This is a genomic window from Fibrobacter sp. UBA3718, assembly GCF_002371935.1.
Lineage (GTDB): Bacteria > Fibrobacterota > Fibrobacteria > Fibrobacterales > Fibrobacteraceae > Fibrobacter.
In genome coordinates this window covers 1-57,671 of the sequence record NZ_DFHR01000005.1, presented here as the reverse complement: position 1 = coordinate 57,671, position 57,671 = coordinate 1, and the positions used below count along the sequence as shown (strand labels likewise).

Genomic DNA, 57,671 nt, shown 5'->3' with positions numbered 1-57,671 from the left:
GAAATCCTGATGGTATACCACCAGACGTTCGTGGATGCCGTGCGCGCAACGGGCGGCAACAACGCGAGCCGTACTCTTGTAATCCAGGGACCTTCCACGAGTATCGACCGCACGACCGAGGTGATGCCGGTTTCCAAGCTCCCGAAGGACGTGATTGAAAACCGCCTGATGGTCGAGGTGCATTTTTACGACCCGTACACCTACACGCTCATGAACGACATTGCCGACTGGGGCGCGCAAGTTTATCCGCAATACTACTGGGGCGATGACCTTGCGACCGGTGCAGACATCGTGCACAACTGCGGTTACAACGCCTGGGCGGGCGCGATGGGCGACAAGTGCACCAGCGCGCAGATTCAGGAACAGTTCGGCAAGATGAAGACGAACTTTGTGGACAAGGGCGTGCCCGTGATTATCGGCGAGTTCGGTGCGAACGACCGTGTGGGCGTGCTGACGGGCGACAACTACGCGAAGCACCGCAAGGGCCGCCTTGCCTATTACGACGCCGTGATGAAACTCGCGAAACAGAACAAGGTTGTGCCCATCGCCTGGGATACCGGTCACGAGGGCGAAAACAACATGACCATTATCCGCAGGCAGTCCGCGCCGGACGGCTCCGTGTTCGACATGGACGTGCTGAAGATTATGCGCAGTGCCTACGGGCTCGGCGACTATGTGAACAATGGCATCACGCACGTGGAAAATTTCAAGGCCGGCGGCGAAACGACGGGCATCGTGAACGGCGCGCAGTTGGGTGAGGGCTTGGCGCGCGTGACCTCCGGGATTGTCCGCGTGGGCAATCGCCTGGAATCTGCGGGCGAAATCAGGCTGTTCAACCTGAACGGAACGCTTGTCCGCACCGCGATAAACGGCATGTCGCTCGAAAACATTCCGCACGGCATCTATATTGCCAAGGGCGCTGGCGCCTTGGTGAGGGTCGATATCCGGTAATTTTTCTATCTTTGCCCGCATGAATTTGAAGATGATGGAAGACGGCTTCCGGATGATTCTCACCGGCATGGGCGAGAATCCGAACCGCGAAGGATTGCTCGATACGCCGAAGCGTGTCGCGAAGATGTATGCCGAGCTCATGACCGGCCTTTCGGGTGAAATGCGTGCCGAAGACATTCTCAAGACCCGTTTCCACGAGAAGTACGACGAGATGATTATCGTGCCGGACATCGAGTTCGCGAGCATGTGCGAACATCATTTTCTGCCGTTTACGGGCAAGGCGCACGTGGCCTACATTCCGGGCGACTGCGTGGTGGGCCTTTCCAAGATCCCGCGCGTCGTTGAATTCTATGCGCGTTTTCCGCAAATCCAGGAACGCATGACCCGCCAGATTGCAGAACTTATCCAGAAGGAACTGAACCCGAAGGGAGTCGCGGTGGTGCTCGAGGCATCCCACATGTGCATGACCATGCGCGGGGTAAAGAAGCCCGGTGCCACGATGGTCACGACGCAGCTCTTGGGCCGTTTCAAGACCGACGAGAAGACCCGCGCCGAGTTCATGTCGCGCATCTACGCGCCCCGTTAAATTGCCGCTTTTGGATTTATTGTCCATGGAAACTCGCGTAAGCCGCGAGTTTTTCTTTTTTTTGCGAGGTATCTTTATATGCGGTTACGGAGCAAAACAAGGAGTAAAACAATGAAATCTCGATTCTTCAGGAATCTAGCGAAGGGCCTCGTGGTTGTAAGTGCCGCCCTTGCCGTTGTCAACTGCGACGATTCCGCGGTGACCAATGCCCCGCAATACGACCCGAACGATCCGCTTGCTGCGCTTAGTTCTTCGGGCATGGCCGATCCCTCCCAAATGGGGGACGGGACGGTGACTCCGGGTGGCGACGATGCCTGCTTGGCCTCTAGCCTGCCCGATGCTTGCGGCCCTGGGACAAATCCGGTCGTAAATCCGACGAGTAGCGCCGATGTGAATCCTGCTTCCAGTGCGGATGTCAATCCGGCAAGCAGTGCCGAGGTCGCGCCCGCTTCCAGCGAATCGGTTTCGGCTGAATCTTCTTCTAGCGAGGCGGCTCCGGTCGTTTCTTCTTCCAGCGAAGAAGTGAAGCCCGCCGTTCCGAAAATTTTCCTCGCGAACGACAAGGAAGAAGAAAAGAACTATATGGAAGTCGAGTACAAGACGAATACCGGCTGGGATGGGGAAGGGATTCTCGCATACCCCAAGCGCTTGACCGACAATCCGGACCAGAAGCATGCCGTTGTGGTATGGGGCCCCGGTGGTGGTACAAAACCGAGTGCTTACGAAGGCATGATTCGCCGTCTTGCATCTCACGGTTTCGTGGTGGTTGCTCTCAAGGAATCTCCGGGCAACGCGACCCAGGCCATCAAGGCTCTCGACTGGCTGGATGGGCTGAACAAGGATTCGAACAGCCCGCTGTTTGGCAAGCTCGACATGAATACGGTCGGTTGCTCGGGCCACTCCATGGGTGGTCTCGAATCCGAACAGGCCCTCATCAAGGACAGGCGCGTGCTTACCGCGTTCCTCAACAACAGCGGTGACTGGGGCGGAGCCGGTGCCATGAAGGTGGCGACCGATCGGACTATCGCTATCCTCTACGGTGAAGGCGGCATGGAACGCGGCAACGCCGAGAACGATTACAACAACGCAAATGTCAAGGCGCCCGCATGCCTTATCCAGATGACGGGTGGCAAGGGTACTGAATGCTATGAAGTCTCTCCCGGCCGCAGGGAATGCGGTTACGGTCACGGTTCCGGCTCGTGGGACGGCATGGCCGCGACGGTTGCCTGGATGCGCTGGCATCTCGGTGGCGAAGAATGGCGTAAGGCAGACTTCGTAGGCACCAGCGGCAAGTACATCGATGGAAACATCGCCGGCCACGATGGCAAGTGGAAAGGCCAGTGCAAGAACTTCTAAGGATCTCCACACTCACTCCAAAAAAGTGCCTCGCCATACCGGCGGGGCACTTTTGTTATAGAGGCTTGTCTTGGGGGTGGTGGCTAGTTGCCCCAGACCCTGAATTCGGATGCGCTTACGGACGCGGCTTCGCCTTCGTGAACTTCCTCGATGCGGCAGAAAAGCTTGCCGGCGCCTCTCAGGAGCTTGTCGAAGGGGAAGTATTGGATTTCCTTCTGCTTGTTGATTTCGAAGGTGCCGACCTTGTTCGCTTCGGTGACGGCGTCATGGTAGATGGAAATTTTCTTGATGGCGCCGTGCTTTTCAAAATCCTCGTCGGTTTTCTGGTAGCCGTTCGCGATGCTGAATCCTGCGATGACCTTGGCCTTCACCTTGATGGCGATGGTCAGGTTCTTCTGGCCTTCCCATTTGGCGGCCCAGGCGGTCGCGGTATTGTCGTCGCGCAGCCTGCTGTTGGGGTCGTGGCCTCCGGCGAGAACATTCGATGCGGCGGCGTAGAGCATCACGTCGTTCCACTTGACCGGGCATCCGTCCAGCTTGCAGGCCTCGAAGAACTTGTCGGGATCGTTCTTCAGGAGGTTCTCGTAGTATTCCTTGGCGCACTGAGCTTCGTCTTCCGGGGCGGCATTGCCCCACCCGTTGACCGGATCACCGCTGGTGCAGTTCGGTTCTGCATGGAGGGCCGTGACGCACGAGGCGAAGAACAGGCTTGTCAGTAATTTCTTGTACATTCGCGTTATCCCGTTTTTACCTGAAAAATAGATATTTTGAAAAAAGATGTAATTTAATAATAGGCTCTTTTTCTATGATATAATTACTATTTTAATGAAGTCTAGGAACGTCAAACCGGAGTTTAATCGCATGAACGCAGCAATTCTGACCAATGAGTTCCCGCCGGAGATTTACGGTGGTGCAGGTATCCATGTCAAGTTCCTCACGCAGGAACTCGCAAAGCTTTGCCACATCGAGGCGCGCTGCTTCGGAGACCAGGATGTCGACGAGGACAATATCCGTGCATTGGGCTTTTCGCGCAAGATCGGGCTGAATCCGGAAGATGACCGTTTCCAGAAAATTTTCAAGCCGCTCGATATCAACCTGCAGTGGGCCGCTACCCTCAAGGACATTGACGTAATCCATTGTCACACCTGGTACAGCCATTTCGGCGGCGTGCTTGCGAGCCGCCTTCTGCAGTGCCCGCTAATCCTCACTACGCATTCGCTTGAACCGCACCGCCCGTGGAAGGCGGAACAGCTCGGTGACGGCGGTTATGCCATGAGCTGCTGGATCGAACGCACGGCCTACGAGGCTGCCGACGGCGTGATTGCGGTGAGCGAGGGCATGAAGCGCGACGTGATGAAACTCTATGGTGTGCCCGAGGACCGCGTAAAGGTTATCTACAACGGCATCGACCCGGAATTCTACGCGCCGACATTCAATGCGGGCATCCTCGAGAAGTGGGGCGTGGACCCGAACCGCCCCTACGTGCTGTTCGTGGGCCGCATTACGCGCCAGAAGGGCATTAGCCAGCTTATCCAGGCCATTCCGCAAATCGACAAGAGCGCACAGGTGGTGCTCTGCGCGGGTGCTCCCGACACGGTGGAACTCGCCGAGGAATGCAAGTCGCTTATCGAAAAGGTCCAGGCCACCCGCGACGGCGTGGTGTGGATTCAGGAAGCCGTCCCGCACGAGGAACTCCGCGTGCTCTACAGCCATGCGACCGTGTTTGCCACGCCCTCGCTCTACGAGCCGTTCGGGATAATCAACCTCGAGGCGATGAGCTGCGGGACCCCGGTGGTGGGTTCTGCGGTGGGCGGGATTCCCGAGATTATCGTGGACGGCGAAACCGGATTCCTGGTGCCGCTCAAGCACGTGTCCGAGACGGATTTCGAGCCTGCCGACCCGAAGGCCTTCCAGACCGACTTTGCGAACAAGCTAAACAAGGTTCTCGCAGACCCGGAACTCGCGAAGAAAATGGGCGAGGTAAGCCGCAAGCGTGCCGTAGATGTGTTCAGCTGGAAGTCTATCGCCAAGCAGACGTACGACTTTTACCAGGAATGCATCGAGCGCTACAAGAAAAGTAAGTAATGCCCTTCGAGATTGTACGCAATGACATTACCAAGGTCAAGGCTGATGCCATCGTAAATTCCGCGAATAGGCACCCTATTTGCGGGGGCGGTACCGAATACCAGATTTACGAGGCCGCAGGCCGCGAAGATCTGCTGAAGGCCCGCGAGCAGGTTGGCCCGCTGGATGTTGCCGAGGTGGCGGTGACGCCCGCGTTCGCGCTAGACGCGAAGTATATCATCCATACCGTGGGGCCAAAGTGGAATGACGGCAAGTCCGGCGAAATTGCCGCACTCGCAAATTGCTACCGTAATGCCCTCGAGAAGGCAAAGGAACTGGGCTGCCAGTCCATCGCCTTCCCGCTTATTTCCAGCGGGGTGTTCCGGTTTCCGAAGGATTACGCCGTAAGGATTGCAACGCAAACTATCGGCGAGTTCTTGCAGATAAACGAAATGCTGGTGACGCTCGTGGTTTTTGACCGCAAGGCGTTCGAAGTTTCCGAGGATTTGTATAGCGACATCCAGGCGTTTATCGACGACAATTACGTACAAGATAAATACGAGGGTGTGCGCAGGTATACAAGCCGGCGCCGGCAAGGTCGCAACGTTCCCGACGAGGAATGCGAAGACATGGCCCTGCAATCGCCGCAGATTCCTGCCGAGGATCCTCTCTATTGCGCGATGAAACTGGCGGAAAAGAGCTCGGCAAGCCTCGACGACATTCTCGCGAAACCCGGCGAAACTTTCTGCGACAAGCTGTTCAATCTCATTCACGAAAAGAACCTGGACGACGTGGAAGTCTACAAGAAGGCAAATCTCGACCGCAAGCATTTTTCCAAGATACGCAGCAACGTGAAGTACAAGCCCACCAAGAAGACGGCCCTCGCGCTTGCCATCGCGCTCCACCTGAACATGGACGAGACAAAGGACTTGCTCGCCCGCGCGGAACTCGCGCTTTCGCCCTCCAACAGGGGCGACCTGGTCGTTTCGTACTTTATCGAGCGCGGAATGTACGATATCTGGGAAATCAATAACATGCTTTTCAAGTTCGGGCTGCCAACTCTAGGCGCTTAAAATGTCGCCTGCCAGGCGACCAAAACGCCTCACCTAGCATCTATTATTGCCATCGTTAACCGGTCGCAAACGTGAAGGTGCGAACGCACCAAGCCAGCGACCACTACCTAAGCCGCATTCATAGCGGCACGGAGGCAATCATGAAACAGGGACTCACCGAAATCGTATTTATCTTGGACCGCAGTGGTTCCATGAGCGGGCTCGAAAAGGATACTATCGGGGGCTTTAACAGCACCATCGACAAGCAAAAACAGGAGACGGGCGAGGCGTATGTCTCTACCGTGCTCTTCGACACCGAAATGGAAGTGCTTCACGACCGCACCCCGCTTGCAAACATTGCTCCGCTCACCGAAAAGGAATACTACGCCCGTGGTTGCACCGCGCTCCTCGACGCCATCGGCGGGGCAATTCACCACATCGGCAACGTGCACAAGTACGCCCGCGACGAAGACCGCCCCGAAAAGACCATCTTCGTCATCACTACCGACGGCTACGAGAATTCGAGCCGCAAGTACACCGCCGAACGCGTGAAGCAGATGATTGAACGCCAGAAGCAGAAGTATGGCTGGGAATTCATCTTCCTCGGCGCAAACATCGACGCCATCGAAACCGCAAGGAACTTCGGCATCGACGAGGATCGCGCCGCAAACTTCGTGAACGATGAACCCGGAATCGGCGTCATGTACGAGGCGCAATGCTGCCTGATGAGCGACATCCGTAACAACCGCAAGAACACCCGCCAGTGGAAGGCAAACGTCGACGCCGACTACGCAAAGCGCGGCGGCCATGTGAAATAGTCATGTGTGGCGGCTGCCTCAGCTTTGTATTTCTCTCGTTCCTATTTATCTACTCAATATTTTTTAGGTAGGCAGGAACGAAAGAAAATTATTTAATGTCATTTTATGACGAAAATATAATGTATATTTATGGTTGAACCACAATGCGGTGAGGGAATATGGCTCTAGGAAATTACATAGGTCAGGTCTTCATGGAAAAAGTCGAAATTTATGAAGGTGAATCAACTTTTGAAAACTGCGTCTTTGAAAAAGGCGTGCTGGTTAAAGGAAATTCTAAGAGTAATTTTTTATCGGGTGAATTTCCATCGGCCTCTTTTAAGGCCTGTTCATTCTATGGAGAAAATGAACCGAGCGTGTCGCTGTGGCATTTCGCGCAGTGCTCGTTTGTCGATTGCCAGATGTTTTCCGAAAAGTGCGTTGCGCTACGTATAGATGCTGGGGCGCATGGGACGTTCAATAACTGCAAGATAGATTACACAAAGTGTGCCGCAGCTATTATGATAGAAGCTTCGGGGGACTTTGAAAATTGTTCCTTCCGTTGTTCGGGTGACGTTGTGGGGGAATTGTCTGCGCTTCCGGTATACTTCGATGCAAATAACAAGGAAAGGACGCGCTTTGTCAATAACACGCTGAATGGGGAACGCCTGTAATTTTCATATATTTTATCCGGCTAAAAAAGGAGTTTCGCAATGCCGGAACAAGTCTTGACGCGTGAATCGCTGGTGCAGTTTTTCGGGGAAGAAGAATTCAAGAAGTTGTGCAATCACGAGGCGGGCCACGCGCTCGTCGCGTTCCTGTTCAAGCGTCCGCTGGATTACGTGAAGATGAACAATTCCAGGGAGCAGCCGGGCACCACGCACATCGCGGGATCGGAACTCGAGGGCGATGCCCATATCGCGATGGCGGGCCATATCGCGGAATTCCTGATGCGCAAGGATTTCAAGTGCGACCTTGATACCGTCATGAAGGAACTGCCCATGGAACTCTACAAGAACGATCCGGACTACCAGAAGTTCCAGGCGGCGTGCTACTATTTTCAGCTGGCCGAGACGAACGTGGTCGAGCAGGATTACAACATCCTGATGGCCTGCCAGACGCAGCTCTGCAAGATTGCGCAGGCCCTGAACGAGCGCACCTACCTGAGCCGCGCCGATATCGAGGCGCTCGCGAAGTAGGCTGTCGTTATTCCTGCGTTATCGGGAAGTTTGTCCACATGCTGAAGTCGCTCAGGCTTGTGCGACGTGCGCAGAAGAATACGTCAATCGGGTATTTCTCGCCCTCTTTCATGAACGAACTGTAGGTCTTGTTCAGCGCTTTCATCTGGACAAATCCCGGAGCGTTCACGTGCGTGCCGCCGTTATCCACCGCGAGTTTTTTCCCGATAAAGACCCACTGGTCGCCCGAGGCGGAGAAGCCTGCTTCCAGCGTGTCGGAATAGGTGAACGTCCCGTGGATTTCCATGCAGAAGTGATGGTTGCGGGGGGCTTCCCAATGTCCTTGAGGGTATATGCTCCAGTCCCAAAATTCTTGAACGTAGTTTAACGCGTCAAATCCGCCGTTGCAATCCGTTCCGCTTGTCCAACCGAAAGTGTTGCAATAGTGGTAAAAATCAACGGAATCCTTGAGGGGATAATTCCCTTCGCTATCCCTCTTTGTCCTGGCATCTGCCAACGGTCCCATCTTCTTGCCTCCGACAGTCAAGATGTCGTCGTCCGTTGTGTTTTCGATGGGGAAGAACCCTCCGATTTTGGTTCCGTCAATGGTGGAGTCCGAATTGAACATCCATATCCCGTTGTCATTCTTTGGGAATGGCATTTCCCAGGCGACCGCTTCGTTGACTCCTTCTGTATAGTTGAACAACTGGTTGAAGAACTTGTCTTCAATAAAGCACTTTTCGCCAGCTTCGGTGAGTACGGGCTTCTTGTCGGAACCAAGAGTCGTTTCGACTATTCCTTGAATTATGCCGGAACAGTCAGTAGCGGCTTTTATGGCAATCTTGGAATCTGTTCCTTGGGCGCCAGTTTGGCAACCTTCGCTGGCTGCTGCTCCAGGATTCGATTGATAACACGAGAAAGCAGGGTGCAACGTTGCGTCGGTATCGTAGATTGTCGCTGTCAGCGAATTCTTTGCGGACGTTCCTTTCGAGGAACTGCTGGATTTCGCTTCTTTATCAGAAGAAGAGCTCTTCGCTTCGGCGGAACTGGAGGATTCGTCCTTTGCCGAAGAAACCTTCTCGCTTCCGGAGCTGTTCTTTTCGCCGGACGAACTGGACTTGTCTGTCTTTTTGGAAGAGCTGGATTTTGCTTCGGATGATTCCGGTTCCTTTGAATCGGATTTCCAGCGGCCATCGGTGCATGTCAGGAACCCGTGCTCGTCGAGAACGTAGGCAGAGACGCCTTTGCGCTTGTCGGAGCAGTTGGGTAGGTCTTCCCGTGTCGCGGCGACGCTTTCGGCCTCTTCCCATTTTTCGTCGAGGCAGATGCGGATAGAGGAATCGTCTTCGATGAATGCGACTGACTCCTGGCGCTTCTCGGTGCAGCTCGGCAGGTCATCGTCTGTCGCGACCGAATCCATGGGAACGGCGTTTTCGGGTTCTTCCGCATGGTTGCCTGTCGAGGAATCGTCGCCGCAGGCGCTCAGTGTGGCGAGTGCCGCTGCAACTGACAGGGTCAGAATGTAGACATGCTGTTTCATATCCATCTCCTTGATGTAAGAGATGGCCATATTCGGTGTAAAGACGAAAAAAGTGTGGAATCGCCTTTGCACTTACCGAATCTGCGGTTCTGGTAAACCTTACTCGTGGAAAAGTACAAACACGTCCCACACCCATGGGGTGCGAGTGCTTGTCCTATTCTCTCGAGTTGTAGAAATTTACCAGATTTCAGATTCGAGAATAAGAGCAATCTCTTAAAGTATGTATCTAACCATAATATACATAAAAATTTACAGGAGGGGGGCACTCTTTTTTCATGCGGTTGGAATTGCCCCAAAAACGCCTTGATATAGCCTTGCGCCTGTCTTGCGGAGAGCGGGTTGGCGCCGCTTTCGAATGTTGCAACGGGGGCTTGTCGAGAATGTTAGTTTGTATAAAATTTTATAAAAATGTGCCTATAAGTGGGCTGTTTTTGGGTGTTTATAGGTGCAAAACTCCCTTTGTGGCCCTCTCGGGCTTCATTTTCATTCGGTGTGGCGCCGAATTCAAAACCACTTTTTTATCTTTAAAGCGAAAAAGGGCGCAGGGAAATCCCCCGCGTTGCAATTTCGCGTTTTAAACAAGCAATCGACCCGCGGGCTGCCCGCCAAGGCTTTGCTCCGGGTCACAAAAACGAAGGATATATGGCAAATCGTGTTGTAATCGGCTCCCAGTGGGGCGATGAAGGTAAGGCGAAGGTTGTTGATTTCTTGACGCTCGATGCGGATATCATCGTGCGCTTCCAGGGTGGCGCGAATGCGGGCCACACCGTCGAGGTGGGCGACCAGAAGTTCGTGTTCCACCTGATCCCCTCGGGCATCATGCACCAGGACAAGATTTGCGTCATCGGTAACGGTGTCGTGCTCGACCCCATCCAGACGCTCGCCGAGATTGCCGACCTCCACACGAAGGGAATCAACCCGGAAGGCCGCCTCTTTATTGCGAATAACGCCCACGTGGTGCTCCCGTACCACTCCACGCTCGACAAGGCGAAGGAGAAGAAGGCGGGCAAGGCTGCCATCGGCACGACGGGCCGCGGTATCGGCCCCTGCTACAGCGACAAGGTGAACCGTATCGGCGTCCGCGTGGGTGACCTCATGGACGAGCGCGAACTGCGCCCCCGCGTCGAGGCGATGGCGAAGGTCCACAACGAAGAATTTACCGTGATGTACGACGTCCCGGCGATTGACCCCGAAGTGGTCATCAAGGACTACCTCGAACTCGGCCAGAAGATCAAGCCGTTCGTGACCGACGTGAGCGAGATGCTCTACAAGGCCGTGAAGGCCGGCAAGCGCCTTGTGTTCGAAGGTGCCCAGGGCACCATCCTCGACGTGGACCAGGGTACCTACCCGTTCGTGACCTCCAGCAATACGGTCGCGGGTTACGCGAGCTGCGGCGCGGGCGTCGGACCTACGGCCCTGGACGAAGTCTGGGGCGTGGTGAAGGCGTACACGACCCGCGTGGGTAACGGCCCCTTCCCGACGGAACTTCTGGACGAGACGGGCGACACGCTCCGCAAGATCGGTAACGAATATGGCGCCACCACGGGCCGCAACCGCCGTTGCGGCTGGTTCGACGCCCCGGTCGTCCGCAAGGCGGCTGTGGTGAACGGCCTCACGCACCTCGCCATCACCAAGCTCGACGTGCTCGACACCTTCGACACGGTCAAGATCTGCACCCACTACGAATGCGACGGCGAAAAGCTCGACTTTATCCCGAACCAGCTCTCGAAGGTGGGCCGCTGCACTCCGGTGTACGAGGAAATGCCCGGCTGGAAGTGCGACACGACCAAGTGCCGCAGTTACGACGAGCTCCCGGAAAACGCAAAGAAATATTTGCAGAAAATGGCAGAACTTGTTGACGTGAAAATTGGTATGATTTCTATTGGCGCCAAGCGCGACCAGAGTATTGTTATCGATGCCGGCCTTGCCAAGGGGTTGGGACTTTAACGGGACTTTAAACTTAAGACAGGAGAATTAAGATGGTGGATGCTACTATTCTCGGATTGCTGAAGGGCGTTGAACTCTTCTCGGAGTTGAGCGAAGAACAGATCGGGATGCTTGCCAATCTGGTGGTGTCTCAGAAGTTCAATCGCGACGAGACGGTGGTGCTCGAAGGCGACGACTCGGTGCAGGCCTTGTACCTCATCGCGTCGGGCTCGGTGCAGGTCTACATGACCGGCGTCGATGGGCGTGAGACGATCCTCAGCTTCTTGGAACGCGGTGATTTCTTCGGCGAAATGTCGCTCATCGACGGCGAACCGAGGTCTGCCTCGGTGCGCACCGTGACCGACGCGCAGCTGCTCATCATCCACCGTGAATCCTTCCTACAGCTCATCCGCCAGTCCCCCGAGATTGCGATGGGCCTCCTGAGCGAACTCAGCAAGCGCCTCCGCAAGGCGAACCGCCAGATCGGGTCGCTCTCCACGATGTCCGTGAGCGGGCGCGTGGCCGGCACCCTCCTGAACCTCATGGAAGAACGCGGCGTTCGCATCCACACCGACAACGGCAACATGGTGACGGTCATCCACAACCGCCCGACCCAGCAGCAGTTGGCCGACATGTCGGGTACGACCCGCGAAACCGTGAGCCGCATCTGCTCGCTTTTGGTGAAGACGAACGCGATTGCCATGACCGGCAAGGACATCGTCATTTTCGACGAGAGCGCTTTGCAAGAGAAGGCGACCAAAGGGTAATGCTTAGTTGCTAGTGCCATTCCGGCGGCCGAGGGGAGGCCTGTCTGGCGTGGCGTTCCAGTTCTATTATGAGCAAACTAAAATCGATTTTGAATAAGCTAGTTTCCTGGATCAAGAAGTCTTCTATCGTGAAGGCGTTCTTGTTCTGGATTGTCTTGATTGTTGTTCTCGCTTTCTCGGTAGATAAGATTGTGTTGCCCGTATTTTCCGGACACTTCGCGAGTACCGGTGTGGTTCCCAATCTCGAAGGGCTCGATTCTGCCGCCGTTGAGAAGGCGCTCGATTCCGCCGGTTTCAAGTGCGAATGGCTGGAAGAGGGCCGCTATAGCGCCCAGGTGCCTGCGGGCATGGTGCTCGTGCAACTGCCGGCCGCCGGTCGGACTGCAAAACTCGGACGCACGGTGAAGCTCACGAAGAGTCTCGGTGTCCGCGAAGTGGAAATTCCCGACCTGCGAGGCAAGAGCCAGAAGCAGGCCGAAATCTCGCTTACCCGTGCCGGCCTCGTGCAGGGCGAAATCGTAAAGGGCGCGCATGCGAGCATTCCCCGCGGAGTTGTCATCCGTACCGAGCCCATGGCGGGCAACAAGGTCCGTATGGGTGACACCATCAAGGTGGTCATTTCGGCGGGGGCCACCACGGGGAAGGTCATGCTTCCTTCGTTCGAGGGCGAAATCATGGACGATGTCTATCCGAAACTTGAAAAACTCGGTTTCCAGGTCGGCAGGATTAAGCGCGTGAAGGGCGAAAACGGAGAGCGTCCGGGAACGGTCCTTGAAACGGCCCCGAAGGAAGGGGATTACCTGAAACCCGATTCGAAGATTGACTTTGTCATCGTTGATTAGCGCCTATGAAGTCCGTCGCCAAATTCCTTGTTGCAGTAATGTGCGCCGCCCTGGCAGCGTGCAGTTCTGCTCCTGCGAAGAAGGCTGAGGCTCTCCCGGCATCGCCGGCTCCGGCTGGAGAATCTTCCGTGGCCGCGGATTCCATGACCCAGAAACAGGACCTGGATCTGGCACATTTTGCCTTTATCAATGCATTGGATATGGACCGTCGCGGTTTGCGTGCCGAAGCGGATTCCTTGTGGTATGTGGCATCCCAGGCGGATCCGAAAAGCCGGTTCCTGGCCTTTGCCGTCGCCCAGCGTTTTTTCGATGCCGGAATGGATTCCGCCGCGGTTGCGATGGCGCAGCGTGCGAACCAGCTCCCCGGAAAGCACCTTGCGAGCCAGTACGAGTTCATGGCTAAAGTCTACGTGCGCGAAGGCATTGCCGATTCGGCGCGCAAATACTTTGTCCTCGCTTTGGATTCTTCGAAGAGCCAGGACATGACGCTCCTGTATGACTATAGCCTGTTCCTGGAAGCGGTGCAGGACAAGGAAGAACTGGTCCGCGTGTATGAAATTCTCTTGCCGCAGACCAACTACATAAAGTCGCTTTTGAATCGGCAAATGGGCCTTCTTGTGGAAACGGGGAAGGATTCCTTGGTGGTGGACCTCTTCTACAAGGCGTACGAGGCCACGGGCGAACGGGAATACCTGGCGAAGAGCATGCATGCCCTGGTGTTGCAGAAACGGTATGTGGAGGCGCGTGCAATTGCCGATACCATTACGGGTTCGACAGAGCATGATGCGATGATGATCGAACTTGCCCTCCTTACGTTTGTCAACGGCCCGCGCGAACCAGTGCTCGAGTTCCTCAAGAAGAAGTATTACAACGATGGCGTGCGCGTGCCGGAGCTGGTGTATCACCTCGGGCTCAACGAGTATATGCTGCACGAGATTGACAGCGCGAAGGTGCACCTCGAGAGCGCACACCTGAAGCTCGTGAATGACAAGGAGGCGGGTGCGCAGGCGAGCAGGACCCTTTCGGCAATCGCTTTTGGCCGCGGGCAGAACAAGGAAGGTGTGCGTTATGCGGAGCAGGCGGATTCCCTGCTGCAGGGCGAAGGGAAGGTGTTCCTTGCGCTTGCGCTCGGTACGGCGAAGGAATTCAACAAGGCGTATGCACTGCTAGATTCGATGCTCGGCGTGTGGAGCAACTGGCGTCCGATGGAAGCGGTCATGGATTCCGCGCAACTGAACAAGCTGATGGCTGCCGCGAAGGCGAAACACCGCAGGTTCCAGCGTGCCTATGCCGACGTGCTCATGATTCAGGCCCGCGACCTCGAAGGCAAGACCGTGTTTACGGATTTCTTCAAAGATCTCACTGCGGGCAAGCCTAAGGAATCCTTGAAGGATTCCCTGAACCGAGCTGCTGCACGCGAGGCGCGCACGAAGGCGGAACTTTTCTGGGAAAGTATTCTGGCCGAGGAACCCGACAATGTCGAGCTCCGCTTTACGATGGCTCGGAACCTCGAACGTCTTGGCCGCATAGACGAGATGCTTGCAATGTTCGAGGCTATCCTCAAGTCGCCGCAGCTGCAAAAGCTCGACTACCCCGAGGTGGCAAACTACTACGGCTATACGCTCATTAACCTGAACCGCAACAAGGCCGAAGTGGAATACGGCTATTCGCTCGTACTCAAGGCGCTCGACGCGATAAAGGGCGACAAGCCCGATGCGATTATAGATTCCAAGGCCTGGGGGCTCTACCGCTTGGGCCGCTTCCAGGAAGCGCTCGAAGTGATAATGCAGGTCAATCCCGAAAAGTTCAAGGACGATGAAGAGTACCTGGAACACCTGGGCGCGATACAGGCGGCCGCCGGCAAGAAGACCGAGGCGGCTGAAACCTACCGCAAGCTCCTGAAACTCAAGCCCAAGAACCCGGCTGCGCTTGAATTCTTGAAGGGCAAGAAGTAGTATTCATGCGTTTGTTTGTCTTAAATCGCACTGCTTTCGTGAATCGCATTGCGCTCGCTGTGCTTTGTGCCGTGACTGTGTGGCTTGCGGGGTGTGCGTCGTCGAAACCCGCAGTGGAACCGTCTGCGGCGAAATGCGTGGCCGGTGCAACAGATGCCGACGCGGCAAATGCTGGTGCGGCGAGTGCGGCGTGCGCACCCGAAGCGCCGAAACTTGATAGCCTTCGCGCGAAGATGGCGATAACCCTCGTGGACCAGAACGGCAAGGAACAGAACCTGGACGCGGTACTGTTCTCGGTACCCGGTAAGCGCTACCGCATGGAACTCACGGGCGCGATGGGGATTGGCGTTGCCTCGCTCCTGTGGCAGGAAGAAGGCTGGACGATGACCTTCCCGACGGAGAAACTCTACATGAAGGGCGCGGGCTACATGGTGGGGCTTTTCGGTGACCCCTCTATCCCGACGGTGAACATTCACCAGATTGCCGGTTTCTTTGACGGGCAATATGTACCCGCGGGTGCGAAACTGGTGTCGGAGCGGGATTCCGCGGGCCTGAAACTTGTAGAGGCGGATGACGCCATGGGAATTCGCCTGACGTATGCGGTGCGTGACGGGCAGGTGGAATGGATCTCGAAGAAGGGGAGTGGCGGCAAGCCCGAGGTGCTGAAATTCCTGGACTATAGGCCCTTCGAAGGCCGTACGCTGGCCGAAAGAATCGTGTTCGAGCGCGACGGTGCTAAATATCTTGAAATACGCCTGAAGAAGGTTACCCACGGGAAGGCCTTCAGCCTCGGAACCTGGCGGTTGAATGTCCCTAGAAGCTACAAGGCCGTCGGGGAATAATCCGTCGGGGACTATTTTTGTAAATTGTAATCATGAAGTTTAATGCGACCCTACTTGCATTGTTTTTGGGTGTATTCGGTCTTGTTCCGAAGTCTTTTGCTGTAGATACGCTTGAAGTATTTGCGCTGCGCATCCAGTTCCAGAAGGAAAACCCGGATAACTCGCTCACTACGGGCGACGGCACTTTCGATTCCGACAAGAAGAACAAGGATGCCTATAGTCTGGATCCTCCCGAAAACCGCGGCACGCCCTTGTATTGGCTCAAGCATTTTGAATTCGCCAACAATTATTTCAATGCGGTGAGCGGCGGGAACCTGGTCGTGAAGGCGCGCGTGTTCCCGGACCCATCCACGGGTTCTTCCGTCTATACGCTGGCCAAGCCGATTATCGACTACAACCGCACGAGCAAGAAGAAGGGCGAAAAGACGGCCGAATATGACGAGGCCCGCAGTCGCGACTACCTCACGTTCATTTACGACGCCATTGCCGCTGCCGCCGCAGATTCCTCGGAGGCGGGGCCGTTCCGCATTCCGGTTTCGAAGAATCCGAACGTGAAGCGCGCGTACATGATTATACACGCGGGCGCAAGCCGCCTTGTGGATGGCGGAAGCATGGGCACGAAGGGTGCGGACACTCCGGGCGACTTCATGGACATCTACATTGCCGGTGACGACTGGCAATACCTGCAGGCAGATTCCGCGAGGAGCAAGGCCGCAAAACCGGTAATCGGGCTTACGAGCGTCGGCGATACCGCGACGACGGGAATCCGCATTCCGGGCGGTGCTGTCGATACGCTCCGTTCGGTAATGGTGGTGAGCGAGACTGCCTCGCAGGATGGCCTCAACTGGGGCGTAAACGGAATCATCGTGAACCAGATTGCGCGCGAAATCGGGCTCCCGAACACCTACGACGTGGTGAAGGGAATCAGCCGCCTCGGTTATTACGACGTGATGGATTTTGCGGGCTACAATGCCGGCAACGGGTTCCTGCCTTCGCTGCCTGCCGCGTGGGAACGTGCCTACATGGGCTGGTCGCAGGTGAAGGAAGTGCGCCCGGTGGCAGGGAAACCCGTGACGGTGGATATCGCAGCCGCGGGTACGGGCAAGGGAACCGAGATTGTAAAGGTGCCGCTCAGCGCGAGCGAATACCTGCTGATTGAAAACCGCCAGCGCAGCTGGAACAAGGAAGGAACGGTCGACGTGGCAGTGGACAGGCTGACTCCGAATGCGGAGTCGAGCGTTCGTACGGTTCCCGTGGATAGCCTGAATCTCGTGTTCGAGGACAGCGTTTGCGTGAAGGGCAAGTGCAACGAGAACAAGAAGAAGGCGAAGGGCCTGATTGTCGGGCTCGATTCCTACGATGCGGGGCTGCCGGCGAGCGGTATCGTGGTGTGGCGCGTGAACGACTGGTACCTGCGCGAGACGTTGCCGTACGGCATTGCGAACTTCTGGGGCGGCGATACCCTGCGCGACCACCAGTTCGGGGTTGCGATGGTGGAGGCCGACGGCATGCTTTCCATCGGCAAGACGTTCAAGAACGCGCTCGGCGAGGACATGTACGATTACGGAAGCGGTACGGATTTGTTGCCGCACCTGCGCTATTCCGAAAAGAAGAAGTACGATACTGTCAAGAGCATCGGGCCCTCGGGCTACGCGAACACGATGACCTCCATGGGCGGCTATACCGGCGTGAAGATTACGGTGAACGTGCCGAAGGATGCGCGCGAGGAAAAGACTGCGAACGCATTCATGGGCGACAGCGTAGTGAACTATGCGGCATTGAGCCTTCGCGTGACAATAAGTATTGACGACGGGAGTATCGAGGGCGGCAAGTTCCCGCGTGAGATTGGCCTGAATTCGGCGGTGCGCGGCGCGGTGTTCGTGGACGACCCCGAAAACGAAGGGCAAAAGATTATCGTGGTGGGTGCCGAGGACGGAACGCTGCAGGCCTTTAATGCTTTGGGCGATACGCTGTTCGTTGCCGATACCGCGATTGTGCAGAAGTCGCTGAGCCGCGACGGAGCGGAGCGCGAAGTGCCGCTGTACCGCGTGGGCGCAAGCTACGGCCCGCTGGTGGGCATGGCGAGCGACGGCAAGGATGTTTACAGCCTGCATACCAAGAAACTCGTGAAGACGAGTTTTGCGGGCGGATTCCCGGTGCAGCAGGAAATTGACATCGATTCCGCGACGGCGGGGCCTCTGGTTTATGATGGAAAAATTATGGTTGCAGATAAAACGGAAGGAAGGAGCTTTGTGTGGACCTTTAGCGGGGCGTCGTTTGACGGGAAGTCCGCTCCTATACGTGAAATTCCTGCGCCCGTTGTCGATATGGCAAAGTGCTCAAGAACAGATGGTGCTTTCGCCTTTGCTTTTGTAACAGCCGGCAATTTTGTTTATGCGAAAGGACATGGAAAAAATCTGGGTGGCGCATCCGGTGAAAAGTGGAAAATTGCATGCACCGATTTGGACCGTGACGGGACAGACGATGTGATTGTGGTCGGTAGTCGCGGTACGGTGACTGCATACGGGCAGGGTAAAAATGAATTGAGAGCCCTCTGGACCAAGAGCTACAAGCGTGGCGCCAGCGGTACGAGCGGCCTCAAGGACGAGACTTCCGGCATTGCCATCGGCGACATAAACGGCGACGGTTATCCTGAAGTCATATTCCTGGGCGATAACCTCGTGTATGCGCTCGACCGTTCGGGCCTCCCGATTGCGGACTTCCCGGTGAAGATTTCCCGCGGCACCCCGGTTACGGGATTCATGAGCGACCCGCTCCTTGTGGATGTGACGGGCGACGACATTCCAGAGATTCTTGTTCCGAGCAGTGACGGCCTCGTGTACGCCTATACAGGCAAGGGCACGGAAGTGAAGGACCAGTTCCCGCTTGCGGCCGGCAGCTTTGAATACCAGGATACGCTAGGGACAATCTACCCGATGAGCATATTCGTAGCGGACGCTGTTCCGGGCAAGAAGTCTGCGGGTCCCGAACTTTACGCATTGCACCGCAACGGCCTCTCCGCTTTCCGCCTGCGCAAGGCGAACGGGTCGGCTGCGGAATCGCCTACGGCATGGACGCTCCCCGCGGGTGGCAACGAGCGCACGGGTTACTTTGATGCAAGCAAACTTGGCGACGTGGAGAAGGCGGAAGAGAAGGACGAGATAAGCGAGTTCTTCGTATTCCCGAATCCGGTCCGCGGCGGCAATGCGAAGGCGCGTTTTGAAATCGGTGCGGCCGCAAAGAATGCAACCCTTGAACTTTACGACATCACGGGCCTTTGCGTGTTCAAGCAGAAGATGGAAGAACCTGCGCAGGGCCGTAACCAGTTCGAGAATCTCGACCTGAAGCAACTCGGTTCCGATGTCTATACGGCGCGGCTCAAGGTAAAATTCAAGAGCGGCAAGACGAAACAGAAGCTTTACCGCGTGGGCGTGATTAAGTAGTCTTTGGAGGCGGAAAACAATGAAGGTTGTGTATAAACTAGCACTCGCGGGTTTGTTTGCCGCTTTCCTTTCCGCCTGTACTGCCGGCGGCGATCCCGTCGATGTCAAGCCCATCGAGCATGACTCCGACTGGTATTCTTCTGTAAAACAGCCTTCTTCCAGCGATGGAAAATCATCTGCCGGGGATCCTTCCAGTAGTGAATCCGGGAATGGCGGGGAACGCGATTCTTCTATCTACAATCTTCTGCGTTGGGTTGAATTCCAGGGCGGGAAGGCGAAGGTCAATTCTGTCGAGTTCTCTTTCAGTGCGTATTCCGTTTCGGCGACGGAAGTGACGCAGGCGGCATATGCGGAGGCGATGGGCGGCATGCCTGACCAGCCAAAGGATGCCCCCGAGAACCCCGTAGTGAATGTTTCCTGGTTCGATGCGGTACTCTTTTGCAATGAACTTTCCAAGAGCATGGGGCTCGATACGGCCTACGTCTATTCTTCCGTGGGCGCTGAGAACTACCTGCAGGATCTCGAAATCAATTACGGGGTGGAATCGTTCCGTCTTGCCACAGAAATCGAGTGGGAAATCGCTGCACATGGCGGTACGAACACGATGTTCTACTGGGGTACGGACAAGGCGTCGGACTTTGTGTATTACGGACAAACTTCTGGCCCCACGAGGGTAGGGAGTTATCCACCGAATCCTTATGGCCTGTTCGATATGGCGGGTAACGTCGCCGAATGGGTAAACGACTGGTACGGCGCATTCCCGACGAAGACCATGGACAATTACACGGGTGCCACTTCGGGTACGGCCCGCGTGGTGCGCGGTGGCGGCTGGAGCGACCCCATCAAGGACTGCGCTCCGGACGTGCGTGCGAAAAAGGACCCGCTCTATACGGCTCCGACACTTGGGTTCCGTGTGGTTTATTCCCGCGGACTGCTCTAATTTTGTTAGATTATAGCCCATGAAAAGGATTGTGCTTGCGACCCTTTGTATGGGTCTTTTTCTTGCCGGTTGCAATAAGGAAGAACCGGCTCCGTTGCCGGATTTGCCCAAGGTCGAGCTTCCGGAAACCATCGTGGGCTTCTATACCGGCCGCCTGCCGTGCGAAAACTGCAAGGTGCGCATGGTTCGCATGACGCTTGCCGAAGATAGCAGCGTGACGGTGATACAGAACATCATGACGGATTCCATGAAGACGGACACGCTTGCCGGCAGGTTCTCCATCGATTCGGGAAAGGTGGCCGTGGCGCTGTCGGAAGGAACCCGTTGGAATTTCCAGGTGGAAAAGTCGGGATCGCTTTCGCTCTTGACGGGCGCGGGTACCGTCTACGAGGATGAAAATGGCGTGCGGGTCGATCTCATCAGGATACTCAACCTCCCGTCTCAGAAAAAAACGGAACAGTAACGGAGAAGTAATATGCGTGCAAAAACTTTGATTGTGGATGATGAACCCTTGGCGCGTATGCGTATGCGTTCGCTCCTGGAAAAATATTCCGAGGATTTGGAAATATTGGACGAGGCCGGATCCGGTGCGCAGGCGATATCGAAAATCCGCGAACTGATGCCCGATGTGGTGTTTCTGGATATCCAGATGCCTGACATGGACGCGTTCGAGGTCCTGAAAAAGATTGAGGACGACGACATGCCGCTGATTGTCTTCACGACGGCCTACGAAAATTTTGCGCTCCGTGCCTACGAGGAAAATACGGTGGATTACCTGCTTAAGCCGGTCGATCCCGAGCGCCTCGAAGCCACGATGGAAAAATTGCGCAAGCGGTTCTCTGCGGTCGCGGAAAATTCGCAGATGCCTGCGGATTTTTCGTGGGAGAAGTTCCGTTCGCTCATGGCGCAGGGAGACGCCTACCTGCAGCGCATCCAGGTGAAGATCGGCGATAGGATTTTACTCGTGAACGTGGACGAGATTATCCGCTTCCACAGCGAGGAAAAGTATACGACGGTCTACACGCCCACGAACCAGTATATTATCGACACGCCGCTGGTGGATCTCGAAAAGAAACTCGACCCGCGCCAGTTCGTGCGTGTGCACCGTGCGCACCTCGTAGCCATCGACTACATCTCCGAAATCCGCAAGTCGGACATGGGCCGTCTGGTCGTGCAGCTGCGCGACAAGGACAGGACGCAGATCCTCGTGAGCAGGAATTTCGTGAAGAGTGTCCGCAACCTCTAAGAATGGAAAGATATGGAAGAGCCTCCTAAGAATTTTTCGATAAAGAAATTCCTGAAATCGTTCCTGCGCGAAATCATCGTTCCCATCGTGCTTGCGCTCGTGGTTATCCAGTACGTTATCCAGGCGTTCCAGATCCCGAGCGGCTCGATGGAAGATACGCTCCATACGGGTGACTTTTTGCTGGGCCTCAAGTTTACGTACGGTTCGCCGATTCCTTTTACGAACCAGCATTTTCCGGGCTATGCCGAACCCAAACCCGGCGACGTGGTGATTTTCCGCTATCCCGGCGAACCGGAGTATCCCGACAACAATCCCGCGCGCTACACGCACCTGTTTAACGCGCTCATGTTCGGCAACTATTACTGGGATCACGAGCCGGAGAAGGGGAAACCTCACCTGGTGCACTATGCGGACGGTCCGAAGGACTACATCAAGCGCTGTGTGGCCGTGAGCGGCGATACTGTGGCTGTCCATCAGGGGCGCCTTTCGATCAACGGCAAGGAACAGACGGAACTCCCGGGACGCGGCAAGCTCACGATGTCGTTCAGGAGCCATTCTCCGCGCGACGAACGAGAAAGCTTCGTGATTCCTTCCGTGGGCGATACCTTGTTCGTGGATTCGCTGTCGCTCGAAAAATTGTGGTGGCTCCGTTCCATCGTGCTGCAGGAAAATCCGGACAGCCGTGTGAATTTGGAACTTGCGCTGTGGAAAGATGGCGTAGAGGCGAACAACTACATATTCGAGGATTTCAATCTGCCCGTGGAAACGGATCGCGGGATGCTCCTGCAGGCGCTTTCCGGACTCAGGTCCAAGACGGACAGCAGGCCGGTCTGGGGCGATACGGTGACGGGGTCTGTGAATTTTGAGTTCTTCCGCAGGAACGCAGGGATCGGTTTTATCCCCGTCCCGATTCCGCCGGAAGCGCAGGGCTCGATGTCGCGCCTTGTCAGCTATGTCGGCTTCGAGGGTTCGCTGTTGCGTGATTTGGAAGGCAACGTGGCGATGCTCAATGCGCCTGCCGTTACCGTGGATTCCTCGGTGGCCGACAGTGCCGCTTCCGATTCCGCTGCTGCAGAAAGCGCCTTCATGGAACCGTCTACGCAGCCGCGCTTCGAGATTCGCCGTCGCCTGCTGGTGGACGGAAAGCCGATCGACCGCTATGTTGTCCAGACGCCGCTCTTCTTCATGATGGGAGACAACCGCGACAACTCTGCGGATAGCCGCTACTGGGGTTTCGTGACGCTCCGCAATATCCGTGCGAAGGCATTCGTAATCTACTTCTCCTTCGAGAACGATGACCAGGCGTTCAGCCTGGGGAACCCCTTTACCTGGTGGCGCATCCCGTTCAGGATCCGCTGGTCACGCATCGGAAAGATTATTTCGCTGATAGACTGATGAAGTTTGGCCGTTCCGCATACGTTTCCGCCTTTGTCTCGTTGCTTGCTTGCATCGGGCTATGGGCGTGCGCAACCCAGGTGGCGCCCTCGGGAGGCCCTGCGGACAAGTTGCCTCCGCGGGTGGCTGCGGTCTACCCGGCCCTGAATACGACGAACCATCCCGAGGAACTCTATGTGAAACTCGAGTTCGACGAGTGGATTAACGCCTCGATTCCGCGCAGTGCTGTGTCCATTTCGCCCCCCATCGAAAAGAAGATGAAGTTCGAGGTCAGCGGGAAGACGCTGGAGCTTACGTCCAGGGCGGTTCTCGACACGGGAACGACCTATACGGTCACCTTCGCGGGCGGCATCAAGGACTTGCACGGCAACGCCCTTGCGCAACCGTTCCAGATAGTGTTCTCGACGGGCGACCATATCGATTCGCTTTCGCTTGAAGGGCGCGTGCTGGTGAACGATTCCATGGCGAGGAAGAAGATGTTCCCGAGCATCGGCCTCTTTTTGATGGGAGAATCCCGCGAAGGGCACCGCTATCTCGAAAAGTACCGCGATACGGTGACGCATGCGCTTGATTCCCTCCCGATGCTCACGAAGGAACCCCCGCTGTTCCTTACGCGTGCGGACAGCGCGGGCAACTTCAAGCTCACGGGGCTCAAGCCCGGACGCTACCGCGTTGTTGCCTTTGTGGATGTGAACGGGAACCAGAAAATTGAGCCTTCGATGGAACTTGCCGGTGTGTGGACGGACGACCTTGTGCTGACTCCCGAGACTGCGGATACGCTGTGGGTTCCCCTCGCGGACCAGGATTCCTCCAAGCTGGAACTCGTGTCGGTCTCACAGCCGTTTGCGAATGTCCTGGAAGCCTCGTTTTCCCGTCCGCTCTATTTCGATTCCGCATTCGCGGAACTTTCGAACTGCACGCTGACTTATCCCGACGGACGTTCCGTACACCCCTCGGCGGTTTACCTGGGGGCATCCTCCGAAAAGCCGCAGTTCTATTTCGATTCGGTTCCCGCCCCTGAACTTACATACAAGTTTGCATGCAAGGTGGCGAAGGATTCCCTTTTCCGCGAACTTGATTCCCTCCATGCGGAAGTGGAACTCGAATGGGTCGAGAAGCCCGCCGACACGCTTGCCCCATCGATTGCGAAGACGAAGCTGCTTTCGAAAACGAGGTCCGCGTTCCCGGGCGATACGCTTGTCGTCGCTTACAGCAAGCCGGTCGATTCGCTTTTGGAAACGTTCCATATCGTGATAAATAAGGATACGTCCGAAGTGAAAATGCAACGCATAGACCCGGTCCGCTACATGGCCGTTCCCAAGGAACCGTGGCCTACGGACGTGACGGTCGGCTTCTTGAAGGGCTACAAGGATACGACGCTTGCAAAAGCCGACAGCAACGGCGTGCGCGATACGGTAATCGAGACCAAGTATCAGCAGCTTCTTAAGTTCGAGACGGTATCCAAGCTGAAGCTTGCGAAACTCAAGGGGCGCATCCCGAACGGGAACACGGACGTGACAGTTCGGCTGATTGCGACCGAAAACAAGAATCCCTACTATGTCCGTTGCAACCGCGATGGGACCTTTGCCTTTGAAAATCTTGTGGAAGGCAAGTATTTTATTGACTACTATTATGCCGAAAGTGGCAGGCTGACTCCCGACGGCGGGACTCTGGCGCCATTCCGGTATGGCTTGCCGTGGCGCGCCCCGAACGATACGGTGCATGTGGCCAATGGTGAAAACGATATCAACAAGCTGTTGCCGAATTTGCCGGTGCTTCCGGAAAGAAAGAGGTAAATAATGGACAAGATTCCCGCATTTGTCGCGGTCGATTTGGAAACGACCGGTCTGGAATTTGACAAGGACGAAATTATCGAGGTGGCTCTCGTCCGCTTCGAGAATGGGGAACCCGTGGACTCCCTGGATTGCTTGGTCAAGCCGGCATCTGCCGAACTTCGGCCCTTCATCGAATCCTTGACGGGTATTTCGCGTGCGGACCTGGAATCGGCGGAAGATTTTGCAAGCCTCGCCGGGAAAATCTGCTCGTTTGTCGGCGACCTGCCGCTCGTTGCGCACAATGCGAATTTCGATTCCAAATTCCTGAAGCAATCCATGAAGAAGGTGGGAATCGCCTTCGACAACGTCCGCGTTTGGGATTCGCTTACCTTGTCCAGAATCGCCTACCAGGATGTGCCCAACCATAGGCTCGACACGCTTACTCAGGAACTGGGAATCGAACGTAGCCGCGCCCACCGTGCACTTCCCGATGCGGATGCCTGCGGAAAGCTGTTCGTGATGGCCTACGAAAAAATCAAGGGGATGGACCCGTGGCTGCTCGATGCGTTCGGACGCATTGCCGAAGGTTCCGACTGGGAGATTTTATTCGAAAAAAAGGCGGGAGAATTGCCCGAAGCCAAGTTCGCCATGGCGGATGTCCCGTCGCAGGCGGGCTCGCTTCCGACCTGGAAAGCTCCTCGCGTGAGCGAATTCTTGAAGGAAGACGGCCTGCTTTCTCGCGTTGTCGAAGGATTCAAGCCGAGGCTGAACCAGCAGGACTACGCATCGTGCGTGGAACGCAATATGCACAAGGGCGGCCTCTGCGTGCTCGAAGCCCCGACGGGCTCGGGCAAGTCGCTTGCCTATCTCGTTTCTGCCGCGAACAAGGCGGTCACGGGCGAACGCGTGGTTATCAGCACGGCGACACATGCGCTGCAGAGCCAGCTGTGGAACAAGGACATTCCCTCGATCATGCCTCTCTACGAAGGCAATCTCGTGCCCGCGATCCTCAAGGGCCGCGACAATTACCTCTGTCTCCGCAAACTTTCGGAAATCCTTTCTGCACCGGAAACGCTTCTGGCTCCCGATGAACGCGATTCCTTCATGGCGATCCTGCCGTGGGCCGTTTCGACCCGGAGCGGCGACGTGGGCGAATGTTCGTCGTTCAGCCATTCCCGCAATCGCGTGCTGTGGTCCAAGATTTCGAGCAGCGCCTCTTCGTGTAGCGGCGAAAAGTGCCCCTACTATTCGAAGTGCCCTGCGCTTGCCGCCAAGCGCCGTGCTATGGCGGCGAACCTTCTCTTGGTGAACCACTCGCTGTTCCTTGCGGACCTTTCTCTCGATTTCGCGCTGCTGCCTTCGTACGAACATGTGGTGTTCGACGAGGCGCACAAGCTTCCCGATGCTAGCAACCAGTGCTTTGGGAGGACAGTCTCCTTCTTTGGATTTAGGAATGTGGCCAAGACGCTTTTGCCGACGAAGGATGGCCAGGGCGGGCTGCTCTCGGAAATCCGCTCGCGTATTCCCGAAGAGGATGCCGCGGCCCGTAGCGAGTGCGACCAGCTTACCGCCGATATTGCCGAGACGGAAAAGTGCCTGCATCGCTTCTTCATGAAGATCGGGAAAAAGCTCCAGAAGCAGAAAGCCGGAAGGGGAGGCTTTGTCTTTGCGAACGGGATCCTTGCCGAATACGAGGCGGACCCAAAATCTGTGCTGGACCAGTACGAAATTGCGAAGAGCCGTGCCGAGTCCCTGTTCGGGTTCGTTTCCGGAAACCCGCGTATGGAAGGCCTTGTGAAAGATGCCTCCGGCCGAATGGAAGAGCTCAAGCGTTTCATGGCCGATTTCGAATTCCTTGTGAAGGCTGGCCGTGGCGACTGGGTGTTCTACCTGGAAGAACCGTTCAATCCGCATACGCTCAAGATGCATGCCTATCCGCTCGATTCCGGCGATGTCTGGAAGTCCAAATTCTATCCGTGGGTAAAGTCTGCAACGTTCACGTCGGCGACGCTTGCCGTGCAGGGGGATCTCATGTATTTCTCGCAGCGCATGGGCCTTGTCGGCGCGGACCAGCCCAAGCGTCCGTTCCTCAAGGTGTTCAACGAACCGTTCAATAGCGATTCCAGACGCTCTGTGATGGTTGCGCGCTACTTGCCGAAGCCCTCGACTCCCGAATTCGGCGACGCGCTGAACGAGACTCTCGTGCAGGTGCTCCCCGAAGTGGAAGAGAACACGATGGTGCTGTTCACGAGCATTTCCGCGATGATGAAGGCGCAGGCGGCGCTCGCTCCCGTTTTTGCGGCGAAGGGCAAACTCCTGTTGTGCCAGCACGTGGATGGCGCTCTCGACGGTCTCGTGGCGATGTTCCGCAAGTCGCGCGGCGCGTGCCTTCTCGGCTGCCAGAGCCTGTGGGAAGGTGTCGACTTCCCGGGCGATGCGCTCAAGCTTTTGGTCATTACGAAACTTCCGTTCCCGAATCCGTCGGAACCGCTGGTCGCGGGAATCTCCGCCGACCTGAAGGCGAAGGGCGAGAACGTGTTCAAGAGCTACTACATACCCGAGGCGTACATGGAACTGCGTCAGGGCCTGGGCAGGCTTTTGCGCACGGAAAACGATTCGGGCAAGGTGCTTGTTCTCGACAACCGTGTAGTGACCGAGGCTTACGGCAAGACGTTCGCTCGCATTTGGAACATGAAGCACGCTACCGCGAATACTGTTGACGACGTGAAGAAGTTCGTTTCTTGACACCCCTCGCCATATTTTCTAAATTTGCGTCCCCCTGAATGTTGTGTTTGGGAAGGGGTGTTCCTTTGATGTTTAGGTTTTTTGATGCTAGATCTCTTTAGTTATTTCGATGGCATGTCCAAGTCGCTGCTCCGCGATGTCCATGCGAAGGCGTATGGGAAAAAGGGGCTTCTGAACAATGCGCTCATCCAGTCCGAGGTGATGTCGTTCTTTAGCGACAAGAACCGCGCCGTCGAAAAATTTGCGGCGATGGAACCGTGGCAGCGCCGCATACTGAACCTGATTTACCACAGCGTCTCTAGGGGCCTTACCTACAATGAGCTCCGCCTGACGGTCCACGTGAGCAAGGAGAAGGAACTGAGAAAGTTCCTGCTTGCGATGTGCAGGGACTTCCTGATTTGGAGGTCGAATTCTACGGGTGCGGCCGTATACCAGGGCTTCAGCGATTTTTCGAGGTGCTTCGAGATAAAGGCGGACGAACCGGCCGGGCTCGACCGCAATCTTGTCGATTACGGGAACCTGCTGAACTGGCACATTTGCATGGTGCTCTCGCTTGCCAAAAAGGGTGAGCTGCGGGTGAACACCAACGGTACGCTCCACAGGAGGAGCTTCCAGATTTGCACGAGCGCGTTTACGGCTGCATCCAAGATTTCGGAAAAGGCCGCCGAGAACGAGCTTTCGCTCATCTTCAATTTCCTCACGCAGAACGACTGGCTCGAACAGGAGAACTCCCTCCTGTACCCCTCCGAGAAGGCGACCGAGTTCCTGAAGACGAGTGGATTCCGCCTCCGTCAGTATGTCCTGTCGTGGTGGCTGAACGTGCGCTTCCGCGGCGATGCCGTGCATTGCAGGCAGCTGCTGAACGAGCTTGCCAAGGGAAGGAGCGTGTCCGAGGCGGCGTACCTCTTCTGGGTCATGGACCCCTCCTACCGGGTCCTCGAGTCGAGCAAGCACCTGGCCTGGGATTTCTTGCCGCGTCCGCTCCGTGAACTCTGGCTCCTCGGGCTCGTGAAGTTCCAGTTCCAGTCGGGCAAGGTCTCGGCCGTTGTGGTAAGCGGTGCGGGGAAGGAATGGATGGAAACGTCCGTCGTCCCGCAGCCCGAAGGGAATGTCTCGATGTTGCCGAACTTCGACATGGTCGTATCTACGGACACTTCGCCCTACCTGCTGTTCCTTGTCTCGTGCCTCTCCCGCGTAAAGAACGACGAATCCTTCCTCTGCTTCAACATCGACAAGGAAGGCTACCTCGCGGGGCTGAAGAGCGGCATATACGAATCCGAGATGGAGCAGTTCTTCAACTGGATTAAGCCGCCCGAGAACGTGCTCTCGACTTTCCGGGAATGGAACTCCTCGTTCTATGGTGCCCGCGTGAGTACGGTCCGGCTGCTGAAGATTGACGACCTGAAGATCCTGTCGGAACTGGCCAGGTTCCCGCATTTCATGGAATGTACGGAAGAATACATCCCGGGCTACGGTTTTATCTTGAACCCGAAACTCGAACACAAGGCTTTTGAAATCCTCGAGAGTTTCGGTTACTGTCCGTTCGTGGATTTGTCCGCGAAGGTTCGCGACCGCGCGCCTACGGAAGAATGGCGCAAGGATTTCACCATCGCCTGGCCCGAGTCGGGCAAGCCCGACTACGAACTCAAGGACGATATCGACGAGGCGTCTATCCAGTCCGCGCTCAATTCGACCAAGTACGGAAGTGTCTACCAGAAGCTGGATACGTTCGACCTGGTGAAGGTGCTCCGCTATGCGAAGATGGCGGGGACGTTCCTGGCCGCAAAGGTCAAGGATCCTGCCAAGCGTGCGGAAAAGGAACGCGAGATTGTCTTCTCCGTCCATGCGCTGCACCTTGCAAGGGCGCCGCTCAATGTCGACATCCAGGAACGCGGAGTCGAATCCATGCTTCCGCTTCCGCTTTCGTTTATCCAGGAAATCAAGGTCCTGCAGAAGAATATCTAGGCCCCCGCGGCGCCTCCCGCGCTAGGGAAGAGTCTGCGCGTAGCCCGCGATGTCCTTCATCTCGTCGAGCGAAATCTCGTCGTAGTAGGCTTCCATGTTGCGCTCTTCGTCGCCGAAGTTCATCTGGTACCAGAACGTGGGCATATCCTCGCGTGCGCGCTCTCCTATGTAGGTGGGCTTCCCGGAGGGATTCACGTTTACGCGCCTGCCGTCTTCGCCGTGGCATGGCCTGCAGTTCTGGTAAAAGAGCTTTGCGCCGCGCTTGAGGTTTGCACCCTTTATCTTGCCGTTCTTGTCGAGCAGCTTGTACACGAGGTACGCCATGCGCGCATCCTCGCGGGTGAGGGTGTCCCCGGGGGACCCGGGGGCGGGCGCCTCCACCTGGGGGGCGCCGGCGCCTTCCGGCGCAGCCTCGCCCGCGGCGGCAAGGCCCGAGAGCAGCCCGTAGAAGGTGGCCGCCGCGATGAAAACATATGCATTTCTGCGCTTTTGCATGTAGAGAATATATAAAACGCCCAGGCTCTGGGGCTGAACTTGCTACTTTGTCCCCCATGAATGTGAAGTTGTTTTTGCCGACGGCCCTTTTTGTGTCCGTCCTTGCCTATGGAGGGCAATCCATGTCCATGCCCAAAGAAGAGTCCCTGCTTTTGCAGGGGCGGTGGAGTGTCAGTGAAGAATGCCTTTGTGCGAGTGCCCCCGCGGCATCGGTCTCCTTCAACGCGACGGCATCCGAAGTTTCGTTCGACATCGAGGGCGAGGCCCGGTTCCTTTTCGAAATCGACGGCAAGGCGGTGAAATACGAGACGGTGAACGACCGCAGGAAACTTTCCTTCAAGGCCCCGAAAGACAAGGCATCCCACACCTACCGCCTCGTCAAGGTCAGTGAATCCAATCCGGGCAAGATCTGCATCCGCGGCATCGAACTCGGGAAGGGCGGTTCCTTCGGGCCGAAACCGAAGTCCTGGAACCGACGCATCGAATTTATCGGCGATTCCTTTACGGTCGGCTACGGGGTCGAGGGCAAGGGGCCGGAAGACGGCACGCCCTTCGAGAAGACGAACGCGAGCAAGAGCTACGCCTTCCTGCTTGCCGAAGGCTACAAGGCCGATTACCAGGTAAACGCCGTGAGCGGTCGCGGGCTCGTGCGCAACTATGCGAATATCGTCCCCGAGTGGACGCTCGAGAATTTGTACGAATACACGATGATGGGCACCCCCGAACAGGAAAAGGATGCCGAACGCTGGAATTTCGAGAAGTTCCATCCGCAGGTCGTGGTCGTGTTCGTGGGCATCAACGATTTCCAGGGCGAGCCCCCGTATGCGGACGTGGGCAAGTTCAAGGAAGCGTATGCGAAACTGCTGGATAAGCTCCGCGCCCTGCATCCCGGCGTGAAGTTCCTGCTCGTCGCGACGAAGACGTGGCCGAATGACGACCTGGGCGGCGTTGTCGAGAGCATCTACAACGACCAGGTGGCCGCGGGGAAGAACGATATTGTGTATAAGTTTGTTTACACCGAGAATACCGCCTTGCACGGTCACCCGAGCGAAATGTCGCAAAAGGAGCTCGCGAACACTCTCAGACCCCTTGTCGGGCGCCTTGGCGGGTGGCTTTCGCGGTAGCGGGCTGGTTTAGGAATCCGTAATATGTTATTTTTGGAGGTATATCGGTAGGAAGGAACATGTCGAGAATCATGGAGAAAATATACGCCCTATTCAGGATGAACATCCTGATTTTCGTCCTATTGGCTGCGACGGTCATTGCGCTGTTCGCATACAAGAACGGTTTGGACGATATTACGTTCCTGAACCTTTCTGATTACGCCTACGTGATTCCCGAGACGGACAGCGCGGACGGGGGTGCTTCCGCGGTCGCCCTTACCCGTACGGATTCTTCCATCATTGTCGACTACGAACTCAAGGAAGGCTACGCCTACCCGTATGCGGGCGTGAAGATCCTCCTGGGCGATGGCAAGACCAAGGGCCGCGACTTCTCCAAATACGACAGCATCTTCGTGTGGATCAAGCCCCGTGGCGAGGGAACGGTCCGCCTCTACCTGCGCGGCTACGATGCCGACTTCTACCGCGAGGGCGACGAAGGTTCGCTCAAGTTCAACGAAATAGAGTTCTTCCCGCTCGAAGAGACTTATCCCGCCGTGTTCGTCCCGCAGGAATTCCGCGTGGCGTCCTGGTGGGTCGCCCAGAACGAAATCAACGTCCACAAGGCGCGCGTCGACCTCTCGAACATCCCGCTTATCGAAATCCAGACGGGCACGAACGCCCCGCTCGGCTACGGCACGCTCGAAATCCGCGGACTCTGCTTCAAGGGCAAGAAGATCCCGTGGGCCGACCTTGTGACCATCATCGTCGCGGTCTGGTTCGTCACCTTCCTTATCATCCTCGTCATCCGCTTCTTCGACTACAACCGCGAGCGCGCCGCGAACAAGAAGCGCCAGGAAGAACTGGAGCGCTACCTCGAGGCTCTCGAAATCGAGAAGAGCGAATACGAGAAGTCCAGCCGTACCGACCCGCTTACTGGCTGCCTCAACCGCGCCGGTTTCGGCAGTGTGCTCTTGCGCGAACAGGAAAACCTCAACAAGAACGGTTCCTCCGTCTCGTTCGTGATGCTCGATATCGACCATTTCAAGGAAGTGAACGACACCTACGGCCACAGCGTGGGCGACGAGGTGCTCGTGAACCTCTCGAAGCTCATCCAGGGCAAGATCCGCAACAGCGACAGCCTGGTGCGCTGGGGAGGCGAGGAATTCGTCATCCTCTGCGGCGACACTCCCATCCAGAACGCGCAGTTCCTGGCCGAGAAGCTCCGTATCGCCATCGAGAAGGCCCAGCTCATCAAGCAGCAGACCATTACGTGCTCGTTCGGCATTGCGGAGATGATTCCGGGCGAAGATCCCAAGAAGCTGTTCGAACGCGCCGACAAGGCCCTCTATGCCTCCAAGGAAGGTGGCCGCAACCGCGTGACGAGCGCGACCTACAAGCGCCAGAACCGATAGCCTATGCGCACGCGTCTTTCCTTTGCCCTTGCGGCGTTGTCGCTTCTGCTCGCCTCGTGCGCGCACAAGGAGCCGGAGGTCGATTTCAAGCCTATCCAGCTGTCGTGGAACGCCCTCTCCGAGGAGGCCGAGAACCACCCGGAAAAGGACGCCTGTGTGATTGCCGTCACCGCAAAAATGATGCGCGAGAGGGCGGTCCTGGACTCGAAGTCCGAGGTGCTGGACTACCTGGTGAACTACGATCTTAAGGGCGGTATCCTCGAATTTGAGGGTTTTTGCGGGGTTTCGGCTTCCCGTGAATCCCCGGAGTGCCGCTGGACGGCCTCGTGCCCTAGCGCCGAAAATGTCGTTGTAAAATTTCACAACGGAGACTAGCCCCTAATACTACCTTTTTGGCTTGCGCTGTTTTATTTTTAATCTGTTAGCCCACAAGACTTTGCGGGCCACCCCGAGGGGTGATTCCAGAGGATATTTTTGTGAAGCCGATTTTTGAATATACAGACTACCGCGAATGGATACGTGACGCATTTGACGACTTCAAGCAGCGCAAGAGCGTCATCTCCTGGCGTTACATGGCGATGAAGCTCGGGGCGGACCCGGGCAACCTTTTGCGCGTATCCCAGGGAAAGATCCACCTCACGCTCTCTCTCGTGAAGCCCATGGCGGAATTCTTCGGGCTCGACGAGAAGGAGACCGCCTACTGGACCGAACTTGTTTGCTTCGGCCGCGCGAAGACGGATGCCGAGGCGCTGAACCATTACGAGAAGATGCAGATCCTGAAGGGAATCCCCCTCAAGAGGCTTGCGAAGAAGGAACTCGAGTTCTACCGCAACTGGTATTGCAACGCCATCCGCTCGATTATCGGCATCTGCAAGTTCAAGGACGACTTCGAGGGCCTTGCGGAGAGCTGTACGCCCCCGATTACGGTGGAAGAGGCCAAGAGCGCCGTAAAACTTTTGTATGATTTAAACATGATTTCGAGGGATAGGGATGGATACTGGAAGGTGAACGATACCTTCGTGAGTACCGGTGGAAACTGGCGCTCCGAGGCTGTCCGCACGTTCCAGAAGGAAACCATCCGCCTTGGCGGCGAATCCCTCGAACGCCATGCGCCTCCCCTCAGGGACATTAGCACGGTGACGATGACGTTCAACATGGACGACATCGCTCTCATCCGCGAAAAGATCAAGGAGTTCCGCAGCGAACTTCTGCGCATGTCGCAGGAAGGCGATGGCGACGATACGGTCTTCCAGCTGAATGTCCAGCTGTTCCCGATTGGATTTGCGAAGAAACTACAGGAGAAGGAAAAATGAAAAAGTTGCTTCTTCTAATGCCGATCGCCCTTATGGGGTGGTTCTGTTCTTCCGCGCCCGATGAATTTACGAAAGGTCCCGGCAGCGAGACGACGAACGGACTTGCGCTTATCGACGGCAAGCCTGCTTCCTATGCGTCTGTCGCGCTCCGGAAGGTCAACTTCCGCGCTTCGCAGGCTGTCGAGGAGAACGCCCTAGTGGTGGCCGACGGCTATGCAGACGAGAAGGGCGCCTTCGAGGTGAAGATTCCCGAGGAAGGCGAGTACCGCTTGACGGTGGTCCATCCGGATGGAGTCGCATTCTCCAAGGTCGTGACCCGCGCCGATTTCAGTGAAACGAACGACAAGGCTTCCCCCGACACGGTGAACCTCCTCGCGACCGCCCTGATGGCTGGAGTCGTGGATGTTCCCGAAGGCAGTTCCAATGTCTGGGTGGGCGTGCTCGGTACCGACGTGCTCGTGAAGACCGATTCGAACGGCTGGTTCGCGTTGTCCGCGCTCCCGGCGAACGATTCGCTGCACCTCTATTTCGTTGACGGGGACTACGACAAGACCCTGGACGAAAAGACCTTGTACCTGAAGCCCCGCGAATCCGTGCTGAAGGATTATCGCGCTCCCGATCCCGATGAAGGGAAAATCGTCGCGCTCCTGAAGGACGGTACTCCCGCTGCCTATGCGACGGTCGCCCTCCGTGCCGCGGATGCGATGGCCGAAGAATTCGCCGTCCAGAGCATGGTGGTGGATTCGGATGTCCGCACCGATGCGAACGGCAAGTTCACTATGGAATGGCCCAAGAAGGGTGATTTCCGACTGACGGTCGTTTCGGATGGCTTCGCGTTCTCGAAAGTCTTCGATGCGGAAGATCTTCCCGATCTCGACACTATCAGGCTTTCTGCAACCGCTTCCATTTCGAGCAAGGTAACGCTCCGCTCTACGACTGATTTCCTGTGGGTGGGCGTGCGTGGCCTCGACATGCTTGTGAAGACTAACGATGTGGGTGCCTACGTACTCCCGAACGTGCCTGCCGACGATTCGCTTTCCATCTACTTCGTCGCATCCGACAGCCTGAACAGCCTCTACACGGAATGGAAGACCTCCGTCGAACCCAGCAGTACGCAGTTCCTGAACCCGGTGAAGGTGCTGCAGGATTTCGAGAAGGATGGCGAAGGCTGGTACCTGAATATCGACCTCCTCAAGAAGGGTACCGAAATCAAGCCGGCCAACAATGTGGCGGAAGGTATCGTCTACGATTCGACCCGCAAGTCGAAGGTGTTCCACGGTACATACAAGCTTGCCAACGACGATTACGCATGGGCCCTTGTCGGAACGTCTTTCGAACACTACATGAATCTCTCCGAAATCGATTCCGTGGTGTTCTACGCGAAGGGCAACGGCAACATCAGGCTTTCGCTCGAGAACTATATCGATGATAGCAAGAACCTGAAGGCCGCGACTGAATGGATCCCGCTCTCCAAGGACTGGAAGCGCATCAGCGTGAACCCGGCAGAACTCTGCGTGGGTGCCGCGGCAACGGAAACTTGCTTCACCTCGTGGAGCGGCGTCAAGAGCTGGGTCAAGCAGTTCCACATCTTCGTGCAGGACGGTTCCGAGTTCTACATCGACGACGTGATTCTCTACGGCGCACTGTTCTAACGCACATGAAAATGTCCGAAAAGCCCCTGCTGGGGGCTTTTTTATTTGATATTTGAACAATGCCGCCATTGTTTGTAAACGCGAATTTAAGTATCTTTGGATTATGGAAAATCTTGAAAAAGAATCTGCTATAGCGCAGGACTATCTTGCCCGCATTGCCAAGGAAGCGGAAGCGAAATTTGACGAACACCTTCCCCCCGTAAGTGACCGCCCGTGCCGCCTGCACGAGGCTATGCGTTATTCCATGTTTGCTGGTGGGAAACGCTTGCGTCCGGGCCTTGCAAAGGCGACGTTCGACATGTTCGGCGGCAAGGGCGAGAAAATCTGGCTTGCGACATCTGCGCTCGAGATGCTCCACACCTTTAGCCTCATCCACGACGACCTGCCCTGTGTCGATAATGACGACTACCGTCGCGGAAAGCTCACGAACCACAAGAAGTTCGGGGAGGCGACTGCCGTCATGGCGGGAGACGCCCTGTGCGTGCAGGCTTTCGAACTGATGGGCAAGACGGGCGATGCCCAGGCGATAGAGCTGCTTGCCCACCTGCTCGGTACCTACGGCATGATCGGCGGCGAGATGACCGATATCGAATGCGAAGGCAAGACGGTCGACCTCGAAATTGTGGACTACATCCATTACCACAAGACGGCTGCCCTTATCGAGGCTTCGCTCCAGGTGGGTGCGATGCTGGCTGGCGCCGACAAGAAATCTATCGAAGCTATCCGCGATTACGGACGCTCCATCGGGCTTGCCTTCCAGATTGTGGACGACATCCTGGACATTGTTTCTACGACCGAGGAACTGGGCAAGGATGCCGGTTCCGACATCGAGAAGGGCAAGGCGACTTATCCTTCGCTGGTCGGACTCGAAAAGTCCCGCGAGCGTGCGCACGAACTCTACGAAGAATCTCTCCTTGCCTTGGATAGGTTGGACTGCGACACCTCCATCCTCCGCGCGATTGCCGCCTTCATCATTACACGGGTTAAGTAATGGAATTGAAAGACGTAAAGTCTCCCGAGGACATCAAGCACTGCTCCTTGGACGAATTGAACCGGCTTGCATCGCAGGTCCGCGAAACCATCATCGGGCAGGTCTCGAAGCATGGCGGGCATCTTGCGTCTAGCCTTGGCGTCGTGGAACTCACGCTTGCGCTCCATTACGTGTTCAACGCCCCGGACGACAAGATTGTCTGGGACGTGGGACACCAGGCTTACGTGCACAAGCTTCTGACGGGTCGCTACGACCGGTTCGACACGCTCCGTCAACAGGGCGGCATCTCCGGGTTCTTGAAGCGCTGCGAAAGCGAATACGACTGCTTTGGCGCGGGGCATGCTACCACCTCGATTTCTGCGGCGCTCGGTTTTGCGGTTGCCCGTAACCATTTCAACCGCAAGAACAACGTGGTGGCGGTCATTGGTGACGGCTCCATGACTGGCGGTATGGCCTACGAGGCCCTGAACAATGCGGGCGTCTCGAAGCAGAACATGACCATCATCTTGAACGACAACAAGATGAGCATCGCGCCGAACGTGGGCGGGTTCAGCAAGTACCTGAACCGCGTTATATCGGACCCGGTCTACAACAAGATGCGTTCGGACCTGGACCGCCTGATGAAGAGGCTTCCGGGTGTGCTCGGCAGCCGTTTCCGTGATTTGTTCCTGCAGGTGGAAACGGCCGCGAAGAATGCGGTGAAGCCCGGAACGTTCTTCGAGGACCTGGGCGTCCGCTACTTTGGCCCGATCGACGGCCACGACATTAACGAACTTATCATGATCCTTCAGAGGGTCAAGAACCAGCCCGGTCCCTGCATTGTGCACGTGCTTACCGAGAAGGGCCGCGGCCTCAACGCTGCCGAGAAGAATCCGACGAAGTTCCACGGTACGGGCCCGTTCGATCCCGAGAGCGGACTTCCGCTTTCGCCGGGCAGCCCGAATCCCTCGCTGACAAGCGTGTTCGGCAAGACGCTTTTGGAACTTGCGAAGAAGGACGACCGCATCATGGGCATTACGGCCGCGATGCCGACTGGCTGCGGCATGGATATTGTCGCGAAGGAACTGCCCGACCGTGTCATCGATGTGGGCATCGCCGAAGAGCATGCGGTTACTTTTGCCGCGGGGCTCGCCTGCGATGGCGTTGTTCCCGTCGTGGCAATTTATTCGAGCTTCATGCAGCGCGCCTACGACCAGATTATGCACGACGTGGCGCTCCAGAACCTGCATGTCGTTTTCGTCCTCGACCGCGCAGGGCTTGTCGGAGCCGACGGCCCCACGCACCATGGTGCATTCGACCTTTCGTTCCTGCGTACCGTGCCTGGCCTTACCATCATGGCTCCTAGCGACGAGAACGAGCTCCGCGACATGATAACGGCCTCCATCGACATGGAAGGCCCGGTTGCCATCCGCTATCCGCGTGGCACGGCGCTTGCCGAATCCCTTGCCCCGGTAAGCGACAAGCCTTTTGACGCGAAACTCCCGAAGGTCATCGAGCAGGGGAAGGATATCTTGCTGCTCGGTGCGGGATTCATGACAAACGAACTCAAGAAGACGGCAGAAATCCTGAAGCAGAACGGATACAGCCCGACGCTTGTGGATGCGCGCCTTATAAAGCCGCTCGATACGCAATCTTATCGGGGCCTGTTCGAAAACCACAAGGTCATCGTCACGCTCGAGGACAATACCCGAATCGGCGGCTACGGTTCTGCCGTGTCGGACCTGCTCGAGGATCTCGGCTATACGGACAAGAAGGTGTTCCGCTTTGGCTTGCCGGATTGTTTTGTGGAACAGGGCGAAATTAAGGAATTGTACAAACTACTTAAAATCGATGGCGAATCTGTCGCCAGACAGCTGATGGAAAAATTATGAGCGAAGAAAACAAGCGCACAGTGAGAACGACTTTGAACCGCAAGTTCGGAGTTAGCGAAAAAAGAGACGAACGTCGCCCCCGCCGTGACGACGATTCCCGCACGGATGCCGGCGACCGCCCGTTCCGCAGGGAAGAACGCCCTGTATTCAAGGGCTCCGACCGTCCGGGATTCCGAGGCGACCGCCCGCGCGGTTTGCGCGAAGACGGACGCCGCCGTGAAGATGGCGAAGGCCGCTTCAGCCGCGAACGCCGTCCCCGCAGCTTCGGGGATCGCCCCTTCAAGAAGCGCTTCGACCGCGACTCCCGTCCGTTCCGCGCTTCTGGCGACATGGGTGCTCCCGTGTACCGTCAGCGTCCCGAACAGAAGGCCGAACTTATCGACGAGAATATCGACGAATCCGTATTGGAGACTCGCGCCGCCCAGGCGGAACAGACTGTGTCTTCCGAGGCGAATCCGCCCTGGTTCCGCAAGCTCCTGGCCATTACGACCGAGAAGGGCCGCGAACGCGAAGGCCGCTTCCTTGGCGAAGGCGTGCATGTCGTTGACGAACTTGTCTCCCGTCATCGCGAAATTGTGATTGCCGTGTATGTCGTCGAAGGTTTCGAGGACGAGAACCTCATCGAAAAAATCAACGACGCCGAAGTCACGCTCCACGTGCTCACGCCGGAACAGATGAAACAGCTTTCCTCGACGGTTACTCCGCAGGGGATTATCGCCCATTGCCGCATCGCGAACACCAAGCCCGTCTACGAGGCGAGCCGCAGCGTGCTCACGCTCGTTGACGCCGTGCAGGATCCGGGCAACCTCGGGACGCTTTTCCGTACGAGTCTCGGTTTCGGTTCCAACGGCATGGTGCTCGGCCGCGGTACGGTGAGCCCGTTCAACCCGAAGGTGGTCCGCGGCTCCTCGGGCACGTTCCTGCGCGTTCCCTTCGAATTCGATATCGACCTCGTGGACCACATCAACTTCCTGCGCAGCAAGGGCTATACCATCATTGCGACGGACCTGCACGCAAAGCAGAGCCTGAAGGAAATTCCGAAGCACAAGCTCCGCAAGATGGCCTTCCTCGTGGGGAACGAGGGCGCAGGCACCAATCCGTATTTCATCGAGCTTGCCGACGAGACGGTGAAGATCCCGATGAGCAGCGAACTTGAATCCTTGAATGTTTCCGTGGCGCACGGAATCCTCAGCTACGAGGCCGCGCAGATTCAGGAGGAACTCAAGTAATGGCGAATTTCCACGAACTTCTCGAACAGAGAATCGCGAAGTGCGGGAACCCGGTATGCCTCGGCATGGACCCGGTCTTGAAGCTTATTCCGCTCGAAGGCAGCGCCGAAGAGAAGATCAAGCGCTTCTATTCCGACATTCTGGAATGCGCATTGCGCCGTAACGTGCAGCCCGCCGTGGTGAAACCCAACAGCGCCTACTACGAATGCGTGAGCGTGCAGGCGATGCTTGTGCTGCAGCAGCTGATTGCCGACTACAGGAGCGCGGGCATTCCCGTTATTCTGGATGCAAAGCGCGGCGACATCGGCAAGTCGAGTGCCGCGTATGCGACTGCCGCCTACGACGTGTACAAGGCAGATGCCGTGACGGTTTCGCCGTGGATGGGTGCCGATTCTGTCGGCCCGTTCATCCGCGAGAACTCCGAGAACGGCGCCTACGTGCTGCTCCGCACGAGCAACAAGGGTGCTCACGATTTCCAGGACATGACGGTCGTCCGCAGCGATGACCCGCGCGACAATGCGCAGGCGTTCTACTCCGTTGCTGACAAGATTATGGAATGGGACGGAAGTCTCGGGTACCTGGGTGCAGTCGTCGGTGCGACGCATCCCGAGGAACTCGAACAGATTACCGCCTACACGGTCGCGAAGAAGCACGAAATCCCGTTCCTGATTCCGGGCGTCTCGATTCCGGGAGTGCCGGGAGGACAGGGCGGCGACGCGAAGACCGTGCTTACCGCAATCGCGAACGGCGGCGGCAAGCGCAAGTTCCACGTGCTCAACAGTTCGAGCGGTCTCAATTTCGCATGGCAGCGCAACAACACGCCGGCGAATTTCGCGAACGACTGTATCGACGCTCTCGAAAAACTGGCCGAGGCCTGCGCGCTATAGGGAAGGCCTATGCGGTTCGTTGCATGCATCGTTCTTGCCGTAGCGGTTATCGCGCTCGCCTTCAACCTGGCGAAGCCGCTCCCGAACGCGCATTTCGATGAATCCTTCTTGCCGAAGGCTTCGTACGTGAAGTATGTCGCCGCTGGGAATGACGCCTCCGTCGCGGGGCTCCTCTGGATCAAGGGGCTTACGGACCTGGGCGAAAGCTTTCTCTCCGGCAAGGAATACAACCACCTGAGCCATGTGGCGAACCTCTGCACCGAACTCGACAGCCTCTTCTACACGCCGTATTACTTTGTCGGTAGCATCACTCCGATCGATACGCAGGACACCACGGACTTTATCGTGATGCGCCGTGCAATCAAGAACTTTCCGGAACAGTGGCGCCTTGCGGTCGGGTTCTCGCTTCGCCTCTCGAAGGGGCCCTTCCCTAACCCGCGTGCCGCGGCCGACGTGATGCGCCCTTACTTCGACAGTCCCGATACGACGATTCCCCAGCATATCCGCCTCATGTACCGCACGTTCGAACTCGATGCGGAACAGACGGAGACCGCGCTCGAAATGATCCTGAACGACGTGATGCAGCCCCGCTTCAAGAAGTTCCGCGAAAGCTTCTACAACAAGACTTTCCGTGTGCTGGGATACCGTGGCGTCGGCTCGAAGACTGGGGCAGATTCCACCAAGTACAACGACGTGAAGAATACTATCGATGCGTTTGCCGATGGAAAGTTGCCTCCGCCGTATGCGTTCCACCACCTGCTTTCGCTGAAGAAGGTGGAAGAACCGAAGGAAGCCCCGGCGGATTCCGTGATAGCCCAGCCGGATTCGGCGGCGGCTCCCGTAGCGAATTAAAAAATGTGGAAATGAAAAATGCGTCGGCTTAACCGGCGCATTTTGCCTTGAAAAGAAAAAGAGGTCTATTCCCCGCAGCGCTTTGCGTTGTTCGGGAGGCCCATCAGTTCGAACGCGTTCTTGCAACGGAGCTTGAGATCCTCGGCTTCCTTTGCCGGAGTGCTCTTGAGCTGTGAACGGTGGTAGAGGATAGTCGCGGTCATGTAGGGGATGTTGCCGCGGATGGACTTTTTCTCGGCTTCCCTGTAGAGCGAATCCGCGGTTCCCTTGCCCGAAAGGTCTGCCATGCGCGCCGCAGTCCAGGCGTAGAATCCGCCCTTCTTGTCGGAACGCTTCCCGACCATCTTGAGCGATTCGTCTGCGTCTTCGCTCCTGCGTTCTGCTGCCTGCGCGATGGCGCATTCGGAATAGAACGCCGCCTGCAGCGGGTCGTCCACCTTCTTTAACGAGTTGGGGTCTGCGGACTTGCAGAGGCCTAGTGCTTCGTCGAACTTGCCCTGCGCATTTGCGAGTGCCGCTTTCCCTTGGAGGAACAGGATTTTCGAGGTCTTGTCGAGAACTTCCTCGCGCACCTGGGCGAGCAGCGAATCGGCAAACGCGAAGTCGAGGCTCATGGTGCGGATTTGTGCCATGGCCATCAGCACGCGGGCTTCGGCCCGGAGATCCGATTCCTTGCGGCTGGCGAGCAATGCGCGTTCGAGCTGGCCGTAGCTCTTGGCTATCTTGCCTGCATCGAGGGAACGCTGCGCGCGGGACGAGAGAATGCCCGATTCCGATGCGCTTGCAAGCGTTGCGAGCGAAAGTAGCGCTGCGATGCCGAACTTGCGAATTACCATAGCGTCTCCACCATGAACGGTACGGAATCCTTGCTAGGCATGTTCCTGCGGATGATCCACATGTTCGAAATGCCGGTCATGAGGTCGTCGGCGTTCTGCAAGGTCTGTTCGGTCGATTCCATGAAATCCGAAAGCCCGGTGGTCACCTGGCCCACTTCCTTAAGCAGGCCGTCCACCTTGCCCATCGTGTTGTCGATGTTGCCCATCAGGCCGTCGACGTTGCCCATGAGCTGGTCGACCTTGCCGGGCAGGGGCTTGAGTTCGTTCATCATCCCGGATACGTCGTCCGTAATCCCGTCGACCTTGTGCATGAGTCCGGGAATATTGCTGTGCAGCGTGTCGAGCAGGCTGGAAGTCTTGAAGAGGGCTGACTTTCCGGCAAGCGTAATGTCGTTGAGGCGGTGCAACTGCATGTTCAGGTTGTCGTAGAGGGTGCGCGAACCGAAGAGTGCGCCGACGGTCGTTCCTGTGTCCATGGCCATGGCGACAAGTGTGTCCGCCGCATCGATAAGTTCGTTGACGCGACCCAGGAGTTCGTTCGTGGTTTCGAGTACGGTCTCGATATCTTGAGCCTTGCCCGGGGTGATGTAGTCGCCGTCGTCAAGAATTCGGCCCTTGCCCTTCTTGACGTCGATGTTAATGACGCGCGCCGAGATCAGGTTCTGGTCGCGGATGGCGTAGACCTGTGCGCTGTCGGTAATCCAGCTCTGGAACTGCTTGCGGATGACGAATTCCATATGGACGCCGTCGCCTTCGATTTCCATATCCGAAATCTGGCCGACGTCGACGCCGTTGATCTGGACGCGGGTGCCGGGTCGGAGGCCGAGCGCCTTTTCGAAAGTGCTGTGGAGGCTGTATTCTTCGACGCCGATCATGCCGCTGGCAAAGAGCTTCGTATAGAGGACAATCCCGAAAATCGTAACTGCAACGGTAAAGAACACGCCGACCAGGAGGCCGGAGAGTTCCATCCAGTTGATTTGTTTGACGGGCTTGAATATCATAGTGCGAAATATATAAATATTTATTTTCAGTGTGCAAAGGCGGTTTCGTGTTTTTTATTTTGCAGGGAAAAGAGAGGTTTTTATGGAATTTCTGGATTTTCTGGACGGATCGGTCACCCCTTACCATACGGTCGAGGGAATCAGGGCGCTTTTGTCGCAATCCAAGGCTGGAAAACTGAAAATTTGGGAACGTGGCGGTGCGCTCGTCGCTGTCCGGGAACCCCAAGAAGCCTGTGCGGACTCGAAGTTCAGGATTGCGCTTGCCCATACCGACTTCCCGGCGCTCAAGGTGACCCCGAACCCGGATGTGCGCTCGGCGGGTATCCAGACTCTCCATCCCGAAATCTACGGGAGCCCGATTTATACGAGCTGGCTCGACCGCGATCTGGGATACGCCGGAATTCTGGCGTACGGGGTTCGCGGAAAAATCGAGACGAAGGTGTTCCGTTCAGACAAACTTGTCCGCATTCCTCAACTGGCGGTCCACCTGAACCGCGGCGTGAACCAGGACGGCCTGAAGGTAAATCCGCAGACGGACCTGAATGCGCTGTGGACAAGCCGCGAGGGAGTGAGGTTTGTGGACGCGCTGAAAGGGGAACTGCCCGAAGGTGCGGAGCTGCTCGATTTTGACGTGCAGTTCTTCGATGCGCAGCCTGCACGGCTGGGCGGGCTCGATAATGAATGGATATACTCCGGCAGGCTCGACAACCTGAGTAGTTGCCATGCGGTTGCACTTGCGATGGCGAACGCCCCCGTGCCAAGGAAGGATTATCTGGTGGCCGCGTTCTTCAACAACGAGGAGGTCGGCTCCGAGACGCGCGAAGGAGCGGGCGGGAATTTCCTCAGGAGCGTCCTGGAAGAGGTTGCGCCGGATGTCTCCTTGAATAGGGCGCTTGCGTCTAGCCTTGCCCTTTCGATCGACATGGCGCATGCCGAACATCCGAACTTTACGCAGAAGCACGAGCAGAACCACGCCCCGATTCTGGGAGAGGGGATTGTATTGAAGACAAACTCGCAAAAACGTTATGCGAGCGATGTTTTCTCGAATGCGCGGTTCAAGATGCTCTGCAAGGAGGCGGAAATTCCGTACCAGACATTCGTGATGCGTAACGACATGCCCTGCGGCTCCACCGTCGGGCCCACCGTTTCTTCTGCGCTCGGAATCCCGACGGTCGATGTCGGGGAGCCCATGCTCAGCATGCACAGTATCCGCGAAATGACTGCGGTAAAGGATCACGAGAGCATGATTGGCCTGGTTTCTGCCTTGTATGGCCGCGAAATCTTGGCCTAGTCTTTTTGGCTTAATTATATTTGCAGACGCGTGATTGCTGATAAGATAAAATCGCTACGAGACCGGTTCCCTCGCAAGTCCTTGCTGGGACAGTTCCTCCGTTACCTGGTGACGGGAGGGCTTGCCTTTGTAGTGGATTTCGGGCTGTTCGCGCTTTGCCTTTATGTCTGCGAATGGCATTACCTGCTCGCGAACCTCGTGGGACTTGTGGCGGGGCTTGTGCTCAACTATACCATGAGCATCGTGTGGGTGTTTACCGCATGCGAGCGGACGCTCGAAAAGCAGAAGGTTGCCGAGTTTGTCCTGTTTGCCCTGGTGGGAATCGCGGGAGTCGGCATCAACCAGCTGCTCATGTACCTGATGGTCGATGGGCTTTCGCTGAACGAGATGGTGTCCAAGATGGTCGCCGCGGTTCTCGTGCTGATGTGGAATTTTGGGGCGCGAAAGCTTTTGCTTTTTAAAAAGAAGAAGGATGTGTAAAATGGCTCAGGAGAACGAATCGAAGAAAGTTGCTGTAATTGCGGGCGCCGGTCCTGCGGGACTTACGGCGGCACTGGAGTTGTTGCGTACCACGGACGTGAAGCCCGTGATATTTGAATCCGAGGATGTCATCGGCGGCATCTCGCGGACGGCTCGTTACAATGGCAACCGCATGGATATCGGCGGGCACCGCTTCTTCAGCAAGAGCGATACCGTGATGGACTGGTGGCAGGGAATTCTGCCGCTGCAGGGTGTCGCCTCGAAGGACGATATCGCCATCGGGCGCAGCGTGCCTCTGGTTGCCGGAGGCCCCGATCCCGAGAAGACGGACTACGTGATGCTCTGCCGCAGCCGCCTCAGCCGAATCCTTTTCCTCCGCAAGCTTTTCGATTATCCGGTGAGCCTGAACGGCGATACCATCCGCAACCTCGGGCTGTGGCGCATGTTCAAGATTGGCATGAGCTACATCAAGGTGCAGCTTTTGCCCGCCCGCAAGGAAAAGAGCCTCGAAGATTTCATGATCAACCGCTTCGGTGTGGAACTCTACCGCACGTTCTTCCGCGACTACACCGAGAAGGTGTGGGGCGTGCCGTGCAGCAAGATCAGCCCCGACTGGGGTGGCCAGCGCATCAAGGGACTTTCCATCACGAAGACCGTGGTGCACGCCGTGAAGCAGATTTTCGCCGGCAAGAAAAAGCCGGCCGCGGGGGCCGCGAACGGAGCGGACATCCGCCAGAAGGATACCGAGACGAGCCTCATCGGGCAGTTCCTTTATCCGAAATTCGGGCCCGGCCAGCTGTGGGAAACAGTTGCCGAGAAGGTGAAGGAAGCGGGTGGCGAAATTCGCATGAACGAGAAGGTGGTGGGCGTGAACCGCACCGCCGACGGCAAGCGCGTCGAAAGCGTTGTCGTGGAAAGTATGGACGGCACGGGCGTCGTCATGCACGAAACGGTTGCCTGCGACTATTTCCTCAGCACGATGCCGGTGAAGGAACTCGTCTCCGCGATGGATAGCGAAAATACTCCTGTGCCAGCCGATGTCAGGCGCGTCGCCGATGGCCTCGTGTACCGCGACTTCATTACCGTGGGACTCCTGCTCGACAAGCTGCTCATCAAGAATCCGGCAAAGCCCGGCTCTCCCGAAAGCAAGCTCAAGTTCGTGGCCGACAACTGGATCTATGTGCAGGAATCCGACGTGAAGCTCGGCCGCATCCAGATTTTCAACAACTGGAGCCCCTACCTGGTGGCCGACCCCGAGAAGGTGTGGATCGGCCTCGAATACTTCGCCACCGAGGGCGACGAGATGTGGCGCATGCCCGACAAGGACTTCATCAAGTTTGCCATCGAGGAACTCGACAAGATAGATGTCGCCCGTCCCGAAGACGTGCGCGATTCCGTGGTGTTCCACATCAAGAAGGCGTATCCCGCCTACTTCGGCACCTACGGCGAGTTCGACAGGATCCGTGAATACGTGGACCCGATCGAGAACCTGTTCCTCATGGGCCGAAACGGCATGCACAAGTACAACAACATGGACCACAGCATGCTCAGCGCCATGGAAGTCGTGAAGTGCATCCGCGAGAACTCCGCTGACAAGACCGCGCTCTGGAACGTGAACAGCGAAGAAGAATACCACGAAGGCAAGAAGTCGTAGACCATGAAACGCGTCGTAGCTTTTTTCAAGCTCCCTGAACTCTATTGCGCCCTGCTGCTCGTGGCCTGTGTCGTCACGGGCGTTGCCATGCGCGTCTCCATTGACAATGTCGTGTTGACCAGGGACGGCGATCCCGAAAGGGTGAGCTTCCCGGTTGCGCAAAAGATGGCGGACGGCGAACTGTTCCAGGTGGAACTGGATATCCACAATCCCTTTAACGCCTCATACGACCTGCGCGTCGTTCCGGATGACTGCGCAGAAAGCATTGTCGTGAACGGGGAAGAAGTTGACGTGTCGGGCTTCCACGACCGTTGCAATTTCTCGAAGGGCTTCCTCCTGAAGGATAGCGTGCTTGCACCCCACAGGGTCGGGGACAAGGCGCACTTTGCGTTCAGCCTGAAGAACAACGGGGGCGATGCGGGCCTGAACCTGTTTGTCTACCAGAGTTCGGCGGCTGCCACCGCTTCGAATGTGGGGGCGGTCCTGTTCTTTGCGGTCCTGTGCCTCCTAATAGGGCGCAGGCTCGGACTCCGCGGAGGGCTTCTCTTTGTTTTCTTCCTTGGCGTGGCTATCAGGACGGTTTTCTTTGCGAACGTTCCCTACACGACTTATTCGAACGATGTCGACGGCCACGTCGCTTACGTGCAGTACGTTCTCGAAAAGCATGCCGTTCCGGGAGTCGATGACTGCTGGACCTGCTACCACCCGCCTGTTTATTATGTGTCGTCGGTGCCCTCGTTCGTGTTTGGCAACGGGATAGGCGTGGGCGGCACTACGGGATTGCAGGTGTTTAGCCTGCTGCTCTCGGTGGCGACGCTCTTGCTTGGCTTGTTCTTCCTCAAGGGCTTCATGGGCGGCGCTGCACTCGGGCTTTCTTCGCTCTTGTGGACTTTCTGGCCGTTGATGATTCTTGTCGCGCCCCGCATTGGCAACGACCAGATGTTCTATCTGATGCATGTCCTTTGCCTTTGGGGTGGTATCAACTATCTGAATAAGGGGAAAGGCAAGTACCTGATTGTGTCCGTTGTCGCTACGGCGCTTGCGATGTGGACCAAGACGACTGCCGTGGTGACGCTCGGGACGACGTTCCTGTTTGCCGTGTGCGGCTATGTTCACAATTTCCGCCGGCTTACTGCGTCCAGGTCCGAGTGGGTGGCCTGGGGAATGTTTGTCGCCCTGATTGCCGGAATCCTCCTGCAGAAGTTGCTGGGCGATGCCGACCTGGTGGGCAATTCGAGCGGCCTGAACGGGCGGTTGAAGGTTGGCAACGAGGCGTTCAACTACATTTTCTTTGACCTGAAGTCCTTTGTGACGCATCCTTACACGAGTGCCTGGAACGAGGAATGGGGGCGCGAGTTCTTCTGGAATTATGCGTTCAAGTCGTCGATGTTCGGTGAATTCGAACTGGTGCGCAACGGGACCGGAAGGACGCTTGCAACCCTGATGAGCGTGTCTTTCCTCGGGATGCTCGTGTATGCTGCCCGCGGATTCTGGAAGGCGAGACTTGGCGCGATTCATTGGATTCTCCTTTTGCAGGGCGCGGCCTTCTTCGCTGCGCTCATGTTCCTGCGGATCAAGGTGCCGTATTCTTGCAGCAACGATTTCAGGTACATCGCACCGGTCATCTTGAGTTTCGTCCCGTTTGTCGGCTGGGGAGTTTCTCTAGAAGGGGCGTCGACCAAGTGGAAAGTGCTTGGTTATGCACTTGTTTCGTTGTTTGTCTTGAGCACGGCGATTTTGTATATTCTTGCCATGTAGAGAATACGAAGGCTTGAAAATGCGAATTTTTTTGATTTTAGTATGTGTGCTGTCGGTTGCCCTCTGGGCGCGGCCTATAAACGACGGCAATAAACTGTTCAAGAACGGCGACTATGCCGGTGCCTTGGAAAAGTACATGAAGGCCCGCGAGGCCGAACCCGCGAACCCGCTATTGTTCTACAATATCGGAACGTGCCAGTACAGGCTCGGCAATTACGAAGAGGCCAAGAAGGAACTCGAGAGCGCCGTGCGCATGCCCGATAAGGGTATGGCAGCGAAGGCCGCCTACAACCTCGCGAATACGTATTTCCGCATGGGCGAGAAGGCCGCCGAGGGTAGCGAACGCATTGCGGCCTGGCGCGAATCCGTAGCATATCTGAAAAAGGCAATCGACCTCGACAACAATTTCGAGAACGCGAAGAAGAACGTGGAAATTGTCCAGCGCAAGCTGAAGGAAGAACTCGACAAGCAGAAAGAGAACAAGGACCAGAATCAGGACCAGAACAACGACCAGAAACAGCCGCCGCTTTCCGACAAGGCGAAGGAAGTCCTGGCGCGCGCATTGCAACTTTGCAAGGACGGCAAGTACGCCGAAGCCAAGGAGATGCTCGAGAACCTGATTGCCGAGGACGAGACTGCGGGCCAGCTGAGCGGCCACGTGCAGCGCATCGACGACGTCATCGAAATCAAGGCCGGCCGCAAGCCCAAGGCGAAGATTGACGCGAGCAACACCGACAACGACCTGGAGGTGATCTGATGCGCGAAGAATTTAGACTTATGTCACCCTGGAGCGCAGCGATAGGGTCCATTGTGTTGATTTTGCTATTGTCCGCAGCAGCATTTGCCGCCCCGAAGAGCGCGAGCGCCTACTACAGCGATGCGGCCTTCCAGTACATCGAAAACCGCCTGCCTTCTGCCGAAATCACCTGCAACGAGGGCCTGCAATACTACCCGAACGACCAGAAGCTGCAAATGCTTCTTGACCGCATCAAGGAAGCCAAGGACGAGCAGAAGAACGAGAACAAGAAGAACGACAAGAACCAGGACAATAACCAGGACCAGAATCAGGATCAAAATAAAGATCAGAATCAGGACCAGAATAAGGACCAGCAGAACCAGGACCAGAACGGCGATGGCAATTCCAGCGGGTCTGAGAGTTCTTCGAGCCAGGGCGATGACCAAAACCAGAATCAGAATGGCGGTGGCCAGTCCAGCAGCAGCCAGGGCGGTGAAAGTTCCGACAGCAATGGTGGGCAACAGCCTGAACAGCAACCCGAGCAGCCGCAGGAAAATTCCAGCGACAGCCAGGGTGGCGAAGAACCCCAGGAACAGCCCGTGCAGATGGGCGAGATGAGCCCCGAAGAGGCTGCACAGCTCCTGAAGGATTTCGACGAGCAGAACGGCGAACGCAAGCCCTGGAAACCCATCCGCGGGCAGGCTAGACCTGCGAAAGACTGGTAAGGTCAACCGAAATCAACCTCAGTATGTCATCCCCGACCTGGTCGGGGATCTTTTTTTAGGATTTAGCAACCCTCACCCTCCATTTATATATATTTACGAAACAAACTAACCCCCTCTCTACCTAGCGTTTTTATATGGCTATCAAGAAGAACGAACTCTACTCTTCTCTCTGGGAATCTTGTGATAAACTGCGCGGCGGCATGGACGCTAGCCAGTACAAGGACTACATTCTGACGCTCCTTTTTGTGAAGTACGTGACCGACAAGTTCAAGGGTCAGAAGTACGCCGATATCAACGTTCCTGCAGGCGGTAGTTTTGATGACCTCGTCGCGCTCAAGAACAACAAGGACATTGGCGAAAAGATGGACAAGGCCATCGCGAAACTCGCCGAAGCGAACAACTTGACAGGCGTCATCGACAATGCAAAGTTCTTCGACAATTCCAAGTTCGGTAACGGCAAGGACATGGTGGATACCTTGACCGGCCTCGTGTCTATCTTTGAACGCCCGGAATTCAACTTTAGCAACAACAAGGCGGGCGGCGACGACATTCTGGGCGATGCCTACGAATACCTGATGCGTAACTTCGCTACCGAAAGCGGCAAGAGCAAGGGCCAGTTCTACACCCCGGCAGAAGTCAGCCGCATCTTGGCGAAAGTCATCGGCCTTGGGAAAGTCAAGAACAGGAACACCACCATTTACGACCCCGCATGCGGTTCGGGCTCGCTCCTCATCCGCGCAGCCGACGAGGCCCCCTTCGACATCGCCATTTACGGCCAGGAAAAAGAAACCACGACGGCGGGCCTTGCAAAAATGAACCTGGTTCTCCACAACAAGGCAAGTGGCGAAATCAAGTCGGGCAACACGTTCTCGAACCCGCAATACCTGGACAACGGCGCTCTGAAACGTTTCGACTTTGTGGTCGCGAATCCTCCGTTCTCGCTCAAGAACTGGACCGACGGCTTACAGGAATTTGGCCGCTTCGACGGCTATGACGATCGCCCGCCCGAAAAGAACGGTGACTACGCCTGGCTTTTGCACATCCTCAAGTCGCTCAAGCCCACCGGCAAGGCGGCAGTGATTTTGCCCCACGGCGTGCTGTTCCGTGGCAACGCCGAAGAATCCCTCCGCAAGAACATCATCGACCGCGGCTACATCAAGGGCATTATCGGGCTCCCCGCGAACCTTTTCTATGGCACGGGCATTCCCGCCTGCATCATCGTGATGGACAAGGAAGACGCAGCCGAACGCCAAGGAATGGGCGGCGGCATATTCATGATTGACGCAAGCCACGACTTTGTGAAAGACGGCCCCAAGAACCGCCTGCGCGAACGCGACATCCACAAGATTGTGCAGACCTTCGTGAACCGCATCGAAGACGACCCCAAGTACGCGCGCTTTGTCCCGATGGAAGAAATCAAGGTCAAGAACGGCTACAACCTGAACATCCCGCGTTACATCGACAGCGGCGACGCCGAAGACGAGCAGTCTATTGACGCCCATCTGAACGGCGGTATCCCCGCGGGCGACGTGGATTCCTTAAAACGCTACTGGGATATTTTCCCTGGCCTCAAGAGCAAACTCTTCAAGAAATTCCGTGCGGGCTATTACCAGCTCAAGGTAGAAAAAGACGAAATCCGTGGCGCAATCTTCAACGACGAAGAATTCAAGGCCTACGCCGAACAGATTGACAACGCCTTTGACGCATGGCTCAAGAAGTCTTCCAAGAAGTTGATGAACATTGACGGCACGGTTGATGTGAAGAAGTTTATCATAGAACTTTCGGAATCGCTGATAGACGAATTTCGCCACATTGAACTCGTGGACTTTTACGACGTTTATCAGGTGTTGCTCGCCTACTGGCAAGAGACCATGAGCGACGACGTTTTCGTGCTCAAGTACGACGGCTACATGGCCGGTGCCGAAATCGTGAAAATCTTCAAGAAAGAATCTAAAAAGGACGACGGCAAGAAAAAGGCCGAGCCCAAGGAAATCGGCTGGGAAGGCAAACTCTTGCCCAAGACCGTCATCGAGCGCGTTTACTTTGCCAAGGAACAGGCCGAAATCGAACGTGCCGAACAAGTTGTCGCCGAAAGCGAATCCAGGCTCGAAGAATTCGTGGAAGAAAACAGCGGCGAAGGCAGCGTGCTGGCCGACTACGCCAAGGAAGAAAGCGAAGACCTGGACGCGAAGAAAATTGCCGCCAAGCTGAAGGAACTGAAAAAGCAAAAGGCAAGCAACAAGAGCGAAGAATACGAAGTACTCGCCAAATACACCGAACTTGCCGCCACCGCGAAAAACCAGGCAGGCATCGTCAAGGAACTGAACAAGGCGCTGGACGAATCCGTCAAGAACAAGTATGCCGAACTCACCGAAAAAGAAATCAAGGACCTGCTCGTAAAACAGAAGTGGAGCTTTGATATTTTCGAAGGAATCAAGAGCCTCTACGACACCACCAGCCACAAGATTGCAACCCGCGTGACCGAACTCGCCGACCGCTACGAAAACACGCTCCCTGACCTCGAAGCAACCGTCGCCGACTACGAAACCAAAGTCAAGAACCACCTCAAAGAAATGGGATTTGAGGTATGATCAAGACAAGAGACGAAAGATTGTCATCCTGGAGCGAAGCGATAGGATCCACATGCGTCATCCTGAGCGGAGTGTAACGGAGTCGAAGGATCTAGGGCTTAATTTATGAAAGAAACGAAATTCAAACAGACTTTGGTTCAGACGAAAGACGAGAGACGAAAGACGAAAGAGGGCTCTCGTCATTGCGAGGAGCGTAGCGACGTGGCAATCCAGAGCGGTTTTAAAATGACTGAAGTCGGAATGATACCGAACAATTGGGAAATAAAACCATTGAAGGATATCGCAGGCTTAAAAGCCGGAAAAATGACTTCTTACAATGATTTCAATCCAAAATATCCTTGTTTTGGTGGTAATGGAATTAGAGCCTATTTGTCTCATTATTCTCATGATGGTATTTATCCAATTATTGGGCGTCAAGGTGAGTTGTGTGGAAATGTTAATTTGGCAAAAGGAAAATTCTACGCCACAGAACATGCTGTTGTTGCATCTCCTAAAAAAGATATTGATGCCATATGGTTATATTATCAATTGACGGCGCTAAATTTAAATCAGTATGCAACGGGCTGTGCACAACCAGGATTGTCTGTTGAAAAAATTAATGATGTCTATACGCAAGTTCCTCCCACAATAAAAGAACAACAGTGCATTGCAAGCGCCCTCTCCGACGTTGACACCCTAATCGCGAACCTAGAAAAACTCATCGCCAAAAAGAAAAACATCAAACAAGGCGCAATGCAACAACTCCTCACTGGCAAGAAACGCCTCCCCGGATTCGCCCCCGCCAAACCTACCTACAAACAAACCGAACTCGGAAAAATCCCCGCTGATTGGGAAGTGAAGAATTTAAAGGAATGTGTATCGTCCTTCATTGTTCCCATGAGAGATAAACCAACGCTGCTAAATGGACCAATCCCATGGTGTCGTATTGAAGATTTTGATGGAACATATCTTTATGGCTCAAAATCTAATCAAGGCGTTGATTTAGATACCGTTAAAAAGATGAATTTAAAAATTTATCCTGTTGGGACTCTAATTGTTTCATGTAGTGCTTACTTGGGGAAGTGCGCTATTGTCGGAAAAGAATTGATAACAAACCAAACTTTTATTGGTTTGGTTCCAATGAAACAAACGGATGTTTCTTTTCTCTATTATCGTATGACATCTGAAGAAAAAAGATTAAACGATATGGCGACAGGAACAACTATTACATATTTGTCAAGAGAACAGTTTGAAAATTTTGAGGTAATTTTTCCGTCATCTTTAAAAGAACAAACCGCTATTGCAAACGTCCTCAGTGACATGGACGCCGAAATCTCGGCCCTCGAAACCAAACTCGCAAAATACCGCACCCTCAAAACCGGCATGATGCAACAACTCCTCACTGGAAAAATCAGGTTAGTGTAAAGGAGATGATATGGCGGAAACTGCAAAACTAGTCAGAAACAATGCTACAGATAAGGTAGAAGGGTTTCTATATCAGTTTTATACAGCCCTTGATTATTGTTTTGAGTTGAAGCCGGGCGAAAAACTCTATATTGAAAAATATGGAGACATAACAATAGAAAAAATTGCACAAATTGAAGTAAAAAAATACTCTAATCCTCTAACGAATGTTCATGATAATTTTTGGAACACGCTTTTCAATTGGTGTCACGATTCCTTCCATCCCGAAAACTACAAGTATCTTGCTTTATTAACCACGCAGCAAATAGGGTCAGAATGTTTATTTAAAGGATGGAATGAAAAATCTTTAGAAGATAAACTAGATATCATTATTTCTATTGCCAAAGATTATTCTGAAAAAAATAAAGATTCTACATCAGATCCAATAATTGCCAAAAGAAAGCATATGTTATCGATAATTTCCGATGAAAAAAGAGACCGGTTAAACAGTGTTTTAGAAAAATTCAGAATCATAGATTGTGCGTTGGGGTTTGAAGAAATATACGAATCTATGAAAACGAAGTATGCACGGCATATTCTAGAGGAAAATCAAGATTTATATTTGAGTACTTTACTTGGTTTTGTAATAAATCCAAAAATTGTTTCAAATAATTGGGAAATTTTATGTGAAGATTTCTCAAAAAAAGTTCAGGATTTATCTGGAATTTATCAAGCTCGCACAGTTGTATTTCCTAAAATAGAGAAATCCTTTTCTCAAGAAGAAATTGAAGAAAAAAAAGGTTCATTGTTTGTAAAAAAGATTGATGATATTAAATATGATGAAGATGTAAAAAACGAAGCAATTAGCCATTACTTATACACAAATAACTTATTATTAAAAGATTTGGCTAGTTATAAATTACTTCCCAATGTGATGTCAAGTTATGAAAATGAGTTGTTGGATTCTTTTAAAACAAAAAGAAGGCGCTATTTTCGTAATGCCTCCCAAAACCCAAATCCAACAAATATTATAAACGAATCACAGAATTTCTATGACGACGTAACAGGAGAAGCCGCGCAGCCATTTGTCAATTTTAATGACACTCCTAAAAGGTTTAGAAATGGTTTTTATCATATTATGGCCGATGAAGATGACGATAAAATTGTATGGTTGTTAAAAGAGGAGGACAATGATGATAAAACGATTTGAGTACCTCTACACAATTTACAACAACGCATTTAAATACACCCCAATCATATATTCTTTTTATAAGGAATATCGTGGTCAGGATAAAGATATTTTGTTGTCTTATTTGATTCTTCCGCTAGTATTGAGTGAAGAGTCTAAGAAATCATTGATTAAATCAAAACCTAGTAGCAGTATTTACACTTTTTGTAGAAAAAAGGAAAACTTGATTGGGCTTCCTCAAATGGTAAAAGAATATAAGCTTATTACGAATGAATGCATTCAATATGGATGTGATAGAGGAATGTTCGATATTTCTGATTCACTACATGTATCAGCCATTGAATCGTCTAATAGCGTTTCTTTCGAAGATTCTGCGGAATTTAAAGCGGCCGCAAAGTTAGCCAACCTCATAAAAACAACAGATATTCCTACTATTTACAGGTATTTAGGAGTTGCCGAATTATGAAAAGTTCTGTTAAATACATAGGTGTTATCGATAATTCTGGGAAAAAACATATAATCGAGTTTTACGATGGCGTGAATGTTATAACAGGTCGGTCATCAACGGGCAAAAGCGCAATAATCGAAATATTTGATTACTGTTTCGGCAAAGATGATAATACTATTCCACATGGAGTCATTACAGAAAATGCTGAGTTGTATTTCTGCGTAATGTCTGTTAATGATGGATATCTTGTTTTGGCTCGAAAAGCAACGCCTAAAACAGCATTCCTTCGATATGAAAGTTCCATGCCTTCTATAGAAGGTTTGACTAGGGATTATTTTTCTAATGACTATTTTTTGGCATTGGATGTTTTTAGAAATTCTTTAAATAGTTATTTTAATTTAAAGGTCTTAGACACAGATGAAGATTTAGAGGCTAGGTCTTTTAGAAGATACAATGCGAAGGCTCCATGTGCATCTGTCAGGCATTTCGTTTCATTCATGTTACAACATCAAAATATGATAGCAAATAAGCACGCCTTATTCTATCGTTTTGATGAAAAAGAAAAACGAGATCAAACTATTGACCAATTCAAGATATTTTTGGGATTTGTTGACCAAGAGTATTATCTAAAAAAACAAGAATTGGCAGATGCGGAGCGAGCATTAAAGAAGTTAAGGCTGAAAAAAGAAATACTTGATCAGAATTTTTCTAATGTGAAAAGCTTATTAATTGAGCTTCTTAATCAATATGCTTATATTACCGGAAAGAATCTTATAGCAGACAATATTGATCAAATTATATCAAATCCCGCCAATTGTTTAGAGATGATAAAAGCACAAGCAGTTGTTGCGGAAGATAATACAGAAATTTTTGCAGAGCAATACGAAAAACTAAAAAAGGAATATGATGATATTGATTCTAAAATACAACAAAAGAATCTAGAGTTAGGAAGAATTCAAGAAAATATAAATAATGCTAATAAATATAAAGACTCTTTAAATGGTATTAGCTCTTGCGATTCCGCTTATGTTACGGCATCTGAGTGTCCGTTCTGTAAAAATCAAAATAAAGGTATTTTAAAAGAGGTTAATAAGCTACAATCTGCTATAGAGTGGCTAAATGGTGAATTGCGAAAAACACCCGTATTGGCAGAATCATTTCTTGTAAAGCAAAAAGCTTTAAAGCAAGAACGTGATGTATTGAAAAAAGATCTATCGCGTTGCCAAAAGTTAATTACAGATATGGAAAATGTTCAAAAACAGGCGAGAGAACGAAGATCTCGCTATGAACAAGCTGTAAATGTTAAGGAACGAATTGTTGCTACTATTCAAGAAAAACTCATCGGTAATGAACCTGAATTATTAGAAGAAATAGACAAATATGAGAACTCAATTAAAAGAATAAATAAATTTTTAAGCGATAATTACAATATTGAAAATAAGATGAAATCCGCAGAAATCGCCATAAATAAAAATATGAATGTGATTGGCGGAAAGTTAGATTTTGAGCAGACATACAAGCCTGTTAATTTAAATTTTTCATTAGATACTTTTGATCTTCATTTTAATGTTAAAGGCAAACCTGTTTATTTGCGTTCTGTAGGTAGTGGGGCCAATTGGTTAGCATGTCACATCTCGCTTTTTACAGGTTTGATAAAATATTTTTGCCAACAAGGTGCAAGTTGTTTAATTCCTCCTATTCTGTTTTTAGACCAACCAAGCCAGGTATATTTCCCAACTTCAACAGACATTGCTACTGAATTTGACGCAAAGAAGCTTAAGGAAGCAGAGGGAAAAGAGGAACAAGTTGACTCTGATCTCAAATCGGTTACAAACTTATATCAGCAATTAGTTAAATTCTGTAAAGAGACTTTTGAAGAAACGAACATAATGCCCCAAATTATCATTACCGATCACGCTGATAATTTAAAGTTAGAAGACTGCGATTTTGACAAGGATTTAGTGAGAGGTCGTCGCTGGAGAGCGAAAAACGAAGGGTTTATAAAAATTGGGGATTAAAAATGTTTGTTTATATTGATGAGTCAGGAAGTACCGGTCGAAATATTGCAGATGAAAATAGACCTCAATTTTATCACCTTGCATTACTTTCAAGGAATGATCTTGATTCAGATGAACGGATAAAAGATTTCCTTAATGGACATAAAATAGAAGAACTTCATTCTGTTGAAAAACCAAGCGTGCTGGAATCTGCGTCTTCAATTATTCTTCAAATTCTTGAAGAAAATAATGCATCCTTTTTCTTTGGTGAAGTGAAAAAAACTTTTTTTGCCTATGCGAAAATTTTTGATACATTGTTTGATAATGAAGAAAACATTGGAGCTAGATGGGAAACCTACCAAGTCGCTCCGCTAAGATTAATGCTTTTTTGGGGTAGTGTCAAGGGTTTTTCGCA

At 54.4% G+C, this 57,671-nt stretch carries 48 protein-coding genes (1 of these 48 running past the window's edge); 43 read left to right on the top strand and 5 right to left on the bottom strand.

Features of this window, described 5'->3' with window-relative positions:
* From B4A77_RS01630 to B4A77_RS01620, 3 genes are all read left to right on the top strand, one after another.
* Positions 1-951, top strand: partial view of a glycoside hydrolase family 5 protein gene (locus B4A77_RS01630; protein WP_290735256.1) — the 3' portion only. It extends 540 nt beyond the left edge of the window; the window shows 951 of its 1,491 coding nt (coding positions 541-1,491); its start codon lies off the left edge, out of view; its stop codon occupies positions 949-951.
* Between the two features lie 19 nt (positions 952-970).
* On the top strand, positions 971-1,537 hold the full coding sequence (folE, locus tag B4A77_RS01625) for a GTP cyclohydrolase I FolE (protein ID WP_073116020.1): 567 nt from the start codon (positions 971-973) through the stop codon (positions 1,535-1,537).
* A 111-nt stretch (positions 1,538-1,648) separates the two neighbouring features.
* Entirely contained in the window at positions 1,649-2,893 is a 1,245-nt protein-coding gene (locus B4A77_RS01620; protein WP_290737720.1) for an alpha/beta hydrolase, read from the top strand.
* Between the two features lie 83 nt (positions 2,894-2,976).
* On the opposite strand, the gene B4A77_RS01615 is transcribed toward B4A77_RS01620, so the two are convergent.
* The gene (locus tag B4A77_RS01615) at positions 2,977-3,624 is read right to left on the bottom strand and encodes an NADase-type glycan-binding domain-containing protein (RefSeq protein WP_290729555.1); all 648 of its coding nucleotides are present in this window, start codon (positions 3,622-3,624) and stop codon (positions 2,977-2,979) included.
* Between the two features lie 130 nt (positions 3,625-3,754).
* On the opposite strand from B4A77_RS01615, the gene glgA reads away from it, so the two are divergent.
* The 5 genes from glgA to B4A77_RS01590 all read left to right on the top strand — a co-directional run bounded on the left by glgA (position 3,755) and on the right by B4A77_RS01590 (position 8,002).
* Positions 3,755-4,978, top strand: a complete 1,224-nt coding sequence (glgA, locus tag B4A77_RS01610; RefSeq protein ID WP_290737717.1) for a glycogen synthase — start codon at positions 3,755-3,757, stop codon at positions 4,976-4,978.
* Positions 4,978-6,030 carry a macro domain-containing protein gene (locus B4A77_RS01605; RefSeq protein WP_290737714.1) on the top strand — a complete coding sequence of 351 codons (1,053 nt, stop codon included), beginning with the start codon at positions 4,978-4,980 and terminating at the stop codon, positions 6,028-6,030. Before glgA ends, B4A77_RS01605 begins: the two co-directional genes overlap by 1 nt.
* 140 nt (positions 6,031-6,170) lie before the next feature.
* On the top strand, positions 6,171-6,827 hold the full coding sequence (locus tag B4A77_RS01600; RefSeq protein WP_290737711.1) for a vWA domain-containing protein: 657 nt from the start codon (positions 6,171-6,173) through the stop codon (positions 6,825-6,827).
* Between the two features lie 158 nt (positions 6,828-6,985).
* Positions 6,986-7,477: a right-handed parallel beta-helix repeat-containing protein gene (locus B4A77_RS01595; protein WP_290737708.1), complete on the top strand. Its 492-nt coding sequence runs from the start codon at positions 6,986-6,988 to the stop codon at positions 7,475-7,477.
* A gap of 39 nt (positions 7,478-7,516) precedes the next feature.
* Complete coding sequence (locus tag B4A77_RS01590; RefSeq protein ID WP_290737705.1) at positions 7,517-8,002, top strand: hypothetical protein; 486 nt, start codon at positions 7,517-7,519, stop codon at positions 8,000-8,002.
* Between the two features lie 7 nt (positions 8,003-8,009).
* Here B4A77_RS01590 and B4A77_RS01585 read toward each other — a convergent pair whose 3' ends face one another.
* Positions 8,010-9,521 (bottom strand): fibro-slime domain-containing protein, encoded by a 1,512-nt coding sequence (locus tag B4A77_RS01585; protein WP_290737702.1) that lies wholly within the window; start codon positions 9,519-9,521, stop codon positions 8,010-8,012.
* 642 nt (positions 9,522-10,163) lie between these two features.
* On the opposite strand from B4A77_RS01585, the gene B4A77_RS01580 reads away from it, so the two are divergent.
* From B4A77_RS01580 to B4A77_RS01520, 13 genes are all read left to right on the top strand, one after another.
* Complete coding sequence (locus tag B4A77_RS01580) at positions 10,164-11,468, top strand: adenylosuccinate synthase (RefSeq protein WP_290737699.1); 1,305 nt, start codon at positions 10,164-10,166, stop codon at positions 11,466-11,468.
* Positions 11,469-11,500: 32 nt separating this feature from the next.
* Positions 11,501-12,214 (top strand): Crp/Fnr family transcriptional regulator, encoded by a 714-nt coding sequence (locus B4A77_RS01575; protein ID WP_290729537.1) that lies wholly within the window; start codon positions 11,501-11,503, stop codon positions 12,212-12,214.
* 89 nt (positions 12,215-12,303) lie between these two features.
* A complete protein-coding gene (locus B4A77_RS01570) occupies positions 12,304-13,056 on the top strand; it encodes a PASTA domain-containing protein (RefSeq protein ID WP_290729535.1) in 753 nt (250 codons plus the stop codon).
* A gap of 5 nt (positions 13,057-13,061) precedes the next feature.
* Positions 13,062-15,011, top strand: coding sequence for a hypothetical protein (locus tag B4A77_RS01565; RefSeq protein ID WP_290737696.1), 1,950 nt, complete (start codon positions 13,062-13,064; stop codon positions 15,009-15,011).
* A 5-nt stretch (positions 15,012-15,016) separates the two neighbouring features.
* Positions 15,017-15,853, top strand: coding sequence for a hypothetical protein (locus tag B4A77_RS01560; RefSeq protein WP_290737693.1), 837 nt, complete (start codon positions 15,017-15,019; stop codon positions 15,851-15,853).
* A 32-nt stretch (positions 15,854-15,885) separates the two neighbouring features.
* The gene (locus tag B4A77_RS01555) at positions 15,886-19,296 is read left to right on the top strand and encodes an FG-GAP-like repeat-containing protein (RefSeq protein ID WP_290737690.1); all 3,411 of its coding nucleotides are present in this window, start codon (positions 15,886-15,888) and stop codon (positions 19,294-19,296) included.
* A 19-nt stretch (positions 19,297-19,315) separates the two neighbouring features.
* The gene (locus tag B4A77_RS01550; RefSeq protein WP_290737687.1) at positions 19,316-20,236 is read left to right on the top strand and encodes a formylglycine-generating enzyme family protein; all 921 of its coding nucleotides are present in this window, start codon (positions 19,316-19,318) and stop codon (positions 20,234-20,236) included.
* A gap of 19 nt (positions 20,237-20,255) precedes the next feature.
* Positions 20,256-20,699, top strand: a complete 444-nt coding sequence (locus tag B4A77_RS01545; RefSeq protein WP_290735296.1) for a copper resistance protein NlpE N-terminal domain-containing protein — start codon at positions 20,256-20,258, stop codon at positions 20,697-20,699.
* A gap of 12 nt (positions 20,700-20,711) precedes the next feature.
* Entirely contained in the window at positions 20,712-21,482 is a 771-nt protein-coding gene (locus B4A77_RS01540; RefSeq protein WP_173365617.1) for a LytR/AlgR family response regulator transcription factor, read from the top strand.
* Between the two features lie 12 nt (positions 21,483-21,494).
* The gene (gene lepB, locus B4A77_RS01535; protein WP_290737684.1) at positions 21,495-22,877 is read left to right on the top strand and encodes a signal peptidase I; all 1,383 of its coding nucleotides are present in this window, start codon (positions 21,495-21,497) and stop codon (positions 22,875-22,877) included.
* Positions 22,877-24,673, top strand: a complete 1,797-nt coding sequence (locus B4A77_RS01530) for an Ig-like domain-containing domain (protein ID WP_290729515.1) — start codon at positions 22,877-22,879, stop codon at positions 24,671-24,673. Before lepB ends, B4A77_RS01530 begins: the two co-directional genes overlap by 1 nt.
* A 3-nt stretch (positions 24,674-24,676) precedes the next feature.
* Entirely contained in the window at positions 24,677-27,397 is a 2,721-nt protein-coding gene (locus tag B4A77_RS01525) for a helicase C-terminal domain-containing protein (RefSeq protein WP_290737681.1), read from the top strand.
* 114 nt (positions 27,398-27,511) lie between these two features.
* The gene (locus B4A77_RS01520; protein WP_290737678.1) at positions 27,512-29,362 is read left to right on the top strand and encodes a hypothetical protein; all 1,851 of its coding nucleotides are present in this window, start codon (positions 27,512-27,514) and stop codon (positions 29,360-29,362) included.
* Positions 29,363-29,383: 21 nt separating this feature from the next.
* Here the strand turns inward: B4A77_RS01520 and B4A77_RS01515 are convergent, their stop codons facing one another.
* Positions 29,384-29,857: a c-type cytochrome gene (locus tag B4A77_RS01515; RefSeq protein ID WP_173365612.1), complete on the bottom strand. Its 474-nt coding sequence runs from the start codon at positions 29,855-29,857 to the stop codon at positions 29,384-29,386.
* 122 nt (positions 29,858-29,979) lie between these two features.
* On the opposite strand from B4A77_RS01515, the gene B4A77_RS01510 reads away from it, so the two are divergent.
* The 10 genes from B4A77_RS01510 (at position 29,980) to B4A77_RS01465 (ending at position 41,167) form a co-directional block, all read left to right on the top strand.
* Positions 29,980-30,981, top strand: coding sequence for a GDSL-type esterase/lipase family protein (locus tag B4A77_RS01510; protein WP_290729509.1), 1,002 nt, complete (start codon positions 29,980-29,982; stop codon positions 30,979-30,981).
* 59 nt (positions 30,982-31,040) lie between these two features.
* Positions 31,041-32,372 (top strand): GGDEF domain-containing protein, encoded by a 1,332-nt coding sequence (locus B4A77_RS01505; protein ID WP_173365610.1) that lies wholly within the window; start codon positions 31,041-31,043, stop codon positions 32,370-32,372.
* A gap of 3 nt (positions 32,373-32,375) precedes the next feature.
* Positions 32,376-32,747, top strand: coding sequence for a hypothetical protein (locus B4A77_RS01500; protein WP_173381746.1), 372 nt, complete (start codon positions 32,376-32,378; stop codon positions 32,745-32,747).
* A 101-nt stretch (positions 32,748-32,848) separates the two neighbouring features.
* On the top strand, positions 32,849-33,685 hold the full coding sequence (locus B4A77_RS01495) for a TIGR02147 family protein (protein ID WP_173381745.1): 837 nt from the start codon (positions 32,849-32,851) through the stop codon (positions 33,683-33,685).
* Positions 33,682-35,337, top strand: a complete 1,656-nt coding sequence (locus B4A77_RS01490) for a hypothetical protein (protein ID WP_290737675.1) — start codon at positions 33,682-33,684, stop codon at positions 35,335-35,337. The genes B4A77_RS01495 and B4A77_RS01490 overlap by 4 nt, the downstream gene beginning before the upstream one ends.
* Positions 35,338-35,440: 103 nt before the next feature.
* Complete coding sequence (locus tag B4A77_RS01485; protein WP_173381743.1) at positions 35,441-36,328, top strand: polyprenyl synthetase family protein; 888 nt, start codon at positions 35,441-35,443, stop codon at positions 36,326-36,328.
* Positions 36,328-38,199 carry a 1-deoxy-D-xylulose-5-phosphate synthase gene (dxs, locus tag B4A77_RS01480; RefSeq protein ID WP_290737672.1) on the top strand — a complete coding sequence of 624 codons (1,872 nt, stop codon included), beginning with the start codon at positions 36,328-36,330 and terminating at the stop codon, positions 38,197-38,199. The genes B4A77_RS01485 and dxs overlap by 1 nt, the downstream gene beginning before the upstream one ends.
* Entirely contained in the window at positions 38,196-39,428 is a 1,233-nt protein-coding gene (locus B4A77_RS01475) for a TrmH family RNA methyltransferase (protein ID WP_290737669.1), read from the top strand. The genes dxs and B4A77_RS01475 overlap by 4 nt, the downstream gene beginning before the upstream one ends.
* Complete coding sequence (pyrF, locus tag B4A77_RS01470) at positions 39,428-40,315, top strand: orotidine-5'-phosphate decarboxylase (protein WP_290725505.1); 888 nt, start codon at positions 39,428-39,430, stop codon at positions 40,313-40,315. Before B4A77_RS01475 ends, pyrF begins: the two co-directional genes overlap by 1 nt.
* Positions 40,316-40,324: 9 nt before the next feature.
* Positions 40,325-41,167: a hypothetical protein gene (locus B4A77_RS01465; protein WP_290735312.1), complete on the top strand. Its 843-nt coding sequence runs from the start codon at positions 40,325-40,327 to the stop codon at positions 41,165-41,167.
* 65 nt (positions 41,168-41,232) lie between these two features.
* Here B4A77_RS01465 and B4A77_RS01460 read toward each other — a convergent pair whose 3' ends face one another.
* On the bottom strand, positions 41,233-42,003 hold the full coding sequence (locus tag B4A77_RS01460; protein ID WP_173381737.1) for a hypothetical protein: 771 nt from the start codon (positions 42,001-42,003) through the stop codon (positions 41,233-41,235).
* A complete protein-coding gene (locus B4A77_RS01455; RefSeq protein WP_290737665.1) occupies positions 41,997-43,004 on the bottom strand; it encodes an MlaD family protein in 1,008 nt (335 codons plus the stop codon). Before B4A77_RS01455 ends, B4A77_RS01460 begins: the two co-directional genes overlap by 7 nt.
* An 82-nt stretch (positions 43,005-43,086) precedes the next feature.
* Between B4A77_RS01455 and B4A77_RS01450 the strand changes: the two genes are divergently transcribed.
* From B4A77_RS01450 to B4A77_RS01395, 12 genes are all read left to right on the top strand, one after another.
* Positions 43,087-44,295, top strand: coding sequence for a M18 family aminopeptidase (locus tag B4A77_RS01450; protein ID WP_290737662.1), 1,209 nt, complete (start codon positions 43,087-43,089; stop codon positions 44,293-44,295).
* 30 nt (positions 44,296-44,325) lie between these two features.
* Entirely contained in the window at positions 44,326-44,775 is a 450-nt protein-coding gene (locus B4A77_RS01445; protein WP_290735323.1) for a GtrA family protein, read from the top strand.
* 1 nt (position 44,776) lies between these two features.
* The gene (locus tag B4A77_RS01440) at positions 44,777-46,429 is read left to right on the top strand and encodes an NAD(P)/FAD-dependent oxidoreductase (protein ID WP_290737658.1); all 1,653 of its coding nucleotides are present in this window, start codon (positions 44,777-44,779) and stop codon (positions 46,427-46,429) included.
* A gap of 3 nt (positions 46,430-46,432) precedes the next feature.
* The gene (locus tag B4A77_RS01435; protein WP_290737655.1) at positions 46,433-48,187 is read left to right on the top strand and encodes a glycosyltransferase family 39 protein; all 1,755 of its coding nucleotides are present in this window, start codon (positions 46,433-46,435) and stop codon (positions 48,185-48,187) included.
* Between the two features lie 46 nt (positions 48,188-48,233).
* Positions 48,234-48,944, top strand: coding sequence for a tetratricopeptide repeat protein (locus tag B4A77_RS01430; RefSeq protein ID WP_290737652.1), 711 nt, complete (start codon positions 48,234-48,236; stop codon positions 48,942-48,944).
* Entirely contained in the window at positions 48,944-49,648 is a 705-nt protein-coding gene (locus B4A77_RS01425; RefSeq protein WP_290729472.1) for a hypothetical protein, read from the top strand. Before B4A77_RS01430 ends, B4A77_RS01425 begins: the two co-directional genes overlap by 1 nt.
* Positions 49,649-49,782: 134 nt before the next feature.
* Positions 49,783-52,239, top strand: coding sequence for a type I restriction-modification system subunit M (locus B4A77_RS01420; RefSeq protein WP_290737649.1), 2,457 nt, complete (start codon positions 49,783-49,785; stop codon positions 52,237-52,239).
* Between the two features lie 105 nt (positions 52,240-52,344).
* The gene (locus B4A77_RS01415; RefSeq protein ID WP_290737645.1) at positions 52,345-53,643 is read left to right on the top strand and encodes a restriction endonuclease subunit S; all 1,299 of its coding nucleotides are present in this window, start codon (positions 52,345-52,347) and stop codon (positions 53,641-53,643) included.
* 10 nt (positions 53,644-53,653) lie between these two features.
* The gene (locus B4A77_RS01410; RefSeq protein ID WP_290737642.1) at positions 53,654-54,832 is read left to right on the top strand and encodes an ABC-three component system protein; all 1,179 of its coding nucleotides are present in this window, start codon (positions 53,654-53,656) and stop codon (positions 54,830-54,832) included.
* The gene (locus B4A77_RS01405) at positions 54,816-55,277 is read left to right on the top strand and encodes a three component ABC system middle component (protein WP_290737640.1); all 462 of its coding nucleotides are present in this window, start codon (positions 54,816-54,818) and stop codon (positions 55,275-55,277) included. The genes B4A77_RS01410 and B4A77_RS01405 overlap by 17 nt, the downstream gene beginning before the upstream one ends.
* On the top strand, positions 55,274-57,277 hold the full coding sequence (locus B4A77_RS01400; RefSeq protein WP_290737637.1) for a DUF3732 domain-containing protein: 2,004 nt from the start codon (positions 55,274-55,276) through the stop codon (positions 57,275-57,277). The genes B4A77_RS01405 and B4A77_RS01400 overlap by 4 nt, the downstream gene beginning before the upstream one ends.
* A gap of 2 nt (positions 57,278-57,279) precedes the next feature.
* On the top strand, positions 57,280-57,671 hold a 392-nt coding region (locus B4A77_RS01395; RefSeq protein WP_290737634.1), incomplete at its 3' end, for a hypothetical protein.

What these genes read in the sequence shown, in the direction of transcription:
- folE (WP_073116020.1), top strand. Translation starts at nt 971, where the DNA reads ATGAATTTGAAGATGATGGAAGACGGCTTCCGGATGATTCTCACCGGC.
- B4A77_RS01620 (WP_290737720.1), top strand. Translation starts at nt 1,649, where the DNA reads ATGAAATCTCGATTCTTCAGGAATCTAGCGAAGGGCCTCGTGGTTGTA.
- B4A77_RS01615 (WP_290729555.1), bottom strand. Translation starts at nt 3,624, where the DNA reads ATGTACAAGAAATTACTGACAAGCCTGTTCTTCGCCTCGTGCGTCACG.
- glgA (WP_290737717.1), top strand. Translation starts at nt 3,755, where the DNA reads ATGAACGCAGCAATTCTGACCAATGAGTTCCCGCCGGAGATTTACGGT.
- B4A77_RS01605 (WP_290737714.1), top strand. Translation starts at nt 4,978, where the DNA reads ATGCCCTTCGAGATTGTACGCAATGACATTACCAAGGTCAAGGCTGAT.
- B4A77_RS01600 (WP_290737711.1), top strand. Translation starts at nt 6,171, where the DNA reads ATGAAACAGGGACTCACCGAAATCGTATTTATCTTGGACCGCAGTGGT.
- B4A77_RS01595 (WP_290737708.1), top strand. Translation starts at nt 6,986, where the DNA reads ATGGCTCTAGGAAATTACATAGGTCAGGTCTTCATGGAAAAAGTCGAA.
- B4A77_RS01590 (WP_290737705.1), top strand. Translation starts at nt 7,517, where the DNA reads ATGCCGGAACAAGTCTTGACGCGTGAATCGCTGGTGCAGTTTTTCGGG.
- B4A77_RS01585 (WP_290737702.1), bottom strand. Translation starts at nt 9,521, where the DNA reads ATGAAACAGCATGTCTACATTCTGACCCTGTCAGTTGCAGCGGCACTC.
- B4A77_RS01580 (WP_290737699.1), top strand. Translation starts at nt 10,164, where the DNA reads ATGGCAAATCGTGTTGTAATCGGCTCCCAGTGGGGCGATGAAGGTAAG.
- B4A77_RS01575 (WP_290729537.1), top strand. Translation starts at nt 11,501, where the DNA reads ATGGTGGATGCTACTATTCTCGGATTGCTGAAGGGCGTTGAACTCTTC.
- B4A77_RS01565 (WP_290737696.1), top strand. Translation starts at nt 13,062, where the DNA reads ATGAAGTCCGTCGCCAAATTCCTTGTTGCAGTAATGTGCGCCGCCCTG.
- B4A77_RS01560 (WP_290737693.1), top strand. Translation starts at nt 15,017, where the DNA reads ATGCGTTTGTTTGTCTTAAATCGCACTGCTTTCGTGAATCGCATTGCG.
- B4A77_RS01555 (WP_290737690.1), top strand. Translation starts at nt 15,886, where the DNA reads ATGAAGTTTAATGCGACCCTACTTGCATTGTTTTTGGGTGTATTCGGT.
- B4A77_RS01550 (WP_290737687.1), top strand. Translation starts at nt 19,316, where the DNA reads ATGAAGGTTGTGTATAAACTAGCACTCGCGGGTTTGTTTGCCGCTTTC.
- B4A77_RS01545 (WP_290735296.1), top strand. Translation starts at nt 20,256, where the DNA reads ATGAAAAGGATTGTGCTTGCGACCCTTTGTATGGGTCTTTTTCTTGCC.
- B4A77_RS01540 (WP_173365617.1), top strand. Translation starts at nt 20,712, where the DNA reads ATGCGTGCAAAAACTTTGATTGTGGATGATGAACCCTTGGCGCGTATG.
- lepB (WP_290737684.1), top strand. Translation starts at nt 21,495, where the DNA reads ATGGAAGAGCCTCCTAAGAATTTTTCGATAAAGAAATTCCTGAAATCG.
- B4A77_RS01530 (WP_290729515.1), top strand. Translation starts at nt 22,877, where the DNA reads ATGAAGTTTGGCCGTTCCGCATACGTTTCCGCCTTTGTCTCGTTGCTT.
- B4A77_RS01525 (WP_290737681.1), top strand. Translation starts at nt 24,677, where the DNA reads ATGGACAAGATTCCCGCATTTGTCGCGGTCGATTTGGAAACGACCGGT.
- B4A77_RS01520 (WP_290737678.1), top strand. Translation starts at nt 27,512, where the DNA reads ATGTCCAAGTCGCTGCTCCGCGATGTCCATGCGAAGGCGTATGGGAAA.
- B4A77_RS01515 (WP_173365612.1), bottom strand. Translation starts at nt 29,857, where the DNA reads ATGCAAAAGCGCAGAAATGCATATGTTTTCATCGCGGCGGCCACCTTC.
- B4A77_RS01510 (WP_290729509.1), top strand. Translation starts at nt 29,980, where the DNA reads ATGTCCATGCCCAAAGAAGAGTCCCTGCTTTTGCAGGGGCGGTGGAGT.
- B4A77_RS01505 (WP_173365610.1), top strand. Translation starts at nt 31,041, where the DNA reads ATGTCGAGAATCATGGAGAAAATATACGCCCTATTCAGGATGAACATC.
- B4A77_RS01500 (WP_173381746.1), top strand. Translation starts at nt 32,376, where the DNA reads ATGCGCACGCGTCTTTCCTTTGCCCTTGCGGCGTTGTCGCTTCTGCTC.
- B4A77_RS01490 (WP_290737675.1), top strand. Translation starts at nt 33,682, where the DNA reads ATGAAAAAGTTGCTTCTTCTAATGCCGATCGCCCTTATGGGGTGGTTC.
- B4A77_RS01485 (WP_173381743.1), top strand. Translation starts at nt 35,441, where the DNA reads ATGGAAAATCTTGAAAAAGAATCTGCTATAGCGCAGGACTATCTTGCC.
- dxs (WP_290737672.1), top strand. Translation starts at nt 36,328, where the DNA reads ATGGAATTGAAAGACGTAAAGTCTCCCGAGGACATCAAGCACTGCTCC.
- B4A77_RS01475 (WP_290737669.1), top strand. Translation starts at nt 38,196, where the DNA reads ATGAGCGAAGAAAACAAGCGCACAGTGAGAACGACTTTGAACCGCAAG.
- pyrF (WP_290725505.1), top strand. Translation starts at nt 39,428, where the DNA reads ATGGCGAATTTCCACGAACTTCTCGAACAGAGAATCGCGAAGTGCGGG.
- B4A77_RS01465 (WP_290735312.1), top strand. Translation starts at nt 40,325, where the DNA reads ATGCGGTTCGTTGCATGCATCGTTCTTGCCGTAGCGGTTATCGCGCTC.
- B4A77_RS01460 (WP_173381737.1), bottom strand. Translation starts at nt 42,003, where the DNA reads ATGGTAATTCGCAAGTTCGGCATCGCAGCGCTACTTTCGCTCGCAACG.
- B4A77_RS01455 (WP_290737665.1), bottom strand. Translation starts at nt 43,004, where the DNA reads ATGATATTCAAGCCCGTCAAACAAATCAACTGGATGGAACTCTCCGGC.
- B4A77_RS01450 (WP_290737662.1), top strand. Translation starts at nt 43,087, where the DNA reads ATGGAATTTCTGGATTTTCTGGACGGATCGGTCACCCCTTACCATACG.
- B4A77_RS01440 (WP_290737658.1), top strand. Translation starts at nt 44,777, where the DNA reads ATGGCTCAGGAGAACGAATCGAAGAAAGTTGCTGTAATTGCGGGCGCC.
- B4A77_RS01435 (WP_290737655.1), top strand. Translation starts at nt 46,433, where the DNA reads ATGAAACGCGTCGTAGCTTTTTTCAAGCTCCCTGAACTCTATTGCGCC.
- B4A77_RS01425 (WP_290729472.1), top strand. Translation starts at nt 48,944, where the DNA reads ATGCGCGAAGAATTTAGACTTATGTCACCCTGGAGCGCAGCGATAGGG.
- B4A77_RS01420 (WP_290737649.1), top strand. Translation starts at nt 49,783, where the DNA reads ATGGCTATCAAGAAGAACGAACTCTACTCTTCTCTCTGGGAATCTTGT.
- B4A77_RS01415 (WP_290737645.1), top strand. Translation starts at nt 52,345, where the DNA reads ATGAAAGAAACGAAATTCAAACAGACTTTGGTTCAGACGAAAGACGAG.
- B4A77_RS01410 (WP_290737642.1), top strand. Translation starts at nt 53,654, where the DNA reads ATGGCGGAAACTGCAAAACTAGTCAGAAACAATGCTACAGATAAGGTA.
- B4A77_RS01405 (WP_290737640.1), top strand. Translation starts at nt 54,816, where the DNA reads ATGATAAAACGATTTGAGTACCTCTACACAATTTACAACAACGCATTT.
- B4A77_RS01400 (WP_290737637.1), top strand. Translation starts at nt 55,274, where the DNA reads ATGAAAAGTTCTGTTAAATACATAGGTGTTATCGATAATTCTGGGAAA.